General features: G+C 63.7%; 57 protein-coding genes (1 of these 57 cut by a window edge). 18 read left to right on the forward strand and 39 right to left on the reverse strand.

The genetic code is table 11. The features are described from left to right. Window positions 1–135 precede the first annotated feature (135 nt). Window positions 136–1,074 (forward strand): alpha/beta hydrolase, encoded by a 939-nt coding sequence (locus NKJ00_RS27325; RefSeq protein ID WP_352611047.1) that lies wholly within the window; start codon window positions 136–138, stop codon window positions 1,072–1,074. 28 nt (window positions 1,075–1,102) lie between these two features. Here NKJ00_RS27325 and NKJ00_RS27330 read toward each other — a convergent pair whose 3' ends face one another. The 5 genes from NKJ00_RS27330 to NKJ00_RS27350 all read right to left on the reverse strand — a co-directional run bounded on the left by NKJ00_RS27330 (window position 1,103) and on the right by NKJ00_RS27350 (window position 6,020). Further along, on the reverse strand, window positions 1,103–2,761 hold the full coding sequence (locus NKJ00_RS27330; protein ID WP_352611046.1) for an FAD-binding dehydrogenase: 1,659 nt from the start codon (window positions 2,759–2,761) through the stop codon (window positions 1,103–1,105). 40 nt (window positions 2,762–2,801) lie between these two features. Next, a complete protein-coding gene (locus tag NKJ00_RS27335) occupies window positions 2,802–3,788 on the reverse strand; it encodes a Gfo/Idh/MocA family protein (protein WP_352440495.1) in 987 nt (328 codons plus the stop codon). Between the two features lie 67 nt (window positions 3,789–3,855). After that, on the reverse strand, window positions 3,856–4,431 hold the full coding sequence (locus NKJ00_RS27340; protein WP_352440496.1) for a YceI family protein: 576 nt from the start codon (window positions 4,429–4,431) through the stop codon (window positions 3,856–3,858). 67 nt (window positions 4,432–4,498) lie between these two features. Next, the gene (locus tag NKJ00_RS27345; RefSeq protein WP_352440497.1) at window positions 4,499–5,071 is read right to left on the reverse strand and encodes a cytochrome b; all 573 of its coding nucleotides are present in this window, start codon (window positions 5,069–5,071) and stop codon (window positions 4,499–4,501) included. Between the two features lie 58 nt (window positions 5,072–5,129). After that, complete coding sequence (locus tag NKJ00_RS27350) at window positions 5,130–6,020, reverse strand: LysR family transcriptional regulator (RefSeq protein WP_352440498.1); 891 nt, start codon at window positions 6,018–6,020, stop codon at window positions 5,130–5,132. 96 nt (window positions 6,021–6,116) lie between these two features. On the opposite strand from NKJ00_RS27350, the gene NKJ00_RS27355 reads away from it, so the two are divergent. Continuing rightward, the gene (locus tag NKJ00_RS27355) at window positions 6,117–7,112 is read left to right on the forward strand and encodes an aldo/keto reductase (RefSeq protein WP_352440499.1); all 996 of its coding nucleotides are present in this window, start codon (window positions 6,117–6,119) and stop codon (window positions 7,110–7,112) included. 268 nt (window positions 7,113–7,380) lie between these two features. Here NKJ00_RS27355 and NKJ00_RS27360 read toward each other — a convergent pair whose 3' ends face one another. From NKJ00_RS27360 to infC, 9 genes are all read right to left on the reverse strand, one after another. After that, window positions 7,381–7,983 (reverse strand): nucleotidyltransferase family protein, encoded by a 603-nt coding sequence (locus NKJ00_RS27360; RefSeq protein ID WP_352611044.1) that lies wholly within the window; start codon window positions 7,981–7,983, stop codon window positions 7,381–7,383. Window positions 7,984–8,021: 38 nt separating this feature from the next. Beyond that, window positions 8,022–10,499, reverse strand: a complete 2,478-nt coding sequence (pheT, locus tag NKJ00_RS27365) for a phenylalanine--tRNA ligase subunit beta (protein ID WP_352631984.1) — start codon at window positions 10,497–10,499, stop codon at window positions 8,022–8,024. Continuing rightward, window positions 10,496–10,918 (reverse strand): GFA family protein, encoded by a 423-nt coding sequence (locus NKJ00_RS27370; protein WP_352611042.1) that lies wholly within the window; start codon window positions 10,916–10,918, stop codon window positions 10,496–10,498. The genes pheT and NKJ00_RS27370 overlap by 4 nt, the downstream gene beginning before the upstream one ends. Beyond that, window positions 10,915–12,012, reverse strand: coding sequence for a phenylalanine--tRNA ligase subunit alpha (pheS, locus tag NKJ00_RS27375; protein WP_352554632.1), 1,098 nt, complete (start codon window positions 12,010–12,012; stop codon window positions 10,915–10,917). Before pheS ends, NKJ00_RS27370 begins: the two co-directional genes overlap by 4 nt. A 141-nt stretch (window positions 12,013–12,153) precedes the next feature. Beyond that, a complete protein-coding gene (gene rplT / locus NKJ00_RS27380) occupies window positions 12,154–12,555 on the reverse strand; it encodes a 50S ribosomal protein L20 (RefSeq protein ID WP_023672281.1) in 402 nt (133 codons plus the stop codon). Window positions 12,556–12,703: 148 nt separating this feature from the next. Further along, complete coding sequence (rpmI, locus tag NKJ00_RS27385; RefSeq protein ID WP_006201248.1) at window positions 12,704–12,907, reverse strand: 50S ribosomal protein L35; 204 nt, start codon at window positions 12,905–12,907, stop codon at window positions 12,704–12,706. A gap of 182 nt (window positions 12,908–13,089) precedes the next feature. Continuing rightward, window positions 13,090–13,734, reverse strand: a complete 645-nt coding sequence (locus NKJ00_RS27390; RefSeq protein WP_023810606.1) for a methyltransferase family protein — start codon at window positions 13,732–13,734, stop codon at window positions 13,090–13,092. A gap of 142 nt (window positions 13,735–13,876) precedes the next feature. After that, window positions 13,877–14,503, reverse strand: coding sequence for a methyltransferase family protein (locus NKJ00_RS27395; protein ID WP_023810607.1), 627 nt, complete (start codon window positions 14,501–14,503; stop codon window positions 13,877–13,879). 128 nt (window positions 14,504–14,631) lie between these two features. After that, on the reverse strand, window positions 14,632–15,168 hold the full coding sequence (gene infC, locus NKJ00_RS27400) for a translation initiation factor IF-3 (RefSeq protein ID WP_023810608.1): 537 nt from the start codon (window positions 15,166–15,168) through the stop codon (window positions 14,632–14,634). 203 nt (window positions 15,169–15,371) lie between these two features. Between infC and NKJ00_RS27405 the strand changes: the two genes are divergently transcribed. The 4 genes from NKJ00_RS27405 (at window position 15,372) to NKJ00_RS27420 (ending at window position 18,843) form a co-directional block, all read left to right on the forward strand. After that, window positions 15,372–16,142: an alpha/beta hydrolase gene (locus NKJ00_RS27405; protein WP_023810609.1), complete on the forward strand. Its 771-nt coding sequence runs from the start codon at window positions 15,372–15,374 to the stop codon at window positions 16,140–16,142. Continuing rightward, on the forward strand, window positions 16,142–17,284 hold the full coding sequence (locus tag NKJ00_RS27410; protein ID WP_023810610.1) for a benzoate/H(+) symporter BenE family transporter: 1,143 nt from the start codon (window positions 16,142–16,144) through the stop codon (window positions 17,282–17,284). Before NKJ00_RS27405 ends, NKJ00_RS27410 begins: the two co-directional genes overlap by 1 nt. A gap of 117 nt (window positions 17,285–17,401) precedes the next feature. After that, complete coding sequence (locus NKJ00_RS27415) at window positions 17,402–17,884, forward strand: DUF2852 domain-containing protein (protein ID WP_352440507.1); 483 nt, start codon at window positions 17,402–17,404, stop codon at window positions 17,882–17,884. Between the two features lie 200 nt (window positions 17,885–18,084). Further along, window positions 18,085–18,843, forward strand: coding sequence for a M48 family metallopeptidase (locus NKJ00_RS27420; protein WP_352611041.1), 759 nt, complete (start codon window positions 18,085–18,087; stop codon window positions 18,841–18,843). 305 nt (window positions 18,844–19,148) lie between these two features. On the opposite strand, the gene NKJ00_RS27425 is transcribed toward NKJ00_RS27420, so the two are convergent. After that, entirely contained in the window at window positions 19,149–19,367 is a 219-nt protein-coding gene (locus tag NKJ00_RS27425; RefSeq protein ID WP_352611040.1) for a hypothetical protein, read from the reverse strand. Between the two features lie 114 nt (window positions 19,368–19,481). Here NKJ00_RS27425 and NKJ00_RS27430 point away from each other — a divergent pair, with 114 nt between their 5' ends. The 6 genes from NKJ00_RS27430 to NKJ00_RS27455 all read left to right on the forward strand — a co-directional run bounded on the left by NKJ00_RS27430 (window position 19,482) and on the right by NKJ00_RS27455 (window position 25,180). Next, on the forward strand, window positions 19,482–20,141 hold the full coding sequence (locus NKJ00_RS27430) for a phosphoribosylanthranilate isomerase (protein WP_352611039.1): 660 nt from the start codon (window positions 19,482–19,484) through the stop codon (window positions 20,139–20,141). Window positions 20,142–20,174: 33 nt separating this feature from the next. Further along, window positions 20,175–21,425, forward strand: coding sequence for a tryptophan synthase subunit beta (trpB, locus tag NKJ00_RS27435; protein WP_352611038.1), 1,251 nt, complete (start codon window positions 20,175–20,177; stop codon window positions 21,423–21,425). Between the two features lie 2 nt (window positions 21,426–21,427). After that, window positions 21,428–22,267 (forward strand): tryptophan synthase subunit alpha, encoded by an 840-nt coding sequence (trpA, locus tag NKJ00_RS27440; RefSeq protein ID WP_352611037.1) that lies wholly within the window; start codon window positions 21,428–21,430, stop codon window positions 22,265–22,267. Between the two features lie 98 nt (window positions 22,268–22,365). Continuing rightward, window positions 22,366–23,292 (forward strand): acetyl-CoA carboxylase, carboxyltransferase subunit beta, encoded by a 927-nt coding sequence (gene accD / locus NKJ00_RS27445; RefSeq protein WP_023810617.1) that lies wholly within the window; start codon window positions 22,366–22,368, stop codon window positions 23,290–23,292. A gap of 118 nt (window positions 23,293–23,410) precedes the next feature. Then, window positions 23,411–24,736 (forward strand): bifunctional folylpolyglutamate synthase/dihydrofolate synthase, encoded by a 1,326-nt coding sequence (locus NKJ00_RS27450; protein ID WP_352440510.1) that lies wholly within the window; start codon window positions 23,411–23,413, stop codon window positions 24,734–24,736. Between the two features lie 24 nt (window positions 24,737–24,760). Further along, window positions 24,761–25,180 (forward strand): VOC family protein, encoded by a 420-nt coding sequence (locus NKJ00_RS27455; RefSeq protein WP_352631986.1) that lies wholly within the window; start codon window positions 24,761–24,763, stop codon window positions 25,178–25,180. 138 nt (window positions 25,181–25,318) lie between these two features. On the opposite strand, the gene NKJ00_RS27460 is transcribed toward NKJ00_RS27455, so the two are convergent. The 15 genes from NKJ00_RS27460 to NKJ00_RS27530 all read right to left on the reverse strand — a co-directional run bounded on the left by NKJ00_RS27460 (window position 25,319) and on the right by NKJ00_RS27530 (window position 43,924). Next, complete coding sequence (locus NKJ00_RS27460) at window positions 25,319–25,732, reverse strand: type II toxin-antitoxin system VapC family toxin (protein ID WP_352440512.1); 414 nt, start codon at window positions 25,730–25,732, stop codon at window positions 25,319–25,321. Beyond that, a complete protein-coding gene (locus tag NKJ00_RS27465; RefSeq protein ID WP_352440513.1) occupies window positions 25,729–25,977 on the reverse strand; it encodes a plasmid stabilization protein in 249 nt (82 codons plus the stop codon). The genes NKJ00_RS27460 and NKJ00_RS27465 overlap by 4 nt, the downstream gene beginning before the upstream one ends. Before the next feature lie 71 nt (window positions 25,978–26,048). Beyond that, complete coding sequence (locus NKJ00_RS27470; RefSeq protein WP_023810622.1) at window positions 26,049–26,330, reverse strand: cupin domain-containing protein; 282 nt, start codon at window positions 26,328–26,330, stop codon at window positions 26,049–26,051. A gap of 132 nt (window positions 26,331–26,462) precedes the next feature. Further along, window positions 26,463–26,786 carry a thioredoxin gene (trxA, locus tag NKJ00_RS27475; RefSeq protein ID WP_023810623.1) on the reverse strand — a complete coding sequence of 108 codons (324 nt, stop codon included), beginning with the start codon at window positions 26,784–26,786 and terminating at the stop codon, window positions 26,463–26,465. A 75-nt stretch (window positions 26,787–26,861) separates the two neighbouring features. Then, on the reverse strand, window positions 26,862–30,380 hold the full coding sequence (gene addA / locus NKJ00_RS27480) for a double-strand break repair helicase AddA (protein ID WP_352631988.1): 3,519 nt from the start codon (window positions 30,378–30,380) through the stop codon (window positions 26,862–26,864). Continuing rightward, a complete protein-coding gene (gene addB / locus NKJ00_RS27485; RefSeq protein WP_352631990.1) occupies window positions 30,377–33,511 on the reverse strand; it encodes a double-strand break repair protein AddB in 3,135 nt (1,044 codons plus the stop codon). The genes addA and addB overlap by 4 nt, the downstream gene beginning before the upstream one ends. Beyond that, a complete protein-coding gene (locus NKJ00_RS27490) occupies window positions 33,508–34,236 on the reverse strand; it encodes a nucleotidyltransferase family protein (RefSeq protein WP_023810626.1) in 729 nt (242 codons plus the stop codon). The genes addB and NKJ00_RS27490 overlap by 4 nt, the downstream gene beginning before the upstream one ends. Then, complete coding sequence (gene tsaE, locus NKJ00_RS27495; protein ID WP_352631992.1) at window positions 34,233–35,744, reverse strand: tRNA (adenosine(37)-N6)-threonylcarbamoyltransferase complex ATPase subunit type 1 TsaE; 1,512 nt, start codon at window positions 35,742–35,744, stop codon at window positions 34,233–34,235. The genes NKJ00_RS27490 and tsaE overlap by 4 nt, the downstream gene beginning before the upstream one ends. 8 nt (window positions 35,745–35,752) lie before the next feature. Then, window positions 35,753–38,308 carry a sensor histidine kinase gene (locus tag NKJ00_RS27500; RefSeq protein ID WP_352631994.1) on the reverse strand — a complete coding sequence of 852 codons (2,556 nt, stop codon included), beginning with the start codon at window positions 38,306–38,308 and terminating at the stop codon, window positions 35,753–35,755. Window positions 38,309–38,507: 199 nt separating this feature from the next. Then, entirely contained in the window at window positions 38,508–39,908 is a 1,401-nt protein-coding gene (ahcY, locus tag NKJ00_RS27505; RefSeq protein ID WP_352631996.1) for an adenosylhomocysteinase, read from the reverse strand. Between the two features lie 172 nt (window positions 39,909–40,080). After that, on the reverse strand, window positions 40,081–40,377 hold the full coding sequence (locus NKJ00_RS27510; RefSeq protein ID WP_027039963.1) for an HPr family phosphocarrier protein: 297 nt from the start codon (window positions 40,375–40,377) through the stop codon (window positions 40,081–40,083). After that, window positions 40,374–40,775, reverse strand: coding sequence for a PTS sugar transporter subunit IIA (locus NKJ00_RS27515; RefSeq protein ID WP_010912939.1), 402 nt, complete (start codon window positions 40,773–40,775; stop codon window positions 40,374–40,376). Before NKJ00_RS27515 ends, NKJ00_RS27510 begins: the two co-directional genes overlap by 4 nt. Window positions 40,776–40,939: 164 nt before the next feature. Then, window positions 40,940–41,413: an HPr kinase/phosphorylase gene (locus NKJ00_RS27520; protein WP_352631998.1), complete on the reverse strand. Its 474-nt coding sequence runs from the start codon at window positions 41,411–41,413 to the stop codon at window positions 40,940–40,942. 4 nt (window positions 41,414–41,417) lie between these two features. Further along, window positions 41,418–43,202 (reverse strand): sensor histidine kinase, encoded by a 1,785-nt coding sequence (locus NKJ00_RS27525; protein ID WP_013528336.1) that lies wholly within the window; start codon window positions 43,200–43,202, stop codon window positions 41,418–41,420. Between the two features lie 20 nt (window positions 43,203–43,222). Continuing rightward, complete coding sequence (locus NKJ00_RS27530) at window positions 43,223–43,924, reverse strand: response regulator transcription factor (RefSeq protein WP_013528337.1); 702 nt, start codon at window positions 43,922–43,924, stop codon at window positions 43,223–43,225. Between the two features lie 343 nt (window positions 43,925–44,267). Between NKJ00_RS27530 and NKJ00_RS27535 the strand changes: the two genes are divergently transcribed. From NKJ00_RS27535 to NKJ00_RS27550, 4 genes are all read left to right on the forward strand, one after another. Then, window positions 44,268–45,893, forward strand: coding sequence for a phosphoenolpyruvate carboxykinase (locus NKJ00_RS27535; protein ID WP_352632000.1), 1,626 nt, complete (start codon window positions 44,268–44,270; stop codon window positions 45,891–45,893). An 84-nt stretch (window positions 45,894–45,977) separates the two neighbouring features. Further along, window positions 45,978–46,415 (forward strand): alternative ribosome rescue aminoacyl-tRNA hydrolase ArfB, encoded by a 438-nt coding sequence (gene arfB / locus NKJ00_RS27540; RefSeq protein WP_023810634.1) that lies wholly within the window; start codon window positions 45,978–45,980, stop codon window positions 46,413–46,415. Window positions 46,416–46,568: 153 nt separating this feature from the next. Then, on the forward strand, window positions 46,569–47,042 hold the full coding sequence (lysM, locus tag NKJ00_RS27545; RefSeq protein WP_352611031.1) for a peptidoglycan-binding protein LysM: 474 nt from the start codon (window positions 46,569–46,571) through the stop codon (window positions 47,040–47,042). A 165-nt stretch (window positions 47,043–47,207) separates the two neighbouring features. After that, window positions 47,208–47,837, forward strand: coding sequence for an alpha-ketoglutarate-dependent dioxygenase AlkB family protein (locus NKJ00_RS27550; protein WP_352632002.1), 630 nt, complete (start codon window positions 47,208–47,210; stop codon window positions 47,835–47,837). Here NKJ00_RS27550 and coaA read toward each other — a convergent pair. The 9 genes from coaA to hisB all read right to left on the reverse strand — a co-directional run bounded on the left by coaA (window position 47,824) and on the right by hisB (window position 53,599). Continuing rightward, window positions 47,824–48,783, reverse strand: a complete 960-nt coding sequence (coaA, locus tag NKJ00_RS27555) for a type I pantothenate kinase (RefSeq protein ID WP_027039969.1) — start codon at window positions 48,781–48,783, stop codon at window positions 47,824–47,826. The genes NKJ00_RS27550 and coaA overlap by 14 nt on opposite strands. A 23-nt stretch (window positions 48,784–48,806) precedes the next feature. Next, window positions 48,807–49,130 (reverse strand): phosphoribosyl-ATP diphosphatase, encoded by a 324-nt coding sequence (locus NKJ00_RS27560; protein WP_352554649.1) that lies wholly within the window; start codon window positions 49,128–49,130, stop codon window positions 48,807–48,809. A 70-nt stretch (window positions 49,131–49,200) separates the two neighbouring features. Then, window positions 49,201–49,995: an imidazole glycerol phosphate synthase subunit HisF gene (hisF, locus tag NKJ00_RS27565; protein ID WP_023810638.1), complete on the reverse strand. Its 795-nt coding sequence runs from the start codon at window positions 49,993–49,995 to the stop codon at window positions 49,201–49,203. After that, complete coding sequence (locus NKJ00_RS27570; RefSeq protein WP_352632004.1) at window positions 49,992–50,828, reverse strand: arginase family protein; 837 nt, start codon at window positions 50,826–50,828, stop codon at window positions 49,992–49,994. Before NKJ00_RS27570 ends, hisF begins: the two co-directional genes overlap by 4 nt. Next, window positions 50,825–51,568 carry a 1-(5-phosphoribosyl)-5-[(5-phosphoribosylamino)methylideneamino]imidazole-4-carboxamide isomerase gene (gene hisA, locus NKJ00_RS27575; protein ID WP_023810640.1) on the reverse strand — a complete coding sequence of 248 codons (744 nt, stop codon included), beginning with the start codon at window positions 51,566–51,568 and terminating at the stop codon, window positions 50,825–50,827. The genes NKJ00_RS27570 and hisA overlap by 4 nt, the downstream gene beginning before the upstream one ends. 4 nt (window positions 51,569–51,572) lie before the next feature. After that, entirely contained in the window at window positions 51,573–51,863 is a 291-nt protein-coding gene (locus tag NKJ00_RS27580) for a DUF1330 domain-containing protein (RefSeq protein ID WP_023810641.1), read from the reverse strand. Then, complete coding sequence (gene hisH / locus NKJ00_RS27585) at window positions 51,860–52,519, reverse strand: imidazole glycerol phosphate synthase subunit HisH (protein ID WP_023810642.1); 660 nt, start codon at window positions 52,517–52,519, stop codon at window positions 51,860–51,862. Before hisH ends, NKJ00_RS27580 begins: the two co-directional genes overlap by 4 nt. Beyond that, a complete protein-coding gene (locus NKJ00_RS27590; protein ID WP_352611029.1) occupies window positions 52,519–52,995 on the reverse strand; it encodes a DUF2628 domain-containing protein in 477 nt (158 codons plus the stop codon). The genes hisH and NKJ00_RS27590 overlap by 1 nt, the downstream gene beginning before the upstream one ends. 4 nt (window positions 52,996–52,999) lie before the next feature. Continuing rightward, window positions 53,000–53,599, reverse strand: a complete 600-nt coding sequence (gene hisB, locus NKJ00_RS27595) for an imidazoleglycerol-phosphate dehydratase HisB (protein ID WP_352611028.1) — start codon at window positions 53,597–53,599, stop codon at window positions 53,000–53,002. Between the two features lie 242 nt (window positions 53,600–53,841). On the opposite strand from hisB, the gene hslV reads away from it, so the two are divergent. Further along, window positions 53,842–54,393: an ATP-dependent protease subunit HslV gene (hslV, locus tag NKJ00_RS27600; RefSeq protein ID WP_023810644.1), complete on the forward strand. Its 552-nt coding sequence runs from the start codon at window positions 53,842–53,844 to the stop codon at window positions 54,391–54,393. Window positions 54,394–54,464: 71 nt separating this feature from the next. Continuing rightward, window positions 54,465–54,925 carry the 5' portion of a GNAT family N-acetyltransferase gene (locus NKJ00_RS27605; protein WP_023810645.1) on the forward strand. It continues 52 nt past the right edge of the window, so only the first 461 of its 513 coding nucleotides appear in the window; it begins with the start codon at window positions 54,465–54,467; the stop codon falls past the right edge of the window.

A 54,925-nucleotide genomic window follows, 5' to 3' on the forward strand; every position in this document is an offset into this window, starting at 1 on the left:
ACGATAAGTGACAAAACTGTTCGCGATGTCCTCGCACACCTGTTCGCGATGTCTCCGGTCCAAACACCCCCTTGCGGGGGAGATGGCCGGCAGGCCAGAGGGGGGTGCCCAGGTTCGACTTCGGCAGCCTCACTCATGACCGACTACAAGACCCTCATCGACGCCGAGACCTGGGCCTTCATCGAGCGGACCAACTCCTATTATCCGCCCGACACGATCGACTACACGATCGCGCAGCAGCGCGGGATTTATGACCGCATGTGCCGCGAATTCTTTGCCTTCTATCCCGAAGGCGTCGCTGTCGAAACCTCAGCCATTGCGACGCCCATGCACGATATCCCGATCCGCATCTACCGAAGCCCACTCCAGGCAGCCGTGACGGTGCTTTATGCCCATGGCGGCGGTTTCATCCTCGGCGGACTGGACAGCCATGACGATGTCTGCGCCGAGCTCTGTGCACGCACCGGCCATGAGGTGGTCTCGGTCGATTACCGGCTGGCGCCGGAACATCTTCATCCGGCCGCCTTCGACGATTTGATGAGCGCTTTCGCATGGGCCGCCGCGACCCGTTCGCACCCGATCCTGCTGTGCGGCGACAGCGCCGGCGGCAATCTCTGCGCCGCCGTCAGCCATGCAACGCGCGGCCATTCGAAAAGGCCGATCGGCCAGGTTCTGATCTATCCCGGCCTCGGCGGCGACCGGTCGCAAGGATCGTACATAACGCATGCCGAAGCGCCGATGCTGACCACGCGCGATCTCGAATTCTACAAGAACATCCGCACCGGCGGGCAAGACGGCACCGGCGACATCACGCAGTCGCCGCTTGCCGACGCCGATTTCGCCAACCTGCCGCCGACCGTGCTGATCACCGCGCAATGCGATCCCCTGTCGTCCGACGGCGAAGCCTATCGCGACCGCATCGTCGCGGCCGGCGGACGGGCATATTGGTTCGAGGAACCAGGGCTGGTGCATGGCTATCTCAGAGCCCGGCACACGGTGGGCCGCGCCCGAGCGAGTTTTACCCGGATCGTCGATGCGGTGGCCGCCCTTGGACAGGGCGCCTGGCTCTGGTGAGCGGTTTTATCGTCTCGCGGTTTGGGCCTTATTGCACGGCCGCCGCCGCCGCCCGGCCGGCGCTGCGGCCGGAAAAGATGCAGCCGCCGAGGAAGGTACCCTCAAGCGCCGCGTAGCCATGCACGCCGCCGCCGCCGAAACCGGCGGCTTCACCGACAGCGTAGAGCCCCGCAACCGGCTGGCCATCGGCACCCAGCACGCGGCTGTCGAGATCGGTCTGCAGGCCGCCCAGCGTCTTGCGGGTCAGGATGTTGAGGCGCACCGCGATCAGCGGGCCGTTTGCCGGATCGAGCATCTTGTGCGGCTTGGCCGTGCGGATCAGGCGGTCGCCGAGATAGGCGCGCGCCCCGCGCAGGGCGCTGATTTGCATGTCCTTGGAGAACGGGTTGTCGAGCTGCCTGTCGCGGGCGCGGATTTCCCGCTCTACCTGGGCGACGTCGAGCAGCGGCTCGCCGCCGGCCAGCGCGTTCATGCGGGCGACCAGCGTCGGCAAATCGGCCTCGACGATGAAATCCTCGCCCTTCTCCATGAACGCCTTGACCGGACCCGGAATGCCAGATGTGGCGCGGCCGAGCACTTGGCGCCAGCTCTTGCCGGTCAAATCGGGGTTCTGCTCGGAGCCCGACAGCGCGAACTCCTTCTGGATGATCTTTTTGGTCAGGATGAACCAGGAATAGTCGAAGCCGGTGCTCATGATGTGGGAGAGCGTGCCCAGCGTGTCGAAACCGGGATAGAGCGGCACCGGCAAGCGCTTGCCGCGCGCATCGAGCCACAGCGATGACGGGCCGGGCAGGATGCGTATCGCATGGTCGGTCCAGATCGGCGCCCAGTTCTTGATGCCCTCGACATAGTGCCACATGCGGTCGCGGTTGACGATCGAGCCGCCGGCCCGTTCGGTGATCGCCAGCATGCGGCCGTCGACATGGTCGGGCACACCGGTGATCATGCGCTTGGGCGCCGTGCCAAGCCGCTTGGGCCAATTCTCCCGCACCAGTTGATGGTTGGCGCCGATGCCGCCGGAGGCGACGATCACCGCTTGGGCGTGAAGCTCGAAATCACCTGATATTTCGCGCGAACTCTTGTGGCCGCGCTCGACAGCGCTGGGCTGCAGGATGTCGCCACGCACACCGGTCACAACAGCACCCGTCCGCGTCAGTTCATTGACCCGATGACGGAACTTGAAGCTTATCAATCCGCGTTTTTGTGCCTCGCGCACGCGCTGCACGAACGGTTCGAGAACGCCGGGGCCGGTGCCCCAGGTGATGTGGAAGCGCGGCACCGAATTGCCGTGGCCGATGGCATTGCCGCCGCCGCGCTCGGCCCAGCCGACCACCGGAAAGAATTTCAGGCCGCGCTGCATCAGCCAGGAGCGTTTTTCGCCGGCGGCGAAGCCGACATAGGCTTCCGCCCATCTGCGCGGCCAGAAATCCTCGGGCCGATCGAAAGCCGCGGTGCCCAGCCAGTCTTCCAGCGCCAGGTCATGCGAATCGCGGATGCGCATGCGCCGCTGCTCGGGCGAATCGACGAGGAAAAGGCCGCCGAACGACCAGAACGCCTGGCCGCCGAGCGACTGCTCCGGCTCCTGGTCGACGATGATGATTTTCTTGCCGGCCTCGGCAAGCTCGGCGGCGGCAACCAGCCCTGCAAGGCCAGCGCCGACAATGATCACGTCCGCATCGTCAGCCATCTTTCCTCCCAGAATTAGCCGGCTAATTCAACGCAAGGGGTCAGACGGCCTCCCAGCCTTCTTTGCCGCCGGCGCGGAAGATGGCATCGATGACTTTCTGATTGAGCACAGATTCCTCCAGCGTGAAGACGCGCTCCTTGCCGCCCTGTGCCGCACGCGCGAAGGTCTCGACCTCCAGCCGGTACTGCTGCGTGCCGGGAAAGCGGAACACCTGCGCCTCGGAGTGGTTCTGGTTGTGCAGTTCGACGCGGTGGTGGTCGTAGAGCCCGGCATTGAAAGGCGAGAACAACTCGATGAAACCCTTCTCACCGTGGAACACCATGACCTGGCGCGCCGCCATCTGCGTCGACAGGTAGAAGGACAGTTCGAAGTCACCGAAATCGGCGCGGATCGAGGAGTAGATGTCGGTGCCGAATTTCTGGTCGCGCTCGATCGTCGCCTGCACGCGCAGCGGCTCCTTGCCGGTCGAAAAGCGCGTCGACACGGTCGGGTAGACGCCGATGTCGGGCAGCGCGCCGCCGCCGAGGTCGAGCTGGTTGCGCATGTTGCTGGGGTCGACATTGTAGTAGGAGAAGGCACCCTGCACATGGCGCAGCCGGCCGATGGCGCCGCTGGCGATCAGGTCGCGTACCTTGATCCATTGCGGGTGGTAGATGACCATGAAGGCCTCGCAGACCAGCACCTTTTTCTGGTCGCGCAGCTTGATCAGCGGAAGAATGTCGTTGGCGTCGAGCGCCAGCGGCTTTTCGACCAGCACGTGCTTGCCGGCTTCGATGGCCTTTGCCGTCCATTCGACATGCTGCGAAGTCGGCAGCGGGATGTAGACGCCGTCTACTTCTTTCGAGGCGAGCAGTTCCTCATAGGAGCCGAAGGCATGCCGCGCGCCGAAGCGGTCGGCGAGCGCCTTGGCCTTCGACAGGTCGCGGCTGGCGATCGCCGACAGCACGCCATTCTCCGCCTCGACCATGGCCGGCAACAAATGCTCGCGGCCGATCTTGGCCGTCGACAACACACCCCATCGGAACATCAGGCTTCTCCTCTCGATTACAGGCGACGAGGTTTGCCCGAAATCGCCGGAAAAGCCAATGACAAGGTCAGCCCCTTTTGCCGGTCAGCGTCATGTCGAAGTCGACGATGTTGGAATAGATCGGCGTGCCGACATCCATGCCGTAGCGTGACCTCAACACCTTGCCGGTGACATGGAATTTTATGGTGCCAGCCTTGAGACCGCCAAGCTCGGCCGTGAATTTTTCCGGGAACGTCTTGCCGCGCGCCGTCAGCCGGCCGCTGACGAGGGCCGTGGTGTCGCTGGTTCGGGTCACGCTGGTCGAGCGGAACTGGATTTCCGGGTTCTTGGCGGCATCGAACACCGCGTCGGAGCGCAGGAAGGCATCGATACGGCCTTGGCCGGTGCTGACGCTTTCGGGAAAGATGGTGAAATTGACCTGCGAGCGCGCGACATCGCTGTTGTCGATGCGGATCGAGCCCTTGAAGCGGGCGAAGGCGCCATCAAGGCCGCCGCCGCCGACCTTGCCGATGGAAAAGCGGATGCTGGAGTTGGCCGGGCTGATCGAATAGCTGCCGGCGGCGTCACCAAGCGCGACGGCCGCTGAAACAGGCATGGCAAGGCAAGCGGCGACCGCCGCAAATCCGAGGATGCGCGTGTACATGGAGGTGTTCCTTTTTGGAGGCGGCGCTGTGTGCGTCCTCGCCCCGTCAACGAATGAGCCGTCCGATCTATTCCGCATCTGACGAAGGCGTGATCATGCGCGTAAGCACGCCATCCCTGAGCTGGAAATGATGACGCAGCGCCGCCAGGACATGGAGAGCGACCAGCGCCATGCCGGCATAGGCGAGATACCAATGCGTTGCCGCCCAGAAGCTTTCGGCGCCATCCGATTCAGCCAGCGGCAGGTTCGGCATGACGAACAGGTTGAACGGCAGGCTGGGGATCTCCAGCATCGACACCGACACCAGCGCCCAGCCGGACAAGGGCAAGGCAAGCTGGAACGCGTAGAGCGCAAAATGGACCAGCGGGGCGGCCCGACGCTCCAGGGTTCCGACCGAGCGCGGCAGCGGCGGCGTTGCATTGCCGAGGCGCCAGGCGACGCGCAGCACCACCAGACCGAGCAGCAGAAAGCCGAAGGATTTGTGCAGTTGGATCAGTTCGAAGGCGGTGCGCTGACTGGTCAGCCGAACCATGACGAAGCCGAGCCCGAACTGACCGATGAAGATCAGCGCAATCAGCCAGTGGAGAATGATCGCGCCCCAGCCATAGCGGGTCGTGCTATTGGTGATCGATGTTTGCATCGTTGGTGAACGACCGCGATGCCGGTTTTCTTCCACCAGGGGGAGGGGCGAGCCCGCTCTATCCACTCACCTTGAAGAAATCGACAAACGCCCTAAGCGCTGGCCGCATCTGACGGCGGCTCGGATAATAGACAAAGAAGCCGTCGAAGGGCGGGCACCAGTCCTCCAGCACGCGGATCAGCCTGCCGTCGGCGAGCGGTGCGCGGACATAATCCTCAAAGACGAAGGCAAGCCCGGCGCCGTCGACCGCCGCCTGGGCGATCAGATGGTCCTCGTCGAGGATCAGCGGTCCCTCCACCGCCATCTCGATCCTCTCGCGGCCTTTCTCGAATTCCCAGCGGTAGAGGATGCCGCTGGAGAAGCGGAAGCGGATGCAGCGGTGGCCGGCTAGGTCGCGCGGGTGGAGCGGCTTGGGGCTCACCTCGAAATAGACCGGGGCGCCGACCACCGCGCCGCGAAGGTCCGGCCCGATGCGCACCGCGATCATGTCGCGCTGCAGGCTCTCGCCTAGCCTGACTCCAGCATCGAAGCCGCCTTCCACCACGTCGGTGAAGCGGTCCTCGATGACGATCTCCAGCACGATGTCGGGATAGGCCGACGCAAAGGCGCCCAGCCGTGGCGTCAGCGCCAAATGGGCCGCCGTGCGCGGCACGGTCAGCCGCAGATTGCCGGCCGGCCGGTCGCGCGCTTCGATTGCCGTCTCCAGCGCCAGGTCGATCTCGGAAAGCGCCGGCCGCAATCGCTCGAGCAGTTGCGCGCCCTCCTCGGTCGGGGCAACGCTGCGCGTGCTGCGTGCCAACAGGCGCACGCCAAGCCGGGCTTCGAGGCTGGATACCGCGTGGCTAACCGCCGAAGGCGCGATGGCCAATTCCCTGGCAGCGCCGCGAAAGCTGCCGCATTGAGCGACAGTCGCCAGCACCGCCAGTTGTGAAAGATGCGCTCGATTCATTGATCTATCTTTTAGTACAGCCCGTGCGGATGAAAACCGATTATCGAACACAAGGCAAGGCGCTATTTCTCCCACATCGCAACAAGGAGACGCGTTATGCAAACCCGCAAGCTAGGAACTGAATTGAACGTCTACCCCGTCGGCCTCGGCTGCATGGGCATGAGCTTCGCCTATGGCGGCCAAGCGGAAGCCGATGCGATCGCCACGCTGCACCGCGCCGTCGACATCGGCGTCAATTTCTTCGACACGGCGGAAGTCTATGGCCCTTACGAGAACGAGATCCTGCTCGGCAAGGCGCTGAAGTCGGTGCGTGACAAGGTGACGATCGCGACAAAATTCGGCTTCAAGATTTTGGAGGAAGGTACAGGCCTCGACCGCATGGCGGGCGTCGACAGCCGCCCCGAGCACGTCAAGGCGGTCGCCGAGGCCTCGCTGAAACGGCTGGGCACCGATGTGATCGACCTCTACTATCAGCACCGTGTCGACCCCAACGTGCCGATCGAGGATACGGTCGGCGCCATGGCCGAACTGGTGCGCGAGGGCAAGGTGCGCGCGCTTGGCCTGTCCGAGGCGAGTGCCGCGACCATCCGCCGGGCCCATGCCGTTCATCCGATATCGGCCGTGCAGAGCGAGTATTCGCTGTGGAGCCGCGACCCGGAAGACGAGGTGTTCGCCGTCTGCCGCGAGCTCGGCATCGGCTTCGTTCCCTATAGCCCGCTCGGCCGTGGGCTGCTGACCGGCACGATCGCCAAGCCCGAGGCCTTGAGCGACGACGACTGGCGCCGGACCTTGCCGCGCTTCCAGGCCGAGGCGATGGAAGCCAATGCCGCCGTCATCGCCACGCTGGAAAAGCTGGCGGCTGAAAAGGGCGCAACCTCGGCGCAGCTGGCGCTGGCCTGGGTGCTGCACCAGGGCGATTTCATCGTACCGATCCCCGGTGCGCGCAAAATCCGCCATCTCGAGCAGAACACGGCGGCGGCGGACATTGCACTTAGCGCTGTCGAGGTGCAGGCGATTGGCGATGCGCTGTCGCCCGACAAGGTGGTCGGTAGGCGCTATGCGCAGAAGGAGTTGGCGCTGGTGAATGGGTGAAAGCTGGTGAGTAAGCGGAAGGGGTGCTTCGGCGCCCCTTTTCATGCGCGATGGTGCAGAAGGTTGCGTGACGTTGGCGCGAGGCACCCCCCTCTGTCCTGCCGGACATCTCCCCCGCAAGGGGGGAGATCGGATGTCACGCCGGCTTTCGCCAATCACCAACGTTGCAAGAAGGGTGCCGCCGATGAAGTTGCCAATCTCCCTCCTTGCGGGGGAGATGGCCGGCAGGCCAGAGGGGGGTGCCTCGCGCCAACATTCCGGCAACTCCCTACCAAGGCACGACAGTGGTCTCCGGCCAATACTCCTGGGCGCGTCTGCCCTTCACCTCATGCGTGCGCTGATTGTCCATCACCCGGTTCGGTGTGATGCGGAACGAAAAAATATCGTCAAGACCAAATGGAGCCACGATCTCGAGCTGCCCATCCGCATCGTATCGCACACCCACCGCATGGGTCTTCGACGCAAAATAGCTGACGGATTCGCTGGCGCTCGAATAGCGCGGGCAGGGTTGGCAGAACTTCTGCGGATACCATAGATGCACCCGCGCCTGGTTGCGCACCTCGACCGGCAACGCTAGCCCCTCGAAATGCCGCGCCGCCCGGCGGATCACCGCGTCCTCGGCCTCGTAGGACAGGTCGCTGTCATCGAAGTAGAAGAGATCAACGTCCTTGATGCCGTAACCCGAAGGCTTGCCGGTCAGGTGGTTCCAGACACTGTTGTAGAGCGCGCCGGACACCACCAGCCAGCCCGGCAGGTCGAGCGTGCGAGCCCGCGCCAGCGCGTCGCGGACCAGCGGGTCGGCAGGCACGATGGCGAGAAACGCCGCGCGCTGTTCTTCGAAAGGAAGTCCGGAATACCGCAGATGGTCCATCGCCCTTTGGAGGGCGATTCGCCATCTGCTCGCAAGTCTTAGCCGCGCAGAACGCCGCCCGTCTGCTTGCCGACATTCTCGACGATACGCTTGGCCAGTGCCTCGAAATCCTCGTCGGTCAGCGTCTTTTCGACCGGCTGGATCGACACTTCGATGGCAATAGACTTCCTGCCCTCGCCGAGCGAAGCGCCTTCGAAGATGTCGAAGACCGAAACGCCCGTGATGAGCTTCTTGTCGGCGGCGAGCGCCGCGCGGACCAGCGTGCCGGCCTCGACCGTTTTGTCGACGACGAAAGCGAAGTCGCGCTTGACCGCCTGGAAGGGGGACAGTTCCAGTTTCGGCTTGGTTTTCGTCGGCTTGGCCTTCGGTTCGGGCACCGCATCGACGAACACCTCGAAGCCGCACAGCGGCCCGGAAACATCGAGCCCCTCCAGCGTCTTCGGGTGGAATTCGCCAAAGGTGCCGAGCACGGTTTTCGGGCCGAGCTTGATGGTGCCGGAACGGCCGGGATGGTACCAGGCTGGACCGCCGGCCTCGATCTGCAGCCGCTCGACCGGCGCACCGCAGGCTTCGAGCGCGGCGATCGCGTCGGCCTTGGCGTCGAACACGCCGACCGCACCCGAATTGCCGGCCCAGTTGCGGCCGGAGCCGTCGAGCTTGGCGGTGCCGCGACGCACACCGGCGGCGACGCGCCGCTGTTGGTCGGCGCCGTCGCCCTCATAGGTGCCCGACACTTCGAACAGCGCCACGTCGCCAATACCCTTGTCGGCATTGCGCTGTGCAGCGGCGATCAGCCCGGGCAGCAGCGACGGCCGCATGTCGGACATGTCGGCGGCGATCGGGTTGGCGAGCTTCAGCGCGGTCTGGCCACCGCCGAACAGCTCGGCATGCTTGGCCGGAATGAACGACCAGGTGACGGCTTCCATCATGCCGCGCACGGCAAGCGCGCGCTTGGCGGTGCGGGTACGGACCTGCAGCGTGGTGAGTATCCTGGCGTTGACCGCGTCATGCGCACCGAGCGGCTGCGGCGCGATGTTGTCGACGCCGTGGATGCGCATGACTTCCTCGACCAGATCTGCCTTGCCATCGACGTCGGGGCGCCAGGACGGCACGGCGACGTCGAAGACGCCCGATATCTTTTCTTGAGACGAGAAATCTCGTGTGCCGGGCGGCGGAGCAACATAGTTGGCATGGGGTCGATAGGTTGGCTCTGCACTGAAACCCAGGCGCTCAAGGATAGATAGGCTCTCATCCTCGTCGACCTCGATGCCGGTCAGCCGCTTCACTTCCGCCAGCGGGAAGGAAACGATCTTCGGCTGATAGTCGGCATAACCGACGACTTCCATTTCGGTCGGCGTGCCGCCGCAGAAATCGAGCACCAGTTTCGTTGCCAACTCGACGCCGGGAACCATGAATTCGGGGTCCACGCCGCGCTCGAAGCGGTAGCGCGCGTCGGTGATGATGCCGAGCGTGCGGCCGGTGCGCGCCGTGGTGATCGGATCCCAAAGGGCGGATTCGATCAGCACGTCGGTCGTGTTCTCGTCGCAGCCCGAATGCTCGCCGCCCATGATGCCGGCGATGGACTCGACGCCATTGTCATCAGCGATGACACACATTTCCGGCGTCAGCGTGTATTCGCGGCCGTCGAGCGCCTGCACCTTTTCACCATCGCGCGCGCGGCGCACGACGAGATTGCCGGCAACCTTGCTGGCGTCGAACACATGCAGCGGGCGTCCGCGGTCGAAGGTGACGTAGTTGGTGATGTCGACCAGCGCGCTGATGGGTCTCAGGCCAATGGCGATCAGCCGCTGCTGCAGCCATTTTGGCGACGGCCCATTCTTGACGCCCTTGACCAGGTTGAGCGCGAAGCCGGGGCAAAGCTCCGGCGCTTCGATCGTCACCTTGACCGGACACATGCCATTGCCGACATGCGGCATGATGGCGCCGCCAACGAGGCGGCCAAGCCCGCTCGCCGCCAGATCCCTGGCGATGCCATAGACGCTGGTGGCATCCGGCCGGTTCGGCGTCAAATTGATCTCGATGACCGGATCGTCGATATGCGCATAGGCGGCGAAGCTGGTGCCGACCGGCGCATCCTCGGGCAGGTCGATGATGCCGTTGTGTTCGTCTGACAGTTCCAGCTCGCGCTCGGAACACATCATGCCGTGGCTTTCGACCCCCCTGATCTTGCCGACCGCCAGCGTCACGTCGATGCCGGGCACATAGGTGCCGGGCGCGGCAAAGGCGCCGATCAGGCCAGCGCGGGCGTTTGGCGCGCCGCAGACGACCTGCACGGTTGGCTTGCCGTCGCCCGTATCGACGGTCAGCACGCGCAGCCGGTCGGCATCGGGATGCTGGACCGCCGTCAGCACCCTGGCGATGACGAAGGGCTTCAGGCTTGACTTGTCGTCGACATGCTCGACTTCGAGGCCGATCGAGGTCAGCCGCTCGACGATCTCGTCGAGCGTAGCGTCGGTCTCTAGGTGGTCCTTGAGCCAGGAGAGGGTGAATTTCATGGGGCTGTTCCGTCTGGTCTTTTGACGCTTGATTTCAGATGTCTCGGCAGGTCGTCGGACATATGCAGGTAGGGCAGCTGCTCGCCGACATAGGCATGCAGCGTGGGTTCAAAATCGGCTGGCATGTCCATGGTGCCGAGCATGAAGTAGATGTCGTCTTCCAGCCGCTCGTCGACATAGGCGATGGGTGAGCCGCAAGTGCCGCAGAACGAGCGCGTCACCGGGCCGTTCTCGAACATCTTCAGCGCCTTGCCGGTGAACGCGACCTGACCGGCCGGGAAGCCGACAAAGGCCGATACAGGCGCGCCGCTGGCCCGCCGGCAATCGCCGCAATGGCAATAGCTGACGTGGTGCGGTTCGGCCGATGCCTCGAACCGCACGGCGCCGCAGCGACAGCCGCCGGCGTAGGGCGCTGTCATGCGCTCAGGCCCCCAAACAGCGTCGGCATGTCGAGCGGCCTGAACCCGTAATGCGACAGCCAGCGCACGTCGGCATCGAAGAAGGCGCGCAGGTCCGGCATGCCGTATTTCAGCATGGCGATGCGGTCGATGCCCATGCCCCAGGCAAAGCCCTGATATTCGTCCGGATCGAGCCCGCCATGGCGCAGCACGTTGGGATGGACCATGCCGCAGCCGAGGATCTCCATCCAGTCGGAGCCTTCGCCGAAGCGCACTTCGCCCGGCCGCGAGCGGTCGCACTGGATGTCGACCTCGAGGCTCGGCTCGGTGAACGGGAAGAAGGACGGCCGGAAGCGCATCTTGACCTGCGGCACCTCGAAGAAGGCCTTGCAGAACTCCTCCAGCACCCACTTCATGTTGGCGACGTTGGCCGTCTTGTCGATCACCAGCCCCTCGACCTGATGGAACATCGGCGAGTGAGTGGCGTCCGAATCCTGGCGGTAAGTCTTGCCCGGAATGACGATGCGGATCGGCGGCTTCTTCGTCTCCATGGTGCGGATCTGCACCGGCGAAGTGTGCGTGCGCAAAAGCTTGCGCTCGCCCTTCTCGTCCGGCTGGAAGAAGAAGGTGTCGTGCATCTCGCGCGCCGGATGGCCTTCGGGGAAATTCAGCGCAGTGAAATTGTAGTAATCGGTCTCGATATCGGGACCTTCCGCGATGGAAAACCCGAGGTCGCCGAAGATCGCCGCGATCTCATCGATGACCTGGCTGATCGGGTGGATACGGCCGCGCTCGGCCGGCGACTGCCGCACCGGCAGCGTCACATCGACCCTTTCGGCGGCGAGGCGGGCGGTGATCGCCACATCTTTCAACTCGGCCTTGCGCACCGTCAGCGCATCTGTGACGCGGTTCTTGAGCCCGTTGATTGCGGGGCCTTTGACCTGACGCTCCTCAGCGGTCATGGCGCCAAGGGTCTTCAGCATCTCGGACACGGCGCCCTTCTTGCCGAAAGCAGCGATGCGCACGGCCTCGATGGCCGGCTCATCGGCGGCCGAGGCGATTTCGGCCAGAAGTGAGTTTTCAAGCGTATCCAGGCCAGTGGTTGCGTCGTTCACGGTCAAACTCGCTACGTTGGAAATCAGCTCAAAGTGAAAGTCACTTTTAAGTTGAAAGTTCAGGCAAAAGAAAAACCCGCGCCAGCCGTGCCAGCGCGGGTTCCCCAAATCAGAATTGCGAATGCTTGGGAAGCGCTGGTCTTAGGCGACAGCGCTTTCAAAAGCGTTCGGCGTGGTGTTCTTCAGATATTCGAGCGCCACCTTGGCCTTGGCGACCAGGGCTGCGAAAGCCTGCGGCTCATGGATGGCCATGTCCGACAGGATCTTGCGGTCGATCTCGATGCCCGACTTGTTGAGGCCGTCGATGAAGCGGCCATAGGTCAGGCCATGCTCGTGCGTCGCGGCGTTGATGCGCTGGATCCACAGCGCGCGGAACGAGCGCTTGCGGTTCTTGCGGTCGCGATACGCGTACTGCATCGACTTTTCCACCGCCTGCTTGGCGATGCGGATGGTGTTCTTGCGGCGGCCGTAGAAGCCTTTGGCGGCTTTCAGGACCTTCTTGTGCTTGGCGTGCGAAGTGACGCCTCTTTTTACGCGTGCCATGTCATGATCTCCTTAAAAGCAATTCCAGGAAAAGTGCCTTGCGGTTTTCCGTTCGGAATTGCGTAAAACAAATGCGTGTCCGGACCGAATGATCTTATTTTGGCGAATGATGTTTTCCAAAAAGTCTGCAACTTTTTGGCATCATTCCCTAGAGACCGTTCGGCAGAAAATTCTTGATGACCTTCTTGCCATCCGGTTCAGCCAGAACCATCGTGCCGCGGGCATTTCGAATGAACTTGTTGGAACGCTTGATCATGCCGTGACGCTTGCCGGCCGCAGCCGACAGGACTTTACCCGTACCTGTGATCTTGAACCGCTTCTTGGCGGCCGATTTGGTCTTCATCTTGGGCATTTTGCTACTCCGTATTGTTGGCGCACTATCGCGCTTCTTGTTCGCTTCGGGCCGACCAAAGCCCGAAAAGCAAATGAAACCGCCACGGCATGCCCTGCCGGGCGGTTTTCTTGAACGGCGGTGCTATACGTCAAAGACGGCCCGCGTGCAACACCTGTGGAGATGCGGCGCTGTGTCCTTGGTCAGGGCAGCGTGAACCAGACCGGCAACATGCCTGACAGCTGGGCTCCGTCTATCAGCTCGAAGGCCGGCAGGGCGACGAGGAAGACCAGGCCGTCGAGCAGCGTGGTCAGCAACAGGCGGGGCTTGAAGCTGCCCGTATCGCCCTCCTGGTAGAGCGACAGCTTCGGGAAGAAGCGCGGCACCTTCTCCAGATAGGCCTGGTACGGCGCGCCGAGCGCTTCCTTGAGGAACTTCTCTTCGCGCAGGATGACGATGTGGAAGGCACCCGCGCACAGCAGCGCAAAGAGGATGATGCCGGAGAACGAGCCGATCTGGGCGCCGACGCCCGCCGCGGCCACGGTCGAGAACACATAAAGTGGGTTGCGGGTGATCGAGTAAGGCCCGCCGGTCACCACCTCGGAAGATTTGCGCCCGCCTATGTAGAGCGTCGCCCAAAGGCGCCCGACGATGCCGAGGAAAATCAGCAGCACGCCGAACATTTCGATCGACTCATGCACCCAGGTTTCAGGCGGAAACGTCGATTGGCCGAACAGCAGTGCCAGAAACAGCACCACCACCAGCACCGCAAGCACCATGCGGCGCATATGCTGGTAGTTGCCCAGCCCGTGTGCCTCGACGGGCGCAGACTTGATTTCATTGACCATGGCGGAATCCGATCGTCGAAAAACTTGCCGGCGATCGCAGCTTCTGGCCAAGAAAACAGGGCCCCGCCGATCGTTGGGACGGCTTGCAGGATAATTCAGGCGGATTTAATGCATGTCGCCTCTTTTGACTGCCTACCGCAGCTCAATACAGCCAGAAGAGGACGGGAATTACACCGCTTTCCTGTCCGGACTCGATGAGTTCGAAAAACGGTATGGAAACCAGAAACATCAAGCCGTCGCGCAGCGTGTGATTGAAGATGCGCGGTGTGAAGGTGACCTCGGCCTGATCGCGATAAAGCCGGGGATTGGGAAAAAAACGCGGCACCCGTGCAACGTAGTCCTTGTACGGCGCCCCGAGCACGGTCGTCAAATGCCGTTCCTCGCGCAGCGTGACGATGTGGAACGCGGCCGCGCACAAAACCGCCGACGCTACCGCGACGATCGCGCTGCCGGTCTGAGTGCCAATGCCGACGGCCGCTACGGTGGAGAAAAAATATAGCGGGTTGCGCATCACCGAATATGGGCCGGTTGCAACCACTTCGGCCGACTTGCGGCCGCCGATATAGAGGATCGACCAGAGCCGGCCGCCGATTCCGATCAGTATCAGGGCGATCCCGTGCGCCTCTATGCGTTCGTGGGTCAGTTCATCGTGCGGGGAGCCGCCGAAGATCAGCAAAGCGCAAAAAGCGCCGATTAGCAGCGCCAGCAGGACGCGCCGGCGCCGCTGATAGCGACCCATTTCACTTGTAGAACGTGCCGCAGCGGTCATGGGAGAATCCTTTCGCCGCGAGGACCGGCAACCAGAATCCTTGTCGAAGCAACTTGCGGAGAAATCATGGCGGAGGCAAAACAAAACAAAAGCCGCCGAAGCGGCCTTTGCTTTTGACGGGGATCGCTCTAGCGCGGCGACAGCACCATCATCATCTGGCGGCCTTCGAGCTTCGGTTCCGCTTCGACCTTGGCAATCGTCGCCACTTCCTCGCGGACCTTGTTCAGAAGCTGCATGCCGAGTTCCATATGCGCCATCTCGCGGCCACGGAAGCGCAGCGTCAGCTTGACCTTGTCGCCTTCCTCGAAGAAGCGGCGAACCGCCTTCATCTTGGTCTCGTAGTCATGGCTGTCGATGTTCGGGCGCATCTTGATCTCCTTGATCTCGATGACCTTCTGGTTCTTGCGCGCCTCGGCCGCCTTCTTCTGGTTGGCGTATTTCAACTTGCCGAGATCGAGGATCTTGACGACGGGGGGCACCGCATTGGGCGATATCTCGACGAGATCGAGCCCAGCCTCTTCGGCGAGCAGCAACGCATCGTTGATGGAAATATCGCCGCGGTTCTGGCCATCGGCGTCGATAAGCTGGACCCGGGGAACCCGGATGTCACGGTTGGAGCGCGGGCCATCCTTGGTCGGCGCCGCTGCTTTGAAAGGTCTGCGAATGGTCGTGGTCTCCTTGGCCGTTTCGTTCAGGTTCGTCAGTGTTGATGCGTGGACGCGCAATGTGGTGAGCGCGCGGGCGGAGTCAATAGCACAGCATTGACAGAAAATCACCCTGATCGCTGCTCTGCACCAAACAAACAACATCGTGAGCACTTTTCGCCACGCCACCGGCTGTGTCACAAGACCCGCGTTGAGGAAAAGCCATGACTGCTACGCCCCCAATCTTTCTGGATGTAGATGGATCGCGCATCGCGGTGCGCCATACTGCTGGCTCTGCGCCAGGCATCGTCTGGCTCGGCGGCTACAAGTCGGACATGCTGGGCACGAAGGCGCAGACGCTGACGGACTGGGCGGCGAAAGAAGGCCGCGCCTTCCTGCGCCACGATTATTCTGGCCATGGCGAATCCGGCGGCGCCTTTGCCGACGGCACGATTTCGACATGGCTTGCGCAGAGCCTTGCCGTGTTCCGGCATTTCACCCGGGGCAGCCAGATCCTGGTCGGCTCCTCGATGGGCGCCTGGATCGCGCTGCGCATGGTGCAGGAATTGCGCAAGGCAGGCGATAGCAACGTCGCCGGCATGGTGCTGCTGGCGCCAGCCCCGGATTTCACCGCCGACCTGGTCGAACCGGTGCTGACCAAGGCGCAGAAGCGCGATCTCGCCAAAAAAGGTTTCTTCGAAGAGCCGTCGGACTATTCCACGGAACCCTACATCTACACCCGCGCCCTGATCGAGGACGGGCGCTACAACCGGGTTATGACAGGCCCGATCGACACCCATTGCCCGGTGCACATCCTGCAGGGCCTGGCCGATGCGGACGTGCCTGCAAGCCACGCACTGAAGCTGGTCAGCTTGCTGCCCGCCGACGACGTGACACTGTCATTGATCCCCGACGGCGACCATCGCTTGTCGCGACCCCAAGATCTCGACATGCTGGTGCGGGCCGTCGATGCGATGGCGCAGAGGGGAAACTGATGCGCCTTTCCATCCCGATATCCGCCTTCGTCGCGGCGATCGTCGGCTTCGGCGGCACGCTGGCCATCGTCATCGCAGCCGCCACCGCAGTCGGTGCGACGCAGATCGAGACGGCAAGCTGGGTGACGACGATCTGCCTGGCCATGGCGATCGAGAGCCTGTGGCTGTCATGGCGCACGAAAATGCCTGTCATCACCGCCTGGTCGACGCCGGGCCTGGCGCTGATCGCGGCATCGAGCGGCTTTTCGATGAGCGAGGCCGTCGCCGCCTTCATCGTCACCGGCGTCCTTCTGATCGCCACAGGGCTGTTTCGGCCCCTGACCAAGCTGATCTCGAGGATACCGCCCTCCGTCGCCTCGGGCATGCTGGCCGGCATCGTCGTCACCTTCGCGCTCAATGCGGTGAAGACCATTCCGATCGACCCGTGGCTGATCCTGCCGCTGATCGCCGTCTTCTTCGTTATCAGGCTGTTCAACCCGGCGCTGTCGGTGCTGGCGGTTCTGATCGGCGGTGGCCTCGCCGCTTTCCTCACCGGCCGTGTCGGTGGCCTGCCGACACCGGAACTGTCGACGCTGACGCTGATTGCGCCTGACTTCACCACCAAGGCGGTGATCGGCCTGGCACTGCCGCTCTATCTCGTCACCATGGCGTCGCAAAACCTGTCCGGCCTCGCCGTGCTGCGCGCCGCCGGCTATCACCCGGAGCCCGGCCCGCTGATCGGTGTCACGGGCCTGTTTTCGCTGCTCTCGGCGCCGTTCGGCGGCTCGACGACCAATCTGGCGGCGATCTCGGCGGCGATCTGCACCGGACCGGACGTCCACCCCGATCCCGCCGAGCGCTGGAAGACCGGGCCGTTCTATGCGCTCGCCTATCTCATCTTTGCTATTTTCGGCGCTTCGCTGGTGGCGATCTTCGCGGTGCTGCCGCAGAGCCTGATCGTGCTGGTGGCAGGCCTGGCGCTGATGGCGTCGCTCGCCAACGCGCTGTCTATCGCGCTGAAGGAAGAGGCGGATCGCATGGCCGCCACCGTCACCTTTGTCGTCACCGCGTCGGGCCTGACGCTGTTCGGCGTTGGCGCCGCATTCTGGGGCCTGATTGCCGGGTTGGTCGTGCTTTCCCTCGATATGATCAAAAAGCGATAATCATTTCAGATGCTTGTCCGGATTTGGCGGACATTGTCTTGAATCGCCGTTTTTCTCTTCCCATTTCGATTCCACGCAGCCGGGTTTGGCTGTCTCCAACCGAAGGAATGGGAGAAAATGAACACATCCGCATTGATCCGTCCGGCCTGGACGCCGGCAACCATCGCGTTGATGGTTGTGGGTTTCATGGTGTTCTGGCCACTCGGCTTCGCCATGCTCGCCTACATCATTTGGGGCGACCGCCTCGATGGCTTCAAGCGTGACGTCAACCGCGCGACCGACGGCATCTTCGCCGGATGCCGCCGCGGTTCCGACAAGGCCGCGCGCTGGGGCAATGGCTCCGCCCGCACCGGCAACGTCGCTTTCGACGACTGGCGCGAAAAGGAACTGGAGCGCCTGAACGAAGAGCGTCGCAAGCTCGACGAGATGCTGACCCAGTTCGACGAGTATGCCCGCGAATTGCGCCGCGCCAAGGACCAGGACGAGTTCGACCGGTTCATGGCCAACCGCAACAAGTCGACGGCTCCGACGAAGGCCGATCCGGGCGCCGGAACGACGACCACCAAGCGTGGCAAGGGTTCGAACCTGCTTGACGACTGACGCCCGACGCATGACCCCGAAAACCGGAACCGGTTTTCGGAAAGGATCATGCGCCAACTTAGAGTGCTACAGCGTCCTTTGCGCGTCCCAGAGGTCGCGCGGCGCTGTAGGACAGGCCAAGGTATGACGACGGCGTCGCGCGAGCGGCGCCGTTTCTTTTTTGTTCTAGTCGTTTTTCTCGAATCGCGTATCGTCCCGCCATGACTCTCGGCTTCTTTCGCAATCTGACAAAGCCCAAGCCCACGCCTGTCGTGGAACGCGAATATTGCGTCGCCGGCCGCACGCTGCCGCTCAAGATCGTCGAGAGCGCCAGGGCGCGCCGAATGACGCTGCGCATCGATTCAGGCGGCCAGGGTCTGCGCATCACCGTGCCGCCAGGCCTGCGCCGCGGCGAGGTGGACAGGTTCCTCGAGCGGCACCAGGACTGGCTGGAGCAGCGACTGGCCAAGGTGCCGACGCGGCCGCAGGTGCGGCCAGGTATCAGGATCCCGGTGCGCGGCGTGGCGCACCGCATCGTCCATGAACCATCAAAGCGCGGGACCGTGACGGTGTCGAGCGATGAGCGCGGCCCGCTGCTGATCGTGCACGGCGATCGCATACACCTACCGCGCCGCATCGCCGACTTCCTCAAGCGCGAGGCCAAGAAGGACATCGAGAAGCTGGTGCTCAAGCACACCCAGGCGTTGGGCAAACGCGCCAAGGCCGTCCGCTTCAAGGACACGTCGAGCCGCTGGGGCTCCTGCACCTCCGAAGGCAATCTGTCCTTCTCCTGGCGCATCATGATGGCGCCGTCGCCGGTCATCAACTACCTTGTGGCGCATGAAGTGGCGCATCTCAAGGAGATGAACCATGGTCCGAAATTCTGGAAATTGTGCGAAAAGCTCTGCCCCGACACCGATCGCTGCAAGGACTGGCTGAAGCGCAATGGCGGTGCGCTGCAGGCGATCATGTTCGAGTAGGCGGCAGCCGAGCGGCACGTCGAGCGCAGTAGGCTACTCGCGCGACCGTTGGAGATTGGCGAAGCTATCTCCAACGTCGTCATCCTAGGGCGGAGCAAGGAGCGAAGCGACGCGGCGCAGACCCTGGGATCCATGCCGTGACGCACGAGCGCCGCAACGGTGCAGGTCTCGGATATCCGCCAGAACAAAACGACCTTTTCAGCAACGCGTTCATTCTCCACCGCCGCATCCTTCGGTGGATGTCACGGCATGGATCCTAGGGTCTGCGCTCCGCTTCGCGTCGCTCCGCCCTAGGATGACGAAATTCAGTCGTCATTCGCCGCATTAAGCTCTTCCGGCCGCAACCCCTCATCGCCATGATGCGGCCACGGCAGGAAATTGCCGTCGAATTCATCGCCGCCGAAATAATCGAGCGCCCGGTGCGCTTCGGCGCCATTGAAGGCAGCCTTGCCGAGCAGGTGCGCGATGACCTCGCGCGCCTGCGCTATCTTCTGCCTGAGTTCGGCAATTGTCCTGTCGGTCATGATCGTGCTCTCCCCGCCTTGCTCCTGTCCATCCATAGGTAGCGCCTTTGGCCGTGCCGGCAAACAGCACGCTTTTTCTCGACTCTTTTCGCTTTTCATGCCAATTCCCGCGCCATGGCACTCGACATCAAGATCTGCGGCTTGAAGACCGACGGGGCAATGGCCGCGGCGCTGGCCGGCGGCGCCAGCCATGTCGGGTTTATCTTCTTCGCCAAAAGCCCGCGCTATGTCGAACCTGCCGAGGCTGGCCGTCTGCGCGAGACTGCGCGCGGCAAGGCGATGGCGGTTGCCGTCGCCGTCGATACCAGCGACGCCTTCCTTGATGAAATCGTTGCTAAAATGCAGCCTGACATGCTGCAGCTGCATGGTGCGGAAACGCCCGAGCGCGTCGCCGAGGTCAAAGCCCGCTATGGCCTGCCGGTGATGAAGGCGCTGCCGCTCAGCGAGGCCGCCGATCTCGAACGGATAAAGCCGTTCATCGGCATAGCCGACCGGTTCCTGTTCGACGCCAAGCCGCCGAAAGGCTCAGAGCTGCCGGGCGGCAATGGTGTGGCCTTCGACTGGCACATCCTCGCCGGCCTTGACGGCAGCGTCGATTACATGCTTTCCGGTGGGCTCAACGCCGCCAATATCGGCGATGCCCTTCGGCTTGCCGACCCGCCCGGAATAGACATTTCCTCAGGCGTGGAAAGCGCGCCGGGCATCAAGGATCCGGCGCTGATCGAACAGTTTTTCCGGGCCGTCAGGGCCGCGCGGAACACCTGCGCAGCCTGAGCGTGCTGTAAACGACAAGCCAGGAGATCGGCGATGAACAAGCCGGCGACACCCAATTCCTTCCGCACTGGGCCCGACGAACAGGGCATGTTCGGCATTTTCGGCGGTCGTTTCGTTGCCGAAACGCTGATGCCGCTGATCCTCGATCTGGAGCGGCACTGGAACGAGGTCAAGAACGATGCGGATTTCAGGGCCGAGCTGACTGACCTGTCGACCCACTATGCCGGACGGCCGTCGAAGCTTTATTTCGCCGAGGGGCTGACCAGGCATCTTCGTGAGGTTTCCTCGGCGAAGGGCATCGGGGGCGGCGCAAAGGTCTATTTCAAGCGCGAGGATCTGAACCACACCGGTTCGCACAAGATCAACAATTGCCTCGGCCAGATCCTGCTGGCCAAGCGCATGGGCAAGAAGCGCATCATCGCCGAGACCGGTGCCGGCCAGCATGGCGTGGCCTCAGCCACGGTTGCGGCCCGATTCGGCTTTCCCTGCGTCGTCTATATGGGCGCCACCGACGTCGTCCGGCAAAGCCCCAATGTCTTCCGCATGAAGCTGCTGGGCGCCGAAGTGCGGCCGGTGACCGCTGGTCACGGCACGCTGAAGGACGCCATGAACGAGGCGTTGCGCGACTGGGTGACCAATGTCGAGGACACCTATTACCTGATCGGCACCGCCGCCGGCCCGCATCCCTATCCGGAGCTGGTGCGCGACTTCCAATCGGTGATCGGCATCGAAGCGCGGGCGCAGATCCTCGAGCAGGAAGGCCGGCTGCCCGACACCATCATCGCTGCTGTCGGCGGCGGTTCGAACGCCATCGGCCTGTTCCATCCTTTCCTCGACGACAAGGAGGTTCGCATCATCGGCATCGAGGCCGGGGGACGCGGTCTCGACGGCATCGAGCATTGCGCCTCGATGAATGCCGGCGCGCCGGGCGTGCTGCATGGCAACCGCACCTATCTCCTGCAGAACGCCGACGGCCAGATCATGGACGGGCATTCGATCTCGGCCGGCCTCGACTATCCCGGCGTCGGGCCGGAGCATTCCTGGCTGCGCGATTCAGGCCGCGTTGAATACGTGCCGATCCTCGATGACGAAGCGCTGGAGGCCTTCAAGCTGACGACGCGCGTCGAAGGCATCATCCCGGCGCTGGAATCCGCGCATGCCATTGCGCATGCGGTGAAGATCGTGCCCGCCATGGACAAGGACCAGATCGTCATCGTCAACCTGTCCGGCCGTGGCGACAAGGACGTGCACACGGTGGCTTCGATGCTGGGCATGGAGATCTGATCATGGTGACCCGCATCGACCGCCGCATGGCAAAACTGAAAGCCGAAGGCCGCCCGGCGCTCGTCACCTATTTCATGGGCGGCGACCCGGACTACGACACCTCTTTGTCGATCATGAAGGCACTGCCCAAGGCTGGCGCCGACATCATCGAGCTCGGCATGCCGTTCTCCGATCCGATGGCCGACGGCCCGGCAATCCAGGCGGCGGGTCTCAGGGCGCTGAAAGGCGGCCAGACGCTGGTCAAGACGCTGAAGATGGCAGCCGACTTCCGGACCGGCGACAATGAGACGCCGATCGTGCTGATGGGCTACTACAATCCGATCTACATCTATGGCGTCGACCGCTTCCTCAAGGACGCGATCGCCAGCGGCATCGACGGGCTGATCGTCGTCGACCTGCCTCCGGAGATGGACGAGGAACTGTGCATTCCGGCGCTGAAAGCCGGCATCAATTTCATCCGGCTGGCCACACCCACCACCGACGACAAGCGCCTGCCCAAGGTGCTGCAGAACACGTCGGGCTTCGTCTATTACGTCTCGATGACCGGCATCACCGGCTCGGCGCTGGCCGACACCGGCAAGGTGGCGGCGGCGGTCAAGCGCATCAAGGGCCATACCGACCTGCCGGTCTGCGTCGGCTTCGGCGTCAAGACCGCCGAGCAGGCCCGGGTGATCGGCGCCAATGCCGACGGCGTGGTCGTCGGCACCGCGATCGTCAATGCGGTAGCCAATGTGCTGGGACCGAAGGGCGAAAAGACCGCCGATCCGGCCGAAGCCGTCGCCACGCTGGTCAGCGGCCTTGCGCAAGGCGTGCGTTCGGCCCGCCTTGCTGCTGCCGAATAGTTCTCCTACCTCAGCTTTTGCGCATGTCGTTATCCCAAAACCGGTTTCCACTTTTAGGCGACATGCACTAACTCTTCGTCAGGACAGGAGCCGAAGCGATGAACTGGATCACCAATTACGTTCGCCCGAAGATCAATTCGATGCTCGGCCGGCGCACCGACATGCCCGAGAACCTCTGGATCAAGGATCCGGAGACCGGCGAGATGGTGTTCCACAAGGACCTGGAATCCAACCAGTTCGTCATTCCCTCGTCCGGCCATCATATGAAGATTTCGGCCAAGGAGCGGCTGAGATTCTTCTTCGATGGCGGCAAATACGAGACCCTGGACAACCCCAAGGTGATGCAGGATCCGCTGAAATTCCGCGACGAGAAGCGCTATGTCGACCGGTTGAAGGACGCCAAGGCCAAGACCGGCCTTGAGGACGCGATCATCAATGCGCTGGGCACCGTCGAGGGTCTGCCGGTGGTGGTCACGGTGCAGGACTTCGCCTTCATGGGCGGCTCGCTCGGCATGGCTGCCGGCGACGCCATCGTGCATGGCTTCGAAGTGGCCCTGCAGCGCAAGCGGCCGCTGATCCTGTTCGCCGCTTCCGGCGGCGCCCGCATGCAGGAAGGTATTTTGTCCCTGATGCAATTGCCGCGGACAACGATCGGTGTCGACCGGCTGAAGGAAGCCGGCCTGCCCTATATCGTCGTTTTGACCAACCCGACCACGGGCGGCGTGACCGCCTCCTACGCCATGCTGGGCGACGTGCACATTGCCGAGCCCGGCGCGCTGATCGGCTTTGCCGGACCGCGCGTCATCGAACAGACGATCCGCGAGAAATTGCCCGACGGCTTCCAGCGCTCCGAATATCTGATGGAGCACGGCATGGTCGACATGGTGGTGTCGCGGCTGGAGCTGCGCGAAACCATATCGCGGCTGCTCAAGATGCTGCTCAAGCTGCCGGAGGAGCAAAAGCCGCTGGAGCCGGAAATCCTGCCGCCGGCGGCGGTCGCCGCGGAAGCTCGGCCGCAAGCCTGAAGCGACACGAGGCGCCGCGACCGCGATTGCACGAGGGCTTCGGCGCGCTGTAGCTTTTGATTGCCATGGCCATCCGAAACGATTCTGGTTTTCAGGCTCATGCGCTAGGATTCTACCCATGACGACGCTTGCCGCCGACCGCGAAATCGAAGCCCTGATGGCACTTCATCCGAAAGGCTTCGACCTTTCGCTCGACCGCATTTCGCGGCTGCTGGAGCGGCTTGACAATCCGCAGGATCGGCTGCCCCCGGTCATCCACATCGCCGGCACCAACGGCAAAGGCTCGTGCGCCGCCTTTTCGCGCGCCCTGCTCGAGGCCGCGGACTACCGCGTCCATGTCCATACCTCGCCGCATCTGGTCAACTGGCATGAGCGTTACCGGCTGGCCGCCGATGGCGGCGGCAGGCTGGTCGAAGACAGGGTTTTCGCCGATGCTATTGCCCGTGCCGCCAGGGCCAATGAGGGCGAGAAGATCACCGTCTTCGAGATTCTCACCGCAGTCACCTTCCTCTTGTTTTCCGAACACCAGGCCGACGCCGCCATCATCGAGGTCGGGCTCGGCGGCCGCTTCGACGCGACCAATGTCGTCAAGGAGCCCGCCGTGTCGGTGATCATGCCGGTGTCGCTCGACCACGAGGCCTATCTCGGCGACCGTGTCGAACTGATCGCGGCCGAAAAGGCCGGCATCATCAAGCCCGGCTGTCCGGTGGTCATCGGCGCGCAGGAGAGCGAGACGGCGCTGCAGGTGCTGATCGAAACCGCCGAGCGGCTTGAATGCCCCACCTTCGTCTACGGCCAGGATTTCCTTGCCTTCGAGGAAAACGGCCGCATGGTCTACCAGGACGAAGACGGCTTGATGGACCTGCCGCCGCCCAGGCTGCCCGGACGCCACCAGTTCGCCAATGCGGCGGCGGCGATCGCCGCGGTCAAGGCGGCCGGTTTCGAGATCAGCCATCGCGCCGCCGAAAAGGCGATGATCAATGTCGCCTGGCCCGGCCGCATGCAGAAGCTGATGCAGGGCCGGCTGGCCGAACTGGCACCCAAGGGCGCCGACATCTGGCTCGACGGTGGCCACAATCCGGGCGCCGGCGTGGTGGTTGCCGAAGCGTTGGCCGAGCAGGAAGAGAAGAACCCGCGTCCGCTGTTCCTCATCTCGGGCATGATCAACACCAAGGACCAGAGCGGCTATTTCCGTGCCTTCAAGGGCCTCGCCCGGCATGTCTACACGGTGCCGGTGAGCCTCAGCGAGGCCGGCGTGCCTAACGACGAACTGGCGATCCGCGCAACGGAAGCCGGGCTGACCGCCGAGCCGGTGAGTTCCGTCGCCAGCGCGCTGATGCTGCTGCGCGACACCTGGGACGGCCCGGCGCCACGCATCCTGATCAGCGGTTCGTTGTATCTGACCGGCGCGGTGCTGGCCGAGAACGGCACTCCGCCGACCTGAGGTCGGAGTTGCGAGGAACCCGTCATGATCAACGTCAAGCAGCTCGCTCACGTCTGCATCTTCGCGCATGACCTGGAGGCAACGCGAAGCTTCTATCGCGACGTGCTGGGCCTGGATACGCAGTTCAATTTCCTGCGCGACGGCAAGATTTTCGGGTTCTACCTCAATTGCGGCGGGCGCAGCCACATCGAGGTGTTCCAGAAGGACGGCACGGCCTACACCGAGCAGAACCAGATCAACCATTTCTGCCTCGAGGTGGAAAACATCGATGCTGCGATCGATCACATCAAATCGAAGGGCATCGACGTCACGGCCAAGAAGCACGCCTGCGACGACACTTTCCAGGCGTGGATCCGCGATCCCAACGGCGTGAAGATCGAGCTGTTCGAATACACCGGCAAAAGCGCACAGTTCGCCGGCGGCGACCGCATCGCCGATTGGTAGAGCATTCCTCCTTTTCCGTGAAACGGTGAAACGCCCTAACGCGTGTCGCGTCTGAACGGATTCAGGTGACCCGCTTTAGGCCATTGTTTTTATGCATGTCGTCTTCCCAAAACAGAGATCACTTTTGGGCGACATGCATTAGAAATCCCAAGGTGAGATCAGCTCGAGGTTGGCCGGGCCGAAGTCGTTCAGGTTACGCGTTGCCAGCCGACCGCCATTCACGCGCGCTATCGCTGCAATCATGCCATCGGGTGCCGACATGCCCCGGCCCTTGCGCGTCGCCGTTCCCATAATCTCGCCATAAGCCAGAGCCGCCTCCTCCGTCAGCCCAAAAATGCGACCGGCAAAGCGATGGCGCCATTGGGAGAGACCTTGCTCCAGGCGATCGGCACGCTCGTCAGGTCGTATCTTTTGGATACCGAAAGCGATTTCGGCAATCGCCACCGTGGGAAGCGCCAGTTCGGTATCGTTGCGAACCAGCCAAGCCATGACAGCCGCGTCAGGCGCCTTTCCAAGGCTCTCAGAAATCACATTGGTGTCGACGAAAATCAAAGCTCCGGCCCTGTATGGACCTTGCGGTTTTCCCGGATGATTTTTTCCAGATCGATGTCGACGCCAACGCTTGCCGTCAGGCGGGAGTAGAAGGCGGATGCCGGTTCTCGCCCGGCCTCGCGAATCTCATAGGATTCAAGCGCGCGTTCGACGATATCAGCTATTGAGCGGTTTTCGCGACGAGCGAGTCGATGCGCAAGATCACGTGCTTTTGCGCTGCGGACGGAAAGCTGGGGTTCGGCCATTTCAAACTCCCTTTTGAAAAGATATAGCCTTTCCTGCCCCTGCCATCAAGATGGCAGATGATGGCACGCCATCACTTCAGCTCGATCTCGATGAAGGCGTATTCACCCTCATTGGCGCTGATCACGTCGTGCTCGACGCCTTCCTTGCGGAAATAGGGTGCGCCCTTCTTCATCTCGGCGAAGTTCTCGCCATCCTTGGTCACCAGCTTCACCTTGCCGTCCATCAGCGGCACCACGACATAGTCATGGCCATGGCGATGCCAGCCGGTATTGTCGCCCGGCTGGAAGCGGTATTCGGTGACGATGACGCGCTCATTGTCGATGAAGACGGTGGCCTTGGCGGATCCGGTCATATCATTTCTCCCTGCTTGCGCTGCCAACAGAAGACATGGATCGCCCGGATGTGAGGGCCAGAGCCTGTTACCAATGACGCCAACAAAAAGCCCGGCGCGAGGCCGGGCTTGATATCAGGAATTTCAGACAGGTCAGGCGAGGTTGCCATTGATCCAGTGCGACAGCGCGGTCTTCGGCGCCGCACCCACCTTCATGTCGGCCATTTCGCCGCCCTTGAAGATCATCAGCGTCGGGATCGAGCGCACGCCGAACTGGGCGGCAAGCTCGGGATTCTCGTCGATGTTCAGCTTGGCGATCTTGACCTTGGCGCCGAGTTCGGTGGCGATGTCTTCGAGCGCCGGAGCGATCTGCTTGCAGGGGCCGCACCATTCCGCCCAGAAATCGACGACGACCGGTACGTTGGCGTCAAGCACGTCAGCCTGGAAGTTGCTCTTGTCGACCTTCACGGTTGCCATATGGAAAATCCTTTTGAAAGTTTTTGTACCACCAAATGTGGTGGCGATCGCGCCCTTCTTCAAGCAGGTGTTGTGTCACGCTCGCGTGAGTCGAGCAAGAGCGTCGTCCATGGCGCTGGCCGGCAGTTCGATCAGCCGTGGCGCCTCGGTGAACAGCAAGGCCGCCTTGACCGTGCGGCCGGGATAGAGCGGTTGCAGCAAGGCGCGATAGAGCGCGAGCTGCAGGACATAGGCCGGCGTAACCTCGGCCAGAGAGCCGGGCGCCGGCCGATTGGTCTTGTAGTCGACGATCGACACACTGTCCGATGTCACCGCCAACCGGTCGATCTTGCCGGAAATCGAGCGCTTCTTGCCCTTGACCTCCAGGCTGCCCATGATCGCGACTTCGGCACGCGACGATGGCGCAAACAACTGACCGAAGCCGACGTCGGCAAGGATTGATGTGACCGACGCCAGGGCTTTTTCGCGCTCTGACGGCGGCCAGTCCGCGCCCGTTCTTGCGAGATAGCGCCGCGCCGCGCCCGTGCGTTCGGGCTCGGCAATGCCGGGCAGCATCTGCAGCAGTTTGTGCAGGGCAAGCCCGCGCAGCACCGCAAAGCCCGGCTCGGCATCGGCGTCCAGCACCGGAGACGTCTTGTCGACCACAGCTTCCTTGCCTTCGTCTATCAGCGCCGAGGCACCGGATGGCGACAGCGGACGCGGCAGATCCTCGAAGGGCGGCAAGGGCCGGAACAAAGTCGCCGGCAAAGGTCCGAAAGCATCCGTCCGCCGCGCCTGCTCGCTGGAAGCCTGGGCGACCGGCGGCAGCTTGGTGACATGGAAACGATGCACCGGCTCGCCGCCGGCGGGATGCGCACGCTGTTCGCTTTCCGGCGCGCCGATCAGCGCGCGGCTGACGATCGAGTGCCAGGTGCCGGCGTTCGGCGCCCGCTTGCCGTGATAGCCGCAGACGATCAGCCGGTCCTCGGCACGGGTCATGCCGACATAGAGCAGCCGGCGGTATTCGTCGTCGGCGAGTTCCCGTGCCCGCGCTGCCGCTGCTTTGGAAAAGCCGTTGGCGACGTCGCTGGCCGAGCGCCAGAGATAGCCCTTGCCGTCCCAATTCGCGCCGGAGCCGTCGAAGGGCATCAGGCGCGGCAAATGCTGGTCGCTGAACGGGGCGGAACCGCCATCGACCAGGAACACGACCGGCGCTTCCAGCCCCTTGGCAGCGTGCACGGTCATGACCCGGACCTCGTCGCGGGTCTGGTCCATCTCCCGCTTGATCTCGGGACCGGCGTTTTCCAGCGTCGACAGGAAGGCTTCCAGCCCCGGCAGGCCGGTTCGCTCCTCGGCAAGGCAGAAGCTCAGGAACTCGTCGAGAATGTCGCCGGCTTCGGGCCCAAGCCGCGCGATCATCTTGCGGCGCACGCCATCGCGCGCCAGCAGGCAAGCGTAAAACTCGAACACCGGTTTGAAGGCGGCCTCGTTCGTCCAGATGTCGACCTGAGCGACGATCTTCGCCATTCTCTCGCTTTCGCCGGCGTGCTGGCGCAGCGATGCGATCAACGACAGGCCAGCCGGCCTCTGCGCGGCGAGCGTGAAAAGCGTCTCTTCCGGCAGATCGAAGATCGGGCTGCGCAGCACCGCGGCGAGCGACAGGTCGTCCTGCGGCTGGATGAGGAGGTGACCGAGCGCAATCAGGTCCTTGACCGCGATGTGCCCGGGCAGGCTCAGCCGGTCGGCGCCGGCGACCGGAATGTCGCGGCGTTTGAGTGCGCGGGTCAGCGCATGGACGAAGCGATCGCGTTTGCGCACCAGCACAAGCACATCGCCCGGCCGCAGCCGCTTGCCGCGACCCTCGATGATCTCACCGGTGCCGATCCAGCCGGCTATGGTGGCGGCGACGTTCTCGGCCACGCGCACCGCCGGCGCGTGCGCATGGTCGATGGCTTGCGTCCAGTCGTCGGGCTCATCGACGACATCGGCGCCGACTGACGGCCACACCTCGACATAGCCCGGTGCGTCGGTGCGGATCGCCTGGTGGCGCAGCGGATCGGGATCATGGCTGATGCCGCGCCGCACGCTCGCGTCGGCAAAGACGCGGTCGACCGCGGTCAGAACATCGTCGGTCGAGCGGAACGACCAGGTCAGCTTGAGGTCGGCAAAGGACGCCTCGGCGTCACGCACTCGTCCGGCGAACAACAGCCGGCTGTCGGCGAAGGAGTCCGGGGCAGCCCCCTGGAACGAATAGATCGACTGCTTCTCGTCGCCGACGGCGAAGACCGTGCGATGGACCCTGTCGCGCGCGCCCAAGCCGGCAAAGAATTCTTCCGCCAGCCGTTTCACCACTTCCCATTGGTCCGGACTGGTGTCCTGCGCTTCATCGAGCAGGATATGGTCGATGCCCTGGTCGAGCTTGTACTGCACCCAGGGGCCGGCGTCTGGTCGCGCCAGCAGGTTGACGGTGCGGGTGATCAGGTCGTTGAAATCGAGAAAGCCGCGGCTGCGCTTCAGCATTTCGTAGCGGGCGATCAGCCAGTCGGCGATGGTCAGCGCCGCTCTTGTACCCTCCAGCATCCGGAACAGGGCCAGCCGGTCGGTGGTTTCGACGATGGCGTTGGCGGCCGAGAGATAGCGCTCCGCCAGATCCGGCAGCCGGTCGACCAGGGCCTTCTTGAAGGCCTTTGCCGGGTCGTAGGCGTCGCCATCGGTCTTGAGGAAGGCTCGCGCGAGCAGTTGCAGGCGCCGAATGGGATCGCCCTCGGCGAAAGCCTGCCGCGCATAGGGCAGGATGTTGTTCAGCACCGATCTGGCGTCGGTGGCCCCGGCTGCGTGGGCGAAGCCGGCAAAATAGTCGGGCAGGAAACCCGGCAACGGCCATACCGAAGCGGCTATGCCCTCGGCCGTCTGGCCTGGATGGAAATGGAATTCGTCGAACAGGGCCTGGAAGCGCGTGCCGTCACGCCCGACGGCGTCGATGAAATTGCGCAAGCCGTCGCGCTTGCGCACGATCTCACCCAGCAAGGCGTCTAGCCCGGCTTCGCCGCCCCGATCGAGAATGGCGGCAAAAGCCTCAGCCAGATTCTTGTCACCGGCGGATGTGCCCGAAATCATCTCGCGGCGAGCCGCGGCAAACAGCGAGGCCTCCATCTGGCCGTCGAGCATCTCGAAATGGGCCGGGATATTGGCTTCCAGCGGGAACTGGTGCAGCACCGATTCGCAGAAGGCATGGATGGTCTGGATCTTCAGCCCACCGGGTGTTTCCAGCGCCTCGGCGAACAGGCGCCGCGCCCGGCGCATGGTCTCGAGATCGGGCCGGCGGCCCTCCAGCGCCTCGACCTTTGCCGCAAGGTCCGCGTCACCAAGCGTCGTCCACTCCGACAGCGTCGAGAACACCCGGTTCGACATGTTGGCGGCGGCGGCACGCGTATAGGTCAGGCACAGGATCTTCGACGGATCGGTGCCGCGCAGCAGCAGCCGGATGACGCGCTGGGCCAGCACATGGGTCTTGCCGGATCCGGCATTCGCCGACACCCAGGCGGAATTGCCGGGATCGGCGGCGCGGGCCTGGCTGGTCGCGGTGTCGCTGGGGATCGGATAGGCCTTTTTCATGCCTCCCCTCCCTCGTCACCGGCATCGCCGCCTGCCGACCATTCGAGCACGCGGGCAAGATGGTCGTAGTCGCCATCGGTCTCGCCTTCGCGGAACGGCAGCGCGCGCGACAGATAACCCGTCGCAGGATCGGCATAGTGGATCAACAGCTTTTCCAGCCGCGCCCAGGCCTCTTCGGCAAGGTCGGTCGCGGTCCGCGGCTGGCGATTGTGTTCGAGGATGGATTCCTCGAACACCTCGCCATTCGGCTTCAGCCTGATGAAGGCCAGTTGAGAGGGCTCGCGCGCGCCCAAATCCTTGAAGGCGCCGCGCCTGAGCAGCGCGCCCTCCAACGCCAGTTGCGGCGCAAGCAGTGTGTGCGCCTGCGCCTTGGACGGCGAGGACCCCGTCTTGTAATCCAGTATGTCGGCCATGCCGCCGGCCAAAAGGTCAACGCGGTCGGCGTAGCCGGACAGAGTCACGCCGGATTGGCCGACGACGGTCTTTCCGGCGCGCTCCTCGGCATGGCGCCTTGTCACTGCATCGGCGCGCGTGCGCTCCCACTCGATGATGTTTGCGGCGAGTTTCTCGAAACGTGGCCACCACACGGCCTCGACATCCGCCGGAAGGTCGGCTTCGACGAAACAGACGCGGCCGGCGGCGATAAGGCCGGCAAGCGCATCGGGGGCGCGCGGATCGGCGACGCTGCCTGAGAACAGGTGCAGGATGGCGTGAAACAGCGTGCCGCGCTCGGCCGCACCAGGATCGCGAATGACCGGATCGAGCGGCATCAGGCCGAGGATGCGTCTTGCATAGACGGCGTAGGGGTCACGGCGCAGGGTCTCGATCTCGGTGACCGAGAAATGCGTCGGGCGCACCGACAAGGGCGGCTTCGGCTGCGGCCGTGGCGCGAAATCCTGCCTTGGGCCTGTATCCAGCGCGCGCGCCCAGGCGAGCAGTTCGTCGCCACGCCGGCGCAACTCTGCTGCCTGATCGTTGCCGATGAAGGTCAACAGCCGCTGCAGCCAGCGTGATGGCACGGCGGGTGCGTCGCCGGCACGCGCCGAGCGGGACAGCACGACCTTCCCAGCCCCCATGGCCATCTGGAAATCATGCGCGGCAAGGCCGATGCGCCGTTCCGGCGGTTCGAGGTCGATGCCGGTCTTCATCAGCCGCGACATGAAGCGGTCGCTCTCTGGCTTGCGCGGCCACACGCCCTCGTTGAGCCCGCCGATGACCAGCGTATCGACAGTCTGCAAGCGCGCTTCCAGCGCGCCCCAGATGGCGATGTTCCGGTCGGTGCCGTGTGCCGGCTTGACCGTTTCAGGCGCGATCAGCGCCGCCATGATATCGGGCCACTCGGTCGCCGTGAAGGATAGCGAAGCCGAAGCCGCGACCAGCCCGCGCAGCAGTTCGGCAAGCTTCTCGCCGGCGTCACCGGCATAGAGTTCGGCAAGGCCGCCATCGACGGTGCGGCCGAGATTTTCGAGGATGGCGACACTGGCCCTGACAAGCGCGGCAAGGTCGGCATCGTCCCGGCCGCGGAAGGCTGCGAGCGGCGCCAGCGCCTGCTTGAGACGTTCAAGCAAATTCCGGGCGGTTTCGATGGAGCGCACGGTCAGCCGGGAAAACCAGAAGGGCTGCCGGCTGCCGCCGCCCAGGCCGGTGAGGCGGGCCTCAAACAGTTCCGGCAGCGAAACGATGTCGGGGCGGCCGGTGCCGCCGCGCAGCGCCACCAGCTCGACCAGTTCCGCCGCGTGGCGCACATCGGCCCGTTCGAGGCCAAGGCCAAGCAGCGGATGCTTGAGCAGCGACAGCAGGCCGACCGGATCGCCTGGCCTGAATAATGCCTCGAGCACCAGCCTGAGCAGGCTGGCCGCGGGGGTGTTGGCGAGCGGCGTGCCACCGGAATCGTCGGCGGCGACGCCGAAGCGCTGGAGCTCGATCGAGACGCGCCGCGCCAGCGCGCGGTCGCCGGTGACGAGAGCCGCCCTTTGGCCGGGCTGTTCAACCGCGCGCTTGAGCGCGACGGCGATGGCGACGGCTTCATCACGTTCGCTTGCAGCTTCGAGCAAGGTCACCCCGGCGAAGGCGCCGGCCATATCGGAGGCCGGGAAGCCCGCACGTGTCTCGGCCCAGAGTTCGGTGGTCTCGGCCGGCCGCAGCGCTTCGCCGACAAGAGCGGCGCGGAGCGCCAGACGCGGCTCGGCCACGCCGAGCTCGTCGACGTCACCGCGCAGCCCGCCGACCTTGGCGATCAATCTGGCCAGGCCATATTGCGGGTGGCCGAGCACGGCTGGACGCGCGCCTGGCGCGGCGATTGCCTGGAACGACGCTTCGTCCAGCGTACGGTCGAGGCCGGGCAGCACGATGGCGCCGCCGGGCAGGCCGGCGATTGCGGCAAGCAGTTCGGCCGTGGCGGGTATCGAGCCGGTCGAGCCCGCGGCGATAACGGGGCCGGCGGGCGGATTGCGCAGCAGCCGCGCCGCCTCGGCGCGGATCAGCGCACTGCGATGCGCGGCCGGATTGGAGCGGTCGCTTTCCGCGAGGAATTTCGGCCAGGCTTCGGTGACGATGCCGAGGAATTCGAGCGTCACCTGCCACCATCCGGCAAGATTGCCGGTCACCAGATCTGTGAGCTTGGCCCAGTCGGTGCCTTCCGTCTCGATCTCGTCCATCAGCCGGGCGAGATCGCGCGCCAGCCAGATTGCGTCGGCGGTGGAAGCCGGGATGACGATCTCCTCGGCGAAAAGGGCGGCGACATGCGCCGGCAGCCGGCGTTTCCAGGCCCGAACCAGCGGCGTCAGCAGCAACAGGCGTTCGGTTGCCGAAATCGGCGGCGCGAGATCGATGGCCGCCGATGCCTCCGTCTCGAATGCGGCCTCATCCTCGTCGAACTCGCCCAGTGGCCGGATGACCGGCAGGATCGCCGAGCCGCCGCCGCCGCGTGCCGCCAGGCTGTCGACGAAGACACCCCGCAGAGCGCGCGCAGCACGGCGTGTCGGCACATAGATGGTGACATCGGCCAAAGCGAGCGGGTCGCCGTCAAATCGAAACCCCGGGACAAGACGGCCGGCAAGCAGCGCCTCGGCAAGCGTCGGCAGAAACGGCGCTCCGGGCGGGATCGAGAAAACGCGGCTGGAGCCGCTCATTGCGACTCGATGAGCGCACCGGCGACCGCCGCTTCCGCGAGCGGTACGGCATCGGGCGTGCCGACGGTGATCCAGTGGCCATGCATCGGCATGCCGAACAGGCGGCCGGCCGCGATGGCGGAATCGAAATAGGCGTTGAGCGAGTGCGGCCCGGCCGGTGCACCCTCGAACAGGCGCGGATGGACGATCGCCGCCCCGGCATAGATCAGCCCCGCCGGGTCGCCTTTCGAACGCCGTAAGCCGCCATCCGGCGCCACCAGGAAATCGGTGCTGCCGCAGTGTCCGGTCGCCTGTTGGAGATCCGCCAGCATCAGCAGAATATCCATTTTCGCCGCGTCCCATGCAAGGGCGAGGCGCTGGAGATTGAGCGGACCGTCATCGATCCAGAAGGTGTCGGCGTTGAGGATGTAGAAGGGCTGATCGCCCAGTTCCCGCAACGCCTTGACGATGCCGCCGGCGGAATCGAGCAGTTGTTCGCTCTCGTCGGAAATGACGATGTTTGGCGCGCGGCGGGCAGTGACATGGGCGACGATCTGTTCGGGAAAGTAGTGAACGTTGACGACCGCCTTGCCGACGCCGGCGGCGGCCAGGCTGTCCAGGCTCCAGTCGAGCAACGTCTTGCCGGCAATCCTGACCAGCGGCTTGGGAATGGTGTCGGTGATCGGCCGCATGCGTTTGCCAAGGCCGGCGGCAAGTACGATGGCGGTGTCCGGTCCTGCTGTCACAGCGCTCGCTCCTCCAGCAAACCGTGGGCGTCGTAGAACTCGCGCAGGCTTGCCAGCGCCGGATGAGACAAGGCCCGGCGCAGATAATCGCGGATGCGCGGCAGGTGCTTCAGATAGTAGGGCTTGCCGTCGCGTTTTTCGAGACGGACGAAGATGCCGAGGATCTTGGAATTTCGCTGCGCCGCCATGATGGCGTAGGATTCCAGGAAGCTTGCTTCGTCGAAAGCACCGGCTGCGTGGCGCGCCGCGACATAGGCATCGAGCGCCGCTCTCTCGAGCTCGGGCGACATCGTAACACGAGCGTCCATGGCAAGCGAAGCGACGTCATAGGCGGACGGGCCGATCAGCGCATCCTGGAAATCGACGATGCCCAGCCGGTCATGGCCGGAACGATCACCGCGCCAGATGATGTTGGGTGAATGGAAATCGCGCAGCATCAGCGTGACCTCGCGGCCTTGCAGCCGGTCGAGGAGCGCGTTCCATTCCTTGTGGTAACCGGCGCGCAAGGCATCGCTTGCCGGGGCGCCGGAGATTGCAGGCACGTACCAGTCGACCAGCAGGTCGGCTTCGATCATCATCGCATCGCGGTCGAAGGGTGGCACGTCGTGGAAGCCGCCGTGTCCCGTTTCCAGGCGCCGCGGCCAATTTCTGCCATGCATCATGGCCAGCAGCTCGGCCGCCGCCGCGCAGCGCTCGGCGACCGGCTGGCCATCGCTGCCGAGGAACCCTTCGGAACCAAGATGTTCGAGCAGCAGGAATCCCTGTTCCTGGTCTTCGGCATGGATTTCCGGGACACTGACGCCGCCGGCCCTCAAGGCGCGGTCGATGGCGACGAAGGCGGAGACCGACTGGGCGGTATGAGCGATCTCGGCATAGGGCCTGCCATCGCGCACCGGGGGGCCGAGCACCAGCCGTGGCGAATTCATCAGCACTCGCGGCTTCTGGTCCGGCAGCGAAACGATCTCATAGGAGCGGGCCGAGGCATCGCCAATGAAATGGCGGCGTTGCGCTTCCCCCCAGCCTGCGTTCACGAGAAAGTCGCGCATGGCCAGCGACCGTGCCGCCCGATCGAAGGCAGTTCCCTGCCCCGACAATCGCGCCAGCCGGCCGTCGCCATGCTGGACGAGCTCGATCAGGATCGTGGTTTTCGGCAGATGGGCTTCCGCCCGTTCCGGCCATTCGACCAAAGCAGCACCCTGCGCCAGGGCTTCGTCGAAACCAAGTTCATCGAGCTCGTCCGCCGAGGACAGGCGGTAGAGATCGAAATGATGGACCGGAATGCGGGTGTCGTAGCTCTGCACCAATGTGAAGGTCGGACTCGGAACGTCGAGGCCGGCATCGTCGGCCAGGGTCCTGATCAAGGCCCGCGCCAGCGTCGACTTGCCGGCGCCCAGATCGCCCTTGAGGGCGAGCACGTCGCCCGAGCGCAGCGACAGCGCCAAATCTTCGCCCAGCCGCGCTGTGTGGGTCTCGTCGGCGAGTAATCGCTCCAGCACCAGTCCGGTCATCGAACGCGCTACTCGGCCGCGGCGCGGATGCCCGGCATGTCTGGAAAGGTGCAGATGACGGTCGTGCCCTTGTCCTTGCCGGTTTCGATGCGAACGCTGCCGCCATGCAGCTCGACGAAGCTCTTGACGATCGACAAGCCGAGGCCGGCGCCGCGCCGGCGGCCGCCATTGGCGCGCGGCTCGAAACGGCGGAACACCGAATCAAGCACATCCGGCGGCATGCCGGGGCCGTCGTCATGAACCGAGAATTCCACCCCGTCCGCCAGATGGCGGCAAGTGAGCCGGATGATGCTGGCTTCCGGGGCGTAATTGGCTGCGTTGCTGAGCAGATTGTAGAGGATCTGGCGGACGCGGACCTCATCGCCGTGAAATGTCTTCGGCGCCGCGACGGCGTCGACCTGGAGACTGATCGAATGCTCTTCCAGCCGGTCGGCCACCAGCTCGGCCGCAGCGGCGATGGTGCGATCGACCTGCACTTCGGAGATGTCGAGCTGCATGATGCCGGCGTCCACCGTCGCCAGGTCGAGGATGTCGTTGACGATGGTGAGCAGGACCGAGGAGGACGAGCTGACATGCTCGACATATTCGCGCTGCTTCTGCGTCAGCGGACCGGTCGTGGGCTGCGACAGGAGTTCGGTGAAGCCGATGATGTTGGTCAGCGGCGAGCGCAGTTCATAGGAGACGTGCTGGACGAATTCGTTCTTGAGCTGGTCGGACTTTTGCAGCGCCTCGTTCTTGTCCTTCAGCGCCCGCTCGACATGGACGCTGTCGGTAACGTCGACGAAGGTCATCATCACCTGCCCGTTGGGCAGCGGGATCATGGCGTAACTCAGCACATTGCCGTTGTTGAGCTCGGTCTGTCCGTGGCGGTCGCGGCGCTCGTCGTCAAAGCCGGTGATGGCGGCAACGAAGCTGGGCCAGGGGCTGTCCGCGGCCTGCCGGTCGCAGAGGTCACGTATCGCCGACACATGGACGCTGGGCTTGGCCGCTTCACCGCTCAATCCCCAGAGAGTGGCAAAGGCAGGATTCGACAGCCGGAGCCTGCCGTCGGGTCCGAACACCGCCACGCCTTCGGCAAGATTGTCGAGCGTCTCGCCCTGAACCCGCACCGCTGTCTGGTAGCGGCTTTCGAGGTCCATCTTCTCGGTCAGGTTCTCGAACACCCAGGTCACGCCGCCCTTGGGCTGCGGATTGGCGACGACGCGAATGGTCTTGCCATCCGGCAGATGCCACCAATGTTCCTGGGATTCGACGGCGCGATAGGCGCCGAGCAGGCCTTCCTTCCAGCGGCGCCATTCAGGCTGTTCGGCGATCTTGCCTTCGCTGCGCAGCCGGTCGAGCAGCAAGGCATTGTCGGGTGCGCTGTGCAGGAAGCCGGCGTCCAGCCCCCAAAGCTTCTGGAAGGCCTGATTGAAGAACCGCAGCTTCTCGTCGATGTCGAAAATGGCGACCGCCGTGTTGAGCTGGTCGAGCGTGTCGGCGTGGCTTCGCACCGTCCGTTCGTATTCGCCGCGAACGGCCTCAATGGCACTGGTGTCGCAGGCAAGGCCGGCCGAGCCATCGCTGCCGGCGAAATCGGTGACCGCGAACACACGGCGGTCACCTTCGATCACGGTGGACAGCGACTGCTCGAAAACCGGATGCGTCTTGTGCTGGGCGGCAATAGCATCGCGCGCCTGACCGCCGAGGAACTCCTTTTTCTCCCGAACCGCGGCTTCGGCATTTTCGGCTTCGACGGCATCGGCATAGGCGCGGTTGACCCACTTCAGCCCGCCATCCTCGCCGCGGAGCCATGCCGGCATGTTCATCGCGTCGAGCAGGCCGATCATCGTGTCGTGGTCGGCGGCCAGCCGCTGGTTCTCGATCTTCAGCCTGGCCTGGCTGCGCTGCGTCTCCGAGAGCGAGACGAAACGCACGAGCACATGCGCGGCACTCTTGCGGCCATGCACTTCGAGCGGCGCGCCGGCCTGCGATTCGATGACGAGGTCGAAGGGTTTGGCCCTTTCGCGCAATCCCGCGACGGCATGTTCGAGTGCCGCCGCCGAACGCGGCATCAGCCAGCGGCCGAAAGCAAGAAAAGCGGCCCTATCCTCGGGAGCGCCGCTTTCGACGGGCAATGTGCCGATGAGCTCGGGCTTCTTGTTTTCCGCGGCCCAGACGACGACGCGCTGGTCGCGCAGATTGAGCAGCGCCTCGGAGCGACGGAGCGCCGCGTTGATGTCGGCCAGGCGGCTCCTGAGTTCGACATTCTCCGCCGAGGTGCGGGCTCTTTCGCGGATCAGAACGATGGCCGATATCAGTGCGGCACCCGTCACACCGACGAACACGGCAAGCTGCATGACCTCGATGGCGCTCAGCGACAGTCCAGCCACGCTGGCAGCAGCGGTTTCGGCATGCGCGACGGCGCCTGTCAAGGGGACCGCGAGCGCGGCGGTGGCAAGGAATGTCGACGCGCGGGCGCACCAGGACAGGCTCCCGCCTTCCAGGGCGGAGCCAGCAATCCCCGAATCGTCATGGCCGCCGGAAACGGCCCGTCCCGCTCTGTGCGGGTGTTGCCCCGGCATGTCTTGGTCCTCTCCGCCGCCTGAATGCAAGACCGCCCTGATGCGTGCCTCTCTTGACCCTCTCGGGCTGGAAGCATCGCCGAATCACCTGACAATAACCCCTCGCCGAATCGCCGTGAAGGCTGATGGCGCGCAAAAATATGGCCGGGCGAAAAGTCAATCGCCCGGCCTCAATATCTGGTAGTAATTTTAGCTTTGGTTAATAGCGGTAGTGTTCCGGCTTGAACGGACCCTGCGGCGTGACGCCGATATAGGCGGCTTGTTCACCCGACAGTTCGGTCAAGCGGGCGCCGAGCTTGTCGAGATGCAGGCGCGCGACCTTTTCGTCGAGATGCTTGGGCAGGACATAGACCTGGTTCTCGTACTGGCCGGGCTTGGTGTAGAGCTCGATCTGGGCCAGCACCTGGTTGGTGAAGGATGCCGACATGACGAAGCTCGGGTGGCCGGTGGCGTTGCCGAGATTGAGCAGCCGCCCTTCCGACAAAAGGATCATCCGCTTGCCGTCCGCGAAGGTGATCATGTCGACCTGCGGCTTGACGTTTGTCCATTTCAAATTGCGCAGCGCGGCGACCTGGATCTCATTGTCGAAATGGCCGATGTTGCCGACGATGACCATGTCCTTCATCGAGCGCATATGGTCGAGGGTGACGACATCCTTGTTGCCGGTGGTGGTGATGACGATGTCGGCGGTGGGGGCCGCATCTTCCAGCGTGACGACTTCAAAACCGTCCATCGCCGCCTGCAGGGCGCATATCGGATCGACCTCGGTGACCTTGACGCGGGCGCCGGCGCCCTTGAGCGAGGCCGACGAGCCCTTGCCGACGTCGCCATAACCGCACACGACAGCGACCTTGCCGGCCATCATCGTGTCGGTGCCGCGGCGGATGCCGTCGACCAGCGATTCCTTGCAGCCATATTTGTTGTCGAACTTCGACTTGGTGACCGAGTCGTTGACGTTGATGGCGGGGAAGGGCAGCAGGCCCTTCTTCTGCAGTTGGTAGAGCCGGTTGACGCCGGTGGTCGTCTCTTCGGTGACACCGCGGATCGCCGCCTTTTGCTTGGTGAAGAAGCCGGGCGAAGCCTTCAGGCGCTTCTTGACCTGGGCGTAGAAGTATTCCTCTTCCTCGCTCTGCGGGTTGGACAGCACATCCTCGCCTGCCTCGGCGCGGGCGCCGATCAGGATGTACATGGTGGCATCGCCGCCATCATCGAGGATCATGTTGGACAGGCCGCCATCGGCCCACTGGAAGATCTTGTCGGTGTAGTCCCAATATTCCTCGAGCGACTCGCCCTTGACGGCGAACACCGGGATGCCGGCTTCGGCGATGGCCGCGGCTGCATGGTCCTGGGTCGAGAAGATGTTGCAGGAGGCCCAGCGGATATCGGCGCCCAGTACCTTCAGCGTCTCGATCAGCACCGCCGTCTGGATCGTCATGTGCAGCGAGCCGGTGATGCGCGCGCCCTTGAGCGGCTGCTTGGGACCGAATTCCTCACGGCAGGCCATCAGGCCCGGCATTTCGGTTTCGGCGATCTCGAGTTCCTTGCGGCCCCAGCCGGCAAGCGAGATGTCGGCGACCACATAGTCCTTGCTACCCGTCATGGCAGTACTCCGATGCGAATGTTGTGCTTGCGAATTTGTTGCGGACACGCCCGCGCCGGTCGGCGCGTCGAAGGGCGCGAATTGCCGGCCTGACTAGCAGATCGGAGCAGGGTCGACAATGGGATATAAAGAAATCTTTATCCCTGCATGTCTCTCAGACGCGCATCTGCACTCAGCATTCCTCGCCAAAGCGGGACGCCACCAGCTGCTCCAGGGCGTCGATGACCTGCCGGGCCTCCGGCCCGCTGGCGGTGACGCGGATCGAATAGCCGGGGCTTGCCGCCAGCATCATCAGGCCCATGATCGAGGTGCCGCCGACCTTGACGCCATCCTTCTCGACATGCACCGAGGCATCGAAGCCGCTGGCCAGCTGGACGAACTTCGCCGAAGCGCGCGCATGAAGGCCACGTTGGTTGATGATGGGAAAATCCCGGACAATTTGGTCTTTTTCCGGGGACAGCGCGGTCATTTGCTGCTCAGGAGCTGGCTGGCGACGTTGATGTATTTGCGGCCGGCGGCCTGAGCCTCATCGAGCGCGGCGGCCATATTGTCGCCCTTGCGGATTGAGGAGAGCTTGATCAGCATCGGCAGGTTCATGCCGGCGATCACCTCGGTGCGGCCGGATTCCATCACCGAAATGGCAAGGTTGGAGGGCGTGCCGCCGAACATGTCGGTCAGCACGATGACGCCCGCCCCGGTATCGACACGGGCAACAGCGTCGACGATGTCGCGGCGACGCTGCTCCATATCGTCGTCGGCACCGATCGCCACGGTTTCGAAATTGTCTTGTGGCCCGACGACATGTTCGACGGCATGTCGGAACTCGGTGGCCAGTTGACCGTGCGTTACAAGCACGAGTCCGATCATTCTTTGGTGGCTCCCGTCATCGCCGCTTCACAGGCGCATTTTATGCTCGCCAGCCAATCCAGGCGGCGGGAGCGCTATCTTGTCGACGCACGGCCCGTTGACAAGCCCAAAATTGCGCAGGCACATGCCATTTTGACGCATTGCAGCAAAAAACCCGGAACGGATCATAGAAAAGGCGCGATCGACAGCCGCGCCATCACGACCGGCAAGACCGCTGGGACATTGCGTTCGACCACGTCGACCCGCGGCACCAGACAGCCCGCAATGCTGCTTGCGGTATCCTCCTGGAAGCGCACCGCTTCACCGGCCGGCACCAGGCGGACATGGAGGTCGACGAGGCCTGCCGGCTCGAATGGCAGAGGTCGGGGGCCGAGCCCCGGCACCTCGGCGAGGCCTTCTATGGCGGCGGGAGCGCGGCACAGCAGCCGCCCGGCATGCGCCTCGACGAAGAGCTGATCGTCGCCGACGAGCCGCGAGAACAGGCCGCGATGGCGACAATGGTCGATGAGCGCCAGTGCCAGCGTCGTCTTGCCCGAGCCGGATGCTCCGGTGACGAGAATGCCGCGCTCGCCGATCAAAACCATTGTCGCGTGAATGTTTTCAGGCTGCACGGCTGGACCAGGCGTGGTGGAATTCATGCTCTCAGCCTTCGGCCGGCAATGTCACCACAAAGCGTGCGCCCTTGATCTCGCCGGGTTTGGTGCCGGGGATGTTCTCGGCGGTCAGCGTGCCGCCATGGGCCTCGACGATTTGCCTGGATATCGACAGGCCAAGGCCCGAATTCTGGCCGAATGCCTCGCCGGCCGGCCGATCCGTGTAGAAGCGCTCGAAGATGCGGTCGATGTTGTCGGCGCGGATGCCGGGGCCATTGTCGTCGACGGTGACGATGTTGAACTTGCCGGCACGCGCCAGCGAGAGGCTGATGTGGCCATGGTCCTCGGGAACGAAGGAACGGGCGTTCTCGATCAAATTGGTGATGACCTGGCCGATGCGCAGATCATGCCCGACGACGACGTAGCCTTTGACGCCTTGCGGCAGTTTGGCGGCCTTGAACTCGATCTCGACCGCCTTCTTGTTACGCGTCGCTTCGCGCGAAACGGCGACGAGATCGGTGATGAATTTCTTCAGGTCGACCGTCCCGGCATCCTCGCGCGCCAGTTCGGCGTCGAGGCGCGAGGCGTCGGAAATATCGGTGATGAGCCGGTCCAGCCGCCTGACATCGTGCTGGATGATATCCATCAGTCGGCCGCGCGAATCGTCGTTCTTGGCCAGCGGCAAGGTTTCCACCGCGCTGCGCAGCGACGTCAGCGGGTTCTTCAATTCATGCGACACGTCGGCCGCAAAGCTTTCGATCGCCTCGATACGGGCGTAGAGCGCGTTGGTCATGTCGCGTATGGCGATCGACAGATTGCCGATCTCGTCCTGACGGTCGGAAAAGTCGGGGATCTCTTCACGGCTCTTGACGCCGCGCCGCACCCGCACCGCCGCCGCCGACAGCCGGCGCAGCGGATTGGCGATGGTGGAGGCAAGCAGCATTGACAGGATGGCGGTGACAAGGGCCGCGATACCGAAGACGCGCAGGATCGCCTTGCGCTCGGCGGCGACGATCTTGTCGATGTCGCCGCCTTCGGTCGACAGCATCAGCACGCCCAGGACGGCACGAAAGCGCTGGATCGGCACCGCCACCGAAACGATCTGCTCGCCCTGCTCGCTGACGCGCACGATGGTCGACGGGCTGCCGGTGAGAGCCTTGACCACTTCCGGGAAAGCGGCGCCATTGCCGCCCGGCTGCTCGTGATAGACCGGCAGCTCGGTGTTGCGGAAGAAGTCGAAGACGAATTTCTGGATGCGCTCGACAAGATCGGGCTCTTCCTCTTCAACCGGCGGCAGATCGTAGCGCAGGATCTGGCCGCGCGAATAGAGGTGGCGCGAATCGAGCAGCAGATTGGCGTCGCGGTCATAGATGCGTGCGCGGGTCCTGGTCGGCGAGATCAGCCTTCTCAGCACCGGCGCGACCCGCTCCGGGTTGATCGGGAAGTCGAGATTGTCGAGCTGGTCGGAGCCGGGTCCCAGGCTTTCGCCGGCCTGCAGCTCAAGCAGCTTTTCCGGGTCGATGCTGATCGAATCCGTCTCGACGGTCGCCGACGCGGCAATGGCGCCGGCGATGATCTCGCCCTGGGTCATCAGGCTTTCGACGCGGGCGTCGATCAGTCCGTCGCGGAAGGTGTTGAGATAGAGGATGCCGGTCACCAGGACGGCGAGGCCGGCAAGGTTGAGGAACAGGATACGCCGCGTCAGGCTGGAAAAGATATGATGACCAAGGAAGCGGCGCATCGGCACCGTGATCTTCGAGACGAAGGACGGCATGATCCGCGACGGCCGCCTGGAGGCGCCCGCCGGTCTTGTTCGCTGTGCTTCCACTGCCATCGAATAGCAGGCCCTGCTACTTACGCTTCGCGGAACCGGTATCCGACTCCGTAAAGGGTTTCGATCATCTCGAAGTCGTCGTCGACGGCCTTGAACTTCTTGCGCAGCCGCTTGATGTGGCTGTCGATGGTGCGGTCGTCGACATAGACCTGTTCATCATAGGCCGAATCCATCAGCGCATCACGGCTTTTTACGACGCCTGGACGCTGCGCCAGCGAATGCAGGATCAGGAACTCGGTGACGGTGAGCGTCACCGGCTCGCCTTTCCAGGTGCAAGTGTGGCGCTCCTGGTCCATGACGAGCTGGCCGCGCTCGAGCGAGCGGGCCTGCTGGCTTGGCGTCTTGGCGGCAGCCTCGCGGGCACTGGCGCGGCGCAGCACGGCGCGCACGCGCTCGACCAGCAGGCGCTGCGAAAAGGGTTTGCGGATGAAGTCGTCGGCGCCCATCTTGAGACCGAACAACTCGTCGATCTCATCGTCCTTGGAGGTCAGGAAGATCACCGGCAGGTCGGACTTCTGGCGCATCCGGCGCAGCAGTTCCATGCCGTCCATGCGCGGCATCTTGATGTCGAGGATGGCAAGGTTCGGCGGGCGTGCCGCCAGGCCTTCCAGCGCCGACGCACCATCCGTGTAGGTCTCGACGCGATACCCCTCGGATTCCAAGGCGATCGACACCGATGTCAGAATGTTGCGGTCGTCATCGACAAGCGCGATTGTTGCCATTTCAAGCGGCTCCCTCATGAGCTGTCCCTTCTGTCGTAGAGAAGGGGCTTTTGCAGGACAAATTAGGTACAAAATGTGGCATAGGCCTTGTCCGCTGTCACGCGCGGCATGCCGGCGGCCACAATCCTACCTCGACATGGGTTGGACGAACGTACATCGCCAATCCTTTGGGCAACCGCGAAACTTTTTGCACATATAAACGATTTAAACAACTTTCAAAATATTTAAATCGATTAATGATTTGATATCATTTGCCTTTTCTGGTTCTGACCATCTCAGCCCGCGTAGTGGGCGTGCTGGAAACGTGCCGGCAAAGATGCGGCAAATCCAAGAGGGACACTCGATGTCGGAAGTCGGCAAACGCAATTCCGCCTGCGCGATCGATCATATCGGCCTGAAAACCACCGGCGTGGTGCGCTATAATTTCGGTGCGGCTACCCTTTATGAGGAATCGATCCGGCGCGGGGAGGCCCGCTTGACCGCCCATGGCGCGCTGGTCGCCGAGACCGGCCAGCACACCGGCCGCTCGCCCAAGGACAAGTTCGTCGTCCGCAACGGTGACACCGAACCACATGTCTGGTGGGAGAACAACAAGGCGATCTCGCCGGCCCAGTTCGACACGCTGCTCGCCGATTTCCAGGCGCATGCCGCGGACAAGGATCTATACGTCCAGGATCTGGTCGGCGGCGCCGATGCGGAGTCGAGGCTGCCGACCAGGGTGATCACCGAATTTGCCTGGCACTCGCTGTTCATCCGCAATCTGCTCATTCGTCCCGGTGCCACCGAACTCGAGCAGTTCGTGCCCGAGATGACGATCATCGACCTGCCGTCCTTCCGCGCCGATCCCCTCCGTCACGGCAGCCGCACCGAAACGGTAATCGCCGTCGATCTTTCGCGCAAGATCGTGCTGATCGGCGGCACCTCCTATGCCGGCGAGATGAAGAAGTCGGTGTTCACCATGCTCAACTATCTCCTGCCGGCGAAAGGCGTGATGCCGATGCATTGCTCGGCCAATGAGGGTGCGGCCGGCGACGCCGCCATCTTCTTCGGCCTGTCGGGCACCGGCAAGACGACGCTCTCGGCCGATCCCTCGCGCACGTTGATCGGCGACGACGAGCATGGCTGGGGACCGCACGGCATCTTCAATTTCGAAGGCGGCTGCTACGCCAAGACGATCAAGCTGTCGGCGGAAGCCGAGCCGGAAATCTTCGCCACCACGCAGCGCTTCGGCACGGTGCTGGAAAATGTCGTGCTCGACGCCGATGGCGTGCCGGATTTCAACGACGGAAGGCTGACCGAAAACACACGCTGCGCGTACCCGCTGGACTTCATCCCCAATGCCAGCAAGACCGGCCGCGCCAACCATCCCAACAACATCATCATGCTGACCGCCGACGCCTTCGGCGTGATGCCGCCGATCGCGCGGCTGACCCCGGCGCAGGCGATGTATCATTTCCTGTCCGGCTACACCGCCAAGGTGGCCGGAACCGAAAAGGGGGTAACCGAGCCCGAAGCGACGTTTTCGACCTGTTTCGGTGCGCCGTTCATGCCGCGCCATCCCTCTGAATACGGCAATCTGCTGCGCGAGCTGATTGCAGGCCACGGCGCCAATTGCTGGCTGGTCAATACCGGCTGGACCGGCGGCGCCTACGGCACCGGCAAGCGCATGCCGATCAAGGCGACGCGCGCCTTGCTTGCCGCCGCACTTGACGGCTCGCTGAAGACGGCCGAGTTCCGCACCGACCCTCATTTCGGTTTCGCGGTGCCGGTGGCTGTCCCGGGCGTCGACAGCGGCATTCTCGACCCGATGATTCTGGACCCCCGGGCGACCTGGGCCGACAAGGCCGGCTATGACCGGCAGGCGGCAAGGCTGGTCGGCATGTTCGCCGTCAATTTCGAGAAATTCGAAAGCCATGTCGATGCCGTGGTGCTGGGCGCCGCGCCGCGCATGCAGGAAGCGGCGGAGTAATCGCGCCACAGGGTTCAGCTTTCGTTGAAAGGCCCGGTTCGATCGGGCCTTTTCTTTTTCGATCCGCCGCGCCATGACTGCGGCATGGCGAGCGACGACAACATCATCATATCAGGCGATGCGGTTATCCATCCGGGCGACCTGCACGAGGATTTCATCCGCTCGTCCGGCCCCGGCGGCCAGAACGTCAACAAGGTGGCGACGGCGGTGCAGCTGCGCTTCGACGCGGCCAACGCAACGGGTCTGTCGGAGCGCGTGCGCGAGCGGACGATCAAACTTGCCGGCCAGCGTGCCACCAAGGACGGTGTCATCGTCATCGAGGCAGGCCGCTTCCGCACCCAGGAACAGAACCGGGCGGATGCGCGGGCACGGCTGACGGCATTGGTCGCCAAGGCCGCCGAACCGCCACCGCCGCCGCGCAAGAAGACACGGCCATCGAAGGGCGCCGTGGAGCGGCGGCTGAAGAGCAAGGCCGGGCGCGGCACGATCAAGAAGCTGCGCGGCCGGGTGGAGAACGATTAAGCACCACACCAGAGCATGATGCCGAAAAGTGTGAAGCGGTTTCGGGCACATCATGCTCTATCTCTTGGATCTAGGCACGCGCACAAAACGACTTCCCATTTTGGACCGCAGATGCAAGGTTCAACCATTGCCATTAGCAAGGGAGACCCAAGGATGGGCATGTTCGATTTCGTCAAGAGCGTCGGCAAGAAACTGGGCATCGGCGGTGACGACGAAGCCGCACCCTCGGCCGACACACTCAAGAAGGAGCTCGATTCGCACAAACTCGGCACCGATGGCGTCGAGGTCGTCGTCAAGGGTGACACGGCGGTGCTGAAGGGCGTGGTCAAGGATCAATCGATCTTCGAAAAGGCAGTCATCGCCGTCGGCAACACGCTCGGCGTCTCCAAGGTGCAGGCGGACGAATTGCAGGTCGCGCCAGCGTCTGGCACGGCCGCCGCCCCGGCCAAGGAGCCCACCTTTTACACGGTGAAGAAGGGCGACAATCTCTGGAAGATCGCCGAGAAAAGCTACGGCAAGGGCCAAGGCGTCAAGAACACGGTCATATTCGAGGCCAACAAGCCGATGCTGACCCATCCCGACAAGATCTATCCGGGCCAGGTGCTGCGCATCCCAGATCTCGCCTGATCAAGGCGATGCCAATTTGCGAAAAGCAATTCCAGGAAAAGTGTGAAACGGTTTTCCGTCCGGAATTGTGCCAAACAAAGAGTTAGAACGGCGGCTTTCGGGTCGCCGTTTTCTTTTGATCGTGACATTTTACGGTTCCGAACCATCCGGGAGGTGACCGAATCCGTGCTCGTTCTGCCCAAAGGTGTCCGCCACATGCCGGCCTATCTGTCACGCACCGTGCAGGAAGCGCTGGTCGATGAGGTGAGACGGATCGTGCAGCAGGCGCCGCTGTTCGTGCCGGCCATGCCGCGCACCGGCAAGGAGATGAGCGTGCGCATGACCAATTGCGGGCCGCTCGGCTGGGTCACCGACAAGGAGCACGGCTATCGTTACCAGCCGGCGCATCCGGTAACCGGGGCGCCTTGGCCGCCAATTCCGGATGCGCTGCTCGAGCTGTGGCGGCAGGTATCGGGCTATCCCAATCCACCGGAAGCGTGCCTGATCAATTTCTACACGCCGGATGCAAAAATGGGGCTGCATCAGGACCGCGACGAGGCTGATTTTTCGGCGCCGGTCGTCTCCGTCTCACTGGGCGACGATTGCCTGTTCAGGGTCGGCCAGACGACGCGTGACGGGGCGACCCGGTCGTTCAGGCTGCAAAGCGGTGACGTCGTGGTGCTCGGCGGCGAGGGGCGGCTGTGCTTTCACGGCGTCGATCGGATCTATCCCTCGACCTCGGCACTGCTGAAAAACGGTGGGCGGATCAATCTGACATTACGACGGGTGACGAAGCCGGCCGTCACAGCTTCCTGAGCGCCACTTCCTCGATCAGGTGGTCGGCGCCCTTGCGCAGGATGAGGTCGGCGCGCGCTCGCGTCGGCAGAATGTTCTCGCGCAGATTCTTCAAATTGATGTTGGTCCACAGGCCTTCGGCGATGGCGCGCGCCGAACCCTCCGACAGCTGCGAATAGCGGTGAAAGAAGGAGTCCGGGTTGCGGAAGGCGGTCTCACGCAGCCGCATGAAGCGGGAAATGTACCAGTTGTGGATCAGCTTTTCGTCGGCATCGATGTAGATGGCGAAGTCGAAGAAGTCCGACAGGAAAGGGACGATCTTGCCGTCCTGCGGCAGCTTGCCGGGCTGCAGGACATTGATGCCTTCGAAGATCAATATGTCGGGCCGGTCGATGGTGACGAACTCGCCAGGAATGACGTCATAGGTCAGGTGCGAATAGACAGGCGCGCGGACATCGGGCAGCGCCGACTTGATGCCCGACAGGAAGCGCAGCAGCGCGCCCACATCGTAGCTGTCGGGGAACCCCTTGCGCTCCATCAGGTTCTCGCGGCGCAGGACCTCGTTGGGCAGCAGGAAGCCGTCGGTGGTGATGAGATCGACCTTGGGGCTCGACGGCCAGCGCGCCAGCAGTTCCTTCAGCACGCGTGCGGTGGTCGATTTGCCGACGGCGACCGAACCGGCGATGCCGATGATGAAGGGCGTCTTGACCACGTCGACCGCGTTGAAGAAGGCCTGGCGTTGCCGAAACAGCAGCTGGCTCGCTTCGACATGCGCGGACAAAAGCCGCGACAGCGACAGATAGATGCGCGTGACCTCTTCGAGATCGACCGGATCGTTGAGCGAGCGCAGGCGGCGGAATTCGTCCGCGCTCAGCGTCAGCGGCGTGTCGGCACGGAATTGCGACCATTGATCGGCGGAGAAGAAACGAAAGGGGGAATATTTCTCGGTTGGCGCGAGCTGATCCATCGAGATACCTGCCCTCCTCGCGGTCAGCCCTTGGGCCGTGACGCCTTCTCGGCGATGCCCGAACGCCGGGTGCGGCCTTCGAGTTCCCTAAGCACGTCGCTCAGCGGAACCCCGGAGAGGCCGAGAACGACGAGCCAATGATATATAAGATCGGCACTTTCCGAAACGAGGGCCGGTTTGTCACCCTTGACGGCGGCAATCACCGTCTCGACCGCCTCCTCGCCGAGCTTCTGCGCCGCCTTGTCGATGCCGCGCGCGAACAATTTTGCCGTCCACGAGTCCGGGTCGCCGGAATGGGCACGTTCCCTGATGGTTTCTTCAAGATCTGACAGCGAAAACTCAGCCATGGCGTCATCTATCTGCTTGTTTAAGCATGATCTTTTCCGAAAACCGGTTCCCACTTTTCGGGATCATGCTTTAGGGCCGATTATTCACAGAGTCCAGCCGCATCGGCAGCCCCGCGGCAGCCATATGCGCCTTGGCCTGCGCTATCGTGTAGGTGCCGAAATGGAAGATCGACGCCGCCAGAACCGCGCCGGCATGGCCGTCGCGAATGCCTTCAACCATGTGGTCGAGCGTGCCGACGCCGCCGGAAGCGATCACCGGCGCGCGCACGGCGTCTGATATCGCGCGGGTCAGCGCGATGTCGTAGCCGGCCTTGGTGCCGTCCCGATCCATCGAGGTCAGCAGGATCTCGCCGGCGCCGCGATCGACCATTTTCCGGGCGAACTCGACCGCATCGATGCCGGTCTTTTCGCGGCCGCCATGGGTGAAGATCTCCCAGCGGTCGGTCTCACTGGTGCTCGACACCTTCTTGGCGTCGATGGCGACGACGATGCACTGGTTGCCGAACTTGTCGGCGGCCTCGGCAACAAAATCCGGGTTCTTCACCGCGGCCGTGTTGATCGACACCTTGTCGGCGCCGGCCAAGAGCAGCTTCCTGATATCGGCGACCTGGCGCACGCCGCCCCCGACGGTCAGCGGCATGAAACATTGTTCGGCGGTGCGTGCGATGACGTCGAAGATGGTTTCGCGATTGTCCGACGAAGCGGTGATGTCGAGGAAGCAGAGTTCGTCGGCGCCGGCCGCGTCATAGGCCTTGGCCGCCTCGACCGGATCGCCGGCGTCGACGAGATCGACGAAGTTGACGCCCTTGACGACACGGCCGTTCTTGACGTCGAGACAGGGGATGACACGGGCTTTCAGCATCAGCGGCCCTCTATCGTGGCGATGAGATCGTTCAGCAACTGGCCAACCAGCGGCGGAACATCGGCCTGGGCGTCGAAGGCCGGGTCGTAGGCGGAGACGGTGATGCCGACGACCGGCACCGCCAGCGCCATGGCGCAAGTGGCGTCGCGCAGCTGTTCCGGGCTCGGGCCGCCCGAAGTGATATAGCGGTTGGCCTGCAGCTCCCGGGGATCATGCACGTCCATATCGAGATGCATGTGCACGCGTCTGGCGCCGGCGATCTTCAGTCTTTCGGCCGCCTGGGCCACCCCGAAGCATTCCGTCCGCACGATCGGCAAGGTCTCGAGAAGCTGTCTTTCCGCCGGATCGAGATCGCGCGCGTTGACGAGCACGCAACGCGACGGATCGATCGGCCTGAAGCCGGGAATGGCCGACGCCATCGGCCGCCAGCACAGGCCAAGCACCGTCGCCAGCGCCATGCCGTCGAGAAAGCCATATGTGGATGTCTCGGGCGTGTTCAGGTCGCCATGCTGGTCGGCCCAGATGATCGCATCGGCGTCTTCGCCGGCGACCGCGCCGGCGCTGGTCAGGCAGTTTCCCGCAAGGACGATGGGAAACCGACCGGCGTCACGGGCAAGGCGAACCTCGCTCGCAACCGCGTTGCAGACGGCAAAGCCGGTGGCGATCTCGCGCTCCTGATCGTCTCCGACCTTGCCGATGTCCCCGACCGCGACGTCGTGACCGGCCATCGTCAAGGCTTCGACGAGCCCGCCCGAGACCAGCGCGTCCGGACCTTGGCCCATGCCGCCATGGTAATGGCCGCTGTCATAGGAGGCCAGGATGATGGAAATTTTCACGTCCGCGGCTCCGCCCTGCCCTGGAGGATCGCCAGGGCCTCGGCCGGATCGATGCGGCCGTCATAGAGCGCGCGCCCGGAGATCGCGCCTTCGAGCTTTTGCGCATCGGGCATGGTCATGCGCACGATGTCGGCGATCGAGGCGAGGCCGCCGGAAGCGATCACCGGGATCGACACGGCATCGGCGAGGTCGATGGTGGCGTCCCAATTGATGCCGGTCAAAACGCCGTCGCGGTCGATGTCGGTGTAGATGATGGCGGCGACGCCGGCGCCCTCGAATTTCCTCGCCAGTTCGATGACGCCAAGGCTCGACGCCTCGGCCCAGCCCTCGACGGCGACCTTGCCGCCCTTGGCGTCGATGCCGACGGCGACCTTGCCCGGAAACGCCTTGCAGGCCTGCTTGACCAGGTCGGGATCGCGCACCGCCACCGTGCCGAGGATGACGCGGGCCAGCCCGCGATCGAGCCAATCCTCGATCTGCGCCAGCGTGCGGATGCCGCCGCCGAGCTGCACCGGGTTCTTCGTTGCCTTGAGGATGGCGCCGACCGCCGCACTGTTGACGCTCTGGCCCTGGAAGGCGCCGTTGAGGTCGACGACATGCAGCCATTCGAAGCCCTGTTGCTCGAAGGCTCGCGCCTGGGCGGCAGGATCATCGTTGTAGATGGTCGCGGTCGCCATGTCGCCATGCCTGAGGCGCACGCACTGGCCGTCCTTGAGATCTATCGCCGGGAAAAGGATCATCCGTTCAGGCGCCTTCCACAATGGCGAAATGCGACGTCGAATAGAGGCGTCGGAATTTCAGCGCCGCCTGGTATTCGGGCGAATGGAAGCAGGCGAGTGCGACCGCGTAGCTCTCGAACTCGATGATGACATGGCGATTGCCCGATGGCCCTTCCGGGCTCGACGACCGACCGCCGCGGGTCAGGAATTTTGCGCCATATTTGTCGAAAGCCGCTTTGTTGGCGGCAATGTATAGCGGATAATTTTCCGGATCGGTCACCTCGACCATCGCCATCCAGTAGCCCTTCTTGCTCATCGGTTTTCAGGGCTCCAGCGCAGGAAATTGGTGATCAGCGCCAAGCCCAGCGCCTGGCTCTTTTCCGGGTGAAACTGCGTGCCGACGAGATTGTCGCGGGCGACGGCCGCCGTCACCGGGCCGCCATAGTCGGCGACCGCCAGAACCTCTTCCGCCTTGCCCGCATCGAGATGGTAGGAATGCACGAAATAGGCATGCAGCCCGCTTGCGCCAGTCGGTATGCCGGCAAACAGCGGATGCTGGCGCTTGAGCTCGATCGTGTTCCAGCCGATCTGCGGGATCTTCAGCGTCGGATCGGCCGGCGTGATCTCCTTGACGTCACCTGATACCCAGCCGAAGCCGTTGGTGATTGTCTTTTCCAGGCCGCGCTCGGACATCAGCTGCATGCCGACGCAGATGCCGAGGAACGGCCGGCCCTTGTCGATAGCCACCTCCTCGACCGCTTCCCACATGCCTTCGAGGGCATGCAAGCCGGCCGCGCAGTCGGCATAGGCGCCGACGCCGGGCAGGACGATGCGGTCGGCCGTGCGCACCCGTTCGGCATCCGATGTCAGGTCGATAGCAGCCGATATGCCGGCTTCCCGCGCCGCGCGCTCGAAAGCCTTGGTGGCCGAGCGCAGATTGCCCGAACCGTAATCGATGATCGCAACCCGCATCAGCTTCTTCCCGGGATGTGGGTCAGCCCCAGCGCCATGCCCGGCTGCGACGGCCGCGCCAGGGCAGCGTCCGGGACCATGCGCGGTGCCGGTGCGGCCTGATCGGGAAGCGCTTCCGCCTCGAGCGCATAGCGCGTGTCAGCATCGTCGAGCCAACCGGCTTCGACCGCGCCCCATTCGTGCCAACCGCGCCGGCGAAGTGCCGCGATGCGCAGGCCTTGCCCTTCCAGTCCGACATAGAGCGAAACCAGCAACGACAGCAACGACCCGGCCAGACCAAGGCCGAGCTTCTGGCCCAGCATCGAAAGCAGGCCCATGACGACGAAGGCAAGCGCCGCCTCGATCCACAGCCGATGCCAGGCGAACCATAGCGGCGGCACCAGAAGGCCCAGCCAGGTGAAGCCATCGCGGACAAAGGCCGTGGCATCGGCCTTTTCGCTGCGGCCTGGCGGTTCCATCACGACATAGGTGGCCATTGCCTTATCCCTTCAACGATCCCTTGGTGGAGGGAACCGCATCCGGCTGGCGCGGATCGCGTTCGAGAGCCGCGCGCAGCGCGCGCGCCACCGCCTTGAAGCAGGTCTCGGCGATGTGATGGTTGTTGGCGCCGTAGTGATTGGTGACATGCAGCGTGATGCCGGCATTCTGCGCCAGCGCCTGGAAGAATTCGGGCACCAGCTCGGTGTCGAAGGTGCCGATCTTCGGCGATGAGAAGGAAACGTTCCAGACCAGGAAGGGACGGCCGGACACGTCGATCGCGGCGCGCGTCAGCGTCTCGTCCATGGCAAGGTCGATCGAGGCATAACGCATGATGCCGCGCCGCTCGCCCAGTGCCTTGGCCAGCGCCTGGCCGAGCGCGATGCCGGTGTCCTCGACCGTGTGGTGGTCGTCGATGTGCAGATCGCCCTTCGCCCTGACCGTCATGTCGATCAGGGAGTGGCGCGACAGCTGGTCCAGCATATGGTCGAAGAAGCCGACGCCCGTGGCGATATCCGACTTGCCGGAGCCGTCGACATGGACCGCCACGGAGATGTCGGTTTCCTTGGTCTTGCGGCTTGCTTCGGCGGAACGGGGCGGCATCACTCTATCCTTGTCCCAGAGGTTCACATCGTGACCGGCTCAGAGGCTTCAAGCGCTCGCAGGCTTGAAAACGAAAGCCTTCTAGCAGCATGATCCGGCGATTGCCAGTTGCCTCTGACAGCGGTATCGGCCTTGCCAGAGAGCGATTTGCAATCACCGGCCCCATGCATACATATGGCCAATCAAAGTTACTCGTACCGCGCCAATCGCCTTATCGGGATGGCGCTGCTCGGAGCCAGTAAATGTCCAATGAACTGACCATGCACGCCACGACCATCGTGACGGTGCGCAAGGGCAACAAGGTGGTGATCGCCGGCGACGGCCAGGTCAGCCTTGGCCAGACCATCATGAAGGGCAACGCCAAAAAGGTGCGCCGCATCGGCAAGGGCGGCAATGTGATCGCCGGCTTCGCCGGCGCCACCGCCGACGCCTTCACGCTGCTGGAACGGCTCGAGGCCAAGCTCGAACAATATCCAGACCAGCTGACGCGCGCCTGCGTCGAGCTCGCCAAGGACTGGCGAACCGACCGCTATCTGCGCCGGCTGGAAGCGATGATGTTGGTGGCCGACAAGTCGGTGTCGCTGGCGCTGACCGGCACCGGCGACGTGCTCGAACCCGAATTTGGTGTCATGGCCATCGGTTCGGGCGGCAATTACGCGCTGGCGGCGGCACGCGCGCTGATGGACAGCGACAAGGATGCCGAGGAGATCGCCCGCAAGGCGATGCAGATCGCATCCGACATCTGCGTCTACACCAACAACAGCTTCGTCGTCGAAACGCTCGATGTCGGCTGAGCGGGCCGACCATGATCCCGAAACGTGGAAACCGGTTTTCTCGGACGAACGGTTCCGTTCGTCCAGAGATCATGGTCCAACAAGAAGATAGCTATGATTTTCGGCCGGTGACCGAGAAAGACCTGCCGATGATCGCCGGCTGGCTCGCCGAACCGCATGTCGCCGAGTGGTGGGACGATCCCGAGATCGAGATCGCGCAGATCCGCGAGCACATCGACTCGATTTCCGTCGAGCCGCTGATTATCGAACTCGACGGCAAGCCGATCGGTTATCTGCAGACCTATGATCCGCATCTGGAGGACGGCCATCCCTATGCCGACCAGCCGTTCGGCACGCTCGGCATCGACCTGTCGATCGGCCGGCCGGAGCTGGTCGGGCTCGGCCATGGCTCGGCAATCGTGCGCCAGTTCGTCGAACAGCTTTTCGACGAAGGCGTGCCGCGCGTCATCATCGATCCTGATCCCGCCAATGTCAGGGCCATCCGCGCCTATGAAAAGGCTGGCTTTGTTGCCTTTGACACCAGAACATCGGA

It is taken from the genome of Mesorhizobium sp. M0227 (assembly GCF_040321855.1).
GTDB lineage: Bacteria > Pseudomonadota > Alphaproteobacteria > Rhizobiales > Rhizobiaceae > Mesorhizobium.

What these genes read in the sequence shown, in the direction of transcription:
- NKJ00_RS27325 (WP_352611047.1), top strand. Translation starts at nt 136, where the DNA reads ATGACCGACTACAAGACCCTCATCGACGCCGAGACCTGGGCCTTCATC.
- NKJ00_RS27330 (WP_352611046.1), bottom strand. Translation starts at nt 2,761, where the DNA reads ATGGCTGACGATGCGGACGTGATCATTGTCGGCGCTGGCCTTGCAGGG.
- NKJ00_RS27335 (WP_352440495.1), bottom strand. Translation starts at nt 3,788, where the DNA reads ATGTTCCGATGGGGTGTGTTGTCGACGGCCAAGATCGGCCGCGAGCAT.
- NKJ00_RS27340 (WP_352440496.1), bottom strand. Translation starts at nt 4,431, where the DNA reads ATGTACACGCGCATCCTCGGATTTGCGGCGGTCGCCGCTTGCCTTGCC.
- NKJ00_RS27345 (WP_352440497.1), bottom strand. Translation starts at nt 5,071, where the DNA reads ATGCAAACATCGATCACCAATAGCACGACCCGCTATGGCTGGGGCGCG.
- NKJ00_RS27350 (WP_352440498.1), bottom strand. Translation starts at nt 6,020, where the DNA reads ATGAATCGAGCGCATCTTTCACAACTGGCGGTGCTGGCGACTGTCGCT.
- NKJ00_RS27355 (WP_352440499.1), top strand. Translation starts at nt 6,117, where the DNA reads ATGCAAACCCGCAAGCTAGGAACTGAATTGAACGTCTACCCCGTCGGC.
- NKJ00_RS27360 (WP_352611044.1), bottom strand. Translation starts at nt 7,983, where the DNA reads ATGGACCATCTGCGGTATTCCGGACTTCCTTTCGAAGAACAGCGCGCG.
- pheT (WP_352631984.1), bottom strand. Translation starts at nt 10,499, where the DNA reads ATGAAATTCACCCTCTCCTGGCTCAAGGACCACCTAGAGACCGACGCT.
- NKJ00_RS27370 (WP_352611042.1), bottom strand. Translation starts at nt 10,918, where the DNA reads ATGACAGCGCCCTACGCCGGCGGCTGTCGCTGCGGCGCCGTGCGGTTC.
- rplT (WP_023672281.1), bottom strand. Translation starts at nt 12,555, where the DNA reads ATGGCACGCGTAAAAAGAGGCGTCACTTCGCACGCCAAGCACAAGAAG.
- rpmI (WP_006201248.1), bottom strand. Translation starts at nt 12,907, where the DNA reads ATGCCCAAGATGAAGACCAAATCGGCCGCCAAGAAGCGGTTCAAGATC.
- NKJ00_RS27390 (WP_023810606.1), bottom strand. Translation starts at nt 13,734, where the DNA reads ATGGTCAATGAAATCAAGTCTGCGCCCGTCGAGGCACACGGGCTGGGC.
- NKJ00_RS27395 (WP_023810607.1), bottom strand. Translation starts at nt 14,503, where the DNA reads ATGACCGCTGCGGCACGTTCTACAAGTGAAATGGGTCGCTATCAGCGG.
- NKJ00_RS27405 (WP_023810609.1), top strand. Translation starts at nt 15,372, where the DNA reads ATGACTGCTACGCCCCCAATCTTTCTGGATGTAGATGGATCGCGCATC.
- NKJ00_RS27410 (WP_023810610.1), top strand. Translation starts at nt 16,142, where the DNA reads ATGCGCCTTTCCATCCCGATATCCGCCTTCGTCGCGGCGATCGTCGGC.
- NKJ00_RS27415 (WP_352440507.1), top strand. Translation starts at nt 17,402, where the DNA reads ATGAACACATCCGCATTGATCCGTCCGGCCTGGACGCCGGCAACCATC.
- NKJ00_RS27420 (WP_352611041.1), top strand. Translation starts at nt 18,085, where the DNA reads ATGACTCTCGGCTTCTTTCGCAATCTGACAAAGCCCAAGCCCACGCCT.
- NKJ00_RS27425 (WP_352611040.1), bottom strand. Translation starts at nt 19,367, where the DNA reads ATGACCGACAGGACAATTGCCGAACTCAGGCAGAAGATAGCGCAGGCG.
- NKJ00_RS27430 (WP_352611039.1), top strand. Translation starts at nt 19,482, where the DNA reads ATGGCACTCGACATCAAGATCTGCGGCTTGAAGACCGACGGGGCAATG.
- trpB (WP_352611038.1), top strand. Translation starts at nt 20,175, where the DNA reads ATGAACAAGCCGGCGACACCCAATTCCTTCCGCACTGGGCCCGACGAA.
- trpA (WP_352611037.1), top strand. Translation starts at nt 21,428, where the DNA reads ATGGTGACCCGCATCGACCGCCGCATGGCAAAACTGAAAGCCGAAGGC.
- accD (WP_023810617.1), top strand. Translation starts at nt 22,366, where the DNA reads ATGAACTGGATCACCAATTACGTTCGCCCGAAGATCAATTCGATGCTC.
- NKJ00_RS27450 (WP_352440510.1), top strand. Translation starts at nt 23,411, where the DNA reads ATGACGACGCTTGCCGCCGACCGCGAAATCGAAGCCCTGATGGCACTT.
- NKJ00_RS27455 (WP_352631986.1), top strand. Translation starts at nt 24,761, where the DNA reads ATGATCAACGTCAAGCAGCTCGCTCACGTCTGCATCTTCGCGCATGAC.
- NKJ00_RS27465 (WP_352440513.1), bottom strand. Translation starts at nt 25,977, where the DNA reads ATGGCCGAACCCCAGCTTTCCGTCCGCAGCGCAAAAGCACGTGATCTT.
- NKJ00_RS27470 (WP_023810622.1), bottom strand. Translation starts at nt 26,330, where the DNA reads ATGACCGGATCCGCCAAGGCCACCGTCTTCATCGACAATGAGCGCGTC.
- trxA (WP_023810623.1), bottom strand. Translation starts at nt 26,786, where the DNA reads ATGGCAACCGTGAAGGTCGACAAGAGCAACTTCCAGGCTGACGTGCTT.
- addA (WP_352631988.1), bottom strand. Translation starts at nt 30,380, where the DNA reads ATGAAAAAGGCCTATCCGATCCCCAGCGACACCGCGACCAGCCAGGCC.
- addB (WP_352631990.1), bottom strand. Translation starts at nt 33,511, where the DNA reads ATGAGCGGCTCCAGCCGCGTTTTCTCGATCCCGCCCGGAGCGCCGTTT.
- tsaE (WP_352631992.1), bottom strand. Translation starts at nt 35,744, where the DNA reads ATGACCGGACTGGTGCTGGAGCGATTACTCGCCGACGAGACCCACACA.
- NKJ00_RS27500 (WP_352631994.1), bottom strand. Translation starts at nt 38,308, where the DNA reads ATGCCGGGGCAACACCCGCACAGAGCGGGACGGGCCGTTTCCGGCGGC.
- ahcY (WP_352631996.1), bottom strand. Translation starts at nt 39,908, where the DNA reads ATGACGGGTAGCAAGGACTATGTGGTCGCCGACATCTCGCTTGCCGGC.
- NKJ00_RS27510 (WP_027039963.1), bottom strand. Translation starts at nt 40,377, where the DNA reads ATGACCGCGCTGTCCCCGGAAAAAGACCAAATTGTCCGGGATTTTCCC.
- NKJ00_RS27515 (WP_010912939.1), bottom strand. Translation starts at nt 40,775, where the DNA reads ATGATCGGACTCGTGCTTGTAACGCACGGTCAACTGGCCACCGAGTTC.
- NKJ00_RS27520 (WP_352631998.1), bottom strand. Translation starts at nt 41,413, where the DNA reads ATGAATTCCACCACGCCTGGTCCAGCCGTGCAGCCTGAAAACATTCAC.
- NKJ00_RS27525 (WP_013528336.1), bottom strand. Translation starts at nt 43,202, where the DNA reads ATGGCAGTGGAAGCACAGCGAACAAGACCGGCGGGCGCCTCCAGGCGG.
- NKJ00_RS27530 (WP_013528337.1), bottom strand. Translation starts at nt 43,924, where the DNA reads ATGGCAACAATCGCGCTTGTCGATGACGACCGCAACATTCTGACATCG.
- NKJ00_RS27535 (WP_352632000.1), top strand. Translation starts at nt 44,268, where the DNA reads ATGTCGGAAGTCGGCAAACGCAATTCCGCCTGCGCGATCGATCATATC.
- arfB (WP_023810634.1), top strand. Translation starts at nt 45,978, where the DNA reads ATGGCGAGCGACGACAACATCATCATATCAGGCGATGCGGTTATCCAT.
- lysM (WP_352611031.1), top strand. Translation starts at nt 46,569, where the DNA reads ATGGGCATGTTCGATTTCGTCAAGAGCGTCGGCAAGAAACTGGGCATC.
- coaA (WP_027039969.1), bottom strand. Translation starts at nt 48,783, where the DNA reads ATGGATCAGCTCGCGCCAACCGAGAAATATTCCCCCTTTCGTTTCTTC.
- NKJ00_RS27560 (WP_352554649.1), bottom strand. Translation starts at nt 49,130, where the DNA reads ATGGCTGAGTTTTCGCTGTCAGATCTTGAAGAAACCATCAGGGAACGT.
- hisA (WP_023810640.1), bottom strand. Translation starts at nt 51,568, where the DNA reads ATGATCCTTTTCCCGGCGATAGATCTCAAGGACGGCCAGTGCGTGCGC.
- NKJ00_RS27580 (WP_023810641.1), bottom strand. Translation starts at nt 51,863, where the DNA reads ATGAGCAAGAAGGGCTACTGGATGGCGATGGTCGAGGTGACCGATCCG.
- hisH (WP_023810642.1), bottom strand. Translation starts at nt 52,519, where the DNA reads ATGCGGGTTGCGATCATCGATTACGGTTCGGGCAATCTGCGCTCGGCC.
- NKJ00_RS27590 (WP_352611029.1), bottom strand. Translation starts at nt 52,995, where the DNA reads ATGGCCACCTATGTCGTGATGGAACCGCCAGGCCGCAGCGAAAAGGCC.
- hisB (WP_352611028.1), bottom strand. Translation starts at nt 53,599, where the DNA reads ATGCCGCCCCGTTCCGCCGAAGCAAGCCGCAAGACCAAGGAAACCGAC.
- hslV (WP_023810644.1), top strand. Translation starts at nt 53,842, where the DNA reads ATGTCCAATGAACTGACCATGCACGCCACGACCATCGTGACGGTGCGC.